The organism is Sphingobacterium sp. SGG-5 (assembly GCF_011043525.1).
Classification (GTDB): domain Bacteria; phylum Bacteroidota; class Bacteroidia; order Sphingobacteriales; family Sphingobacteriaceae; genus Sphingobacterium.
The window spans coordinates 1-57671 of sequence record NZ_JAAKGO010000012.1 but is presented as its reverse complement, the minus strand read 5'-3'; the positions used below and the strand labels follow the sequence as shown (position 1 = coordinate 57671).

44 protein-coding genes and 1 riboswitch (1 of these 45 running past the window's edge) are annotated in these 57671 nt (G+C 42.6%); of the genes, 23 read left to right on the top strand and 21 right to left on the bottom strand.

Going from position 1 to position 57671, the window contains the following annotated elements; genetic code table 11:
• The 9 genes from mnhG to acs form a co-directional block, all read right to left on the bottom strand.
• Nucleotides 1–293: the 5' portion of a monovalent cation/H(+) antiporter subunit G gene (gene mnhG, locus G5B30_RS15895; RefSeq protein ID WP_165320998.1), read on the bottom strand. It extends 130 nt beyond the left edge of the window; the window shows 293 of its 423 coding nt (coding positions 1–293); its start codon is at nt 291–293; its stop codon lies beyond the left edge, outside the window.
• Complete coding sequence (locus G5B30_RS15890) at nt 286–558, bottom strand: monovalent cation/H+ antiporter complex subunit F (protein WP_165320997.1); 273 nt, start codon at nt 556–558, stop codon at nt 286–288. Before G5B30_RS15890 ends, mnhG begins: the two co-directional genes overlap by 8 nt.
• Nucleotides 555–1031 carry a Na+/H+ antiporter subunit E gene (locus G5B30_RS15885; RefSeq protein WP_165320996.1) on the bottom strand — a complete coding sequence of 159 codons (477 nt, stop codon included), beginning with the start codon at nt 1029–1031 and terminating at the stop codon, nt 555–557. The genes G5B30_RS15890 and G5B30_RS15885 overlap by 4 nt, the downstream gene beginning before the upstream one ends.
• A gap of 4 nt (nt 1032–1035) precedes the next feature.
• Complete coding sequence (locus G5B30_RS15880) at nt 1036–2544, bottom strand: proton-conducting transporter membrane subunit (protein ID WP_165320995.1); 1509 nt, start codon at nt 2542–2544, stop codon at nt 1036–1038.
• Nucleotides 2541–2897 (bottom strand): Na+/H+ antiporter subunit C, encoded by a 357-nt coding sequence (locus G5B30_RS15875; protein WP_165320994.1) that lies wholly within the window; start codon nt 2895–2897, stop codon nt 2541–2543. Before G5B30_RS15875 ends, G5B30_RS15880 begins: the two co-directional genes overlap by 4 nt.
• The gene (locus G5B30_RS15870) at nt 2897–3322 is read right to left on the bottom strand and encodes a Na+/H+ antiporter subunit B (RefSeq protein ID WP_165320993.1); all 426 of its coding nucleotides are present in this window, start codon (nt 3320–3322) and stop codon (nt 2897–2899) included. Before G5B30_RS15870 ends, G5B30_RS15875 begins: the two co-directional genes overlap by 1 nt.
• 6 nt (nt 3323–3328) lie before the next feature.
• Nucleotides 3329–5581: a hydrogen gas-evolving membrane-bound hydrogenase subunit E gene (gene mbhE, locus G5B30_RS15865; RefSeq protein WP_240903241.1), complete on the bottom strand. Its 2253-nt coding sequence runs from the start codon at nt 5579–5581 to the stop codon at nt 3329–3331.
• A gap of 139 nt (nt 5582–5720) precedes the next feature.
• Nucleotides 5721–6446, bottom strand: coding sequence for a DUF72 domain-containing protein (locus tag G5B30_RS15860; protein ID WP_165320991.1), 726 nt, complete (start codon nt 6444–6446; stop codon nt 5721–5723).
• Nucleotides 6447–6560: 114 nt separating this feature from the next.
• The gene (acs, locus tag G5B30_RS15855) at nt 6561–8477 is read right to left on the bottom strand and encodes an acetate--CoA ligase (RefSeq protein ID WP_165320990.1); all 1917 of its coding nucleotides are present in this window, start codon (nt 8475–8477) and stop codon (nt 6561–6563) included.
• A 177-nt stretch (nt 8478–8654) separates the two neighbouring features.
• On the opposite strand from acs, the gene G5B30_RS15850 reads away from it, so the two are divergent.
• Nucleotides 8655–9527: a UbiA family prenyltransferase gene (locus G5B30_RS15850; RefSeq protein ID WP_165320989.1), complete on the top strand. Its 873-nt coding sequence runs from the start codon at nt 8655–8657 to the stop codon at nt 9525–9527.
• Nucleotides 9528–9547: 20 nt separating this feature from the next.
• Here G5B30_RS15850 and G5B30_RS15845 read toward each other — a convergent pair whose 3' ends face one another.
• Together G5B30_RS15845 and rsmA are read right to left on the bottom strand one after the other, a co-directional pair.
• Nucleotides 9548–10477, bottom strand: coding sequence for an NAD(P)-dependent oxidoreductase (locus G5B30_RS15845; RefSeq protein WP_165320988.1), 930 nt, complete (start codon nt 10475–10477; stop codon nt 9548–9550).
• 7 nt (nt 10478–10484) lie between these two features.
• Nucleotides 10485–11264 (bottom strand): 16S rRNA (adenine(1518)-N(6)/adenine(1519)-N(6))-dimethyltransferase RsmA, encoded by a 780-nt coding sequence (gene rsmA / locus G5B30_RS15840; protein ID WP_165320987.1) that lies wholly within the window; start codon nt 11262–11264, stop codon nt 10485–10487.
• A gap of 136 nt (nt 11265–11400) precedes the next feature.
• On the opposite strand from rsmA, the gene G5B30_RS15835 reads away from it, so the two are divergent.
• From G5B30_RS15835 to G5B30_RS15805, 7 genes are all read left to right on the top strand, one after another.
• Nucleotides 11401–11997 carry an RNA polymerase sigma factor gene (locus tag G5B30_RS15835; protein ID WP_165320986.1) on the top strand — a complete coding sequence of 199 codons (597 nt, stop codon included), beginning with the start codon at nt 11401–11403 and terminating at the stop codon, nt 11995–11997.
• An 8-nt stretch (nt 11998–12005) separates the two neighbouring features.
• Nucleotides 12006–13088 (top strand): FecR family protein, encoded by a 1083-nt coding sequence (locus G5B30_RS15830; RefSeq protein ID WP_165320985.1) that lies wholly within the window; start codon nt 12006–12008, stop codon nt 13086–13088.
• Between the two features lie 69 nt (nt 13089–13157).
• Nucleotides 13158–16562: a SusC/RagA family TonB-linked outer membrane protein gene (locus G5B30_RS15825; protein WP_165320984.1), complete on the top strand. Its 3405-nt coding sequence runs from the start codon at nt 13158–13160 to the stop codon at nt 16560–16562.
• Nucleotides 16563–16574: 12 nt separating this feature from the next.
• Complete coding sequence (locus G5B30_RS15820; protein WP_165320983.1) at nt 16575–17999, top strand: RagB/SusD family nutrient uptake outer membrane protein; 1425 nt, start codon at nt 16575–16577, stop codon at nt 17997–17999.
• Between the two features lie 4 nt (nt 18000–18003).
• Nucleotides 18004–18486, top strand: coding sequence for a hypothetical protein (locus tag G5B30_RS15815; RefSeq protein ID WP_165320982.1), 483 nt, complete (start codon nt 18004–18006; stop codon nt 18484–18486).
• Nucleotides 18487–18622: 136 nt separating this feature from the next.
• Nucleotides 18623–19678 (top strand): 4-hydroxythreonine-4-phosphate dehydrogenase PdxA, encoded by a 1056-nt coding sequence (gene pdxA, locus G5B30_RS15810; protein WP_165320981.1) that lies wholly within the window; start codon nt 18623–18625, stop codon nt 19676–19678.
• A gap of 9 nt (nt 19679–19687) precedes the next feature.
• Nucleotides 19688–21103 carry a CCA tRNA nucleotidyltransferase gene (locus G5B30_RS15805; protein ID WP_165320980.1) on the top strand — a complete coding sequence of 472 codons (1416 nt, stop codon included), beginning with the start codon at nt 19688–19690 and terminating at the stop codon, nt 21101–21103.
• A gap of 86 nt (nt 21104–21189) precedes the next feature.
• On the opposite strand, the gene G5B30_RS15800 is transcribed toward G5B30_RS15805, so the two are convergent.
• From G5B30_RS15800 to G5B30_RS15775, 6 genes are all read right to left on the bottom strand, one after another.
• Nucleotides 21190–22686: a calcineurin-like phosphoesterase C-terminal domain-containing protein gene (locus tag G5B30_RS15800; RefSeq protein WP_165320979.1), complete on the bottom strand. Its 1497-nt coding sequence runs from the start codon at nt 22684–22686 to the stop codon at nt 21190–21192.
• A 38-nt stretch (nt 22687–22724) separates the two neighbouring features.
• A complete protein-coding gene (locus G5B30_RS15795) occupies nt 22725–24443 on the bottom strand; it encodes a RagB/SusD family nutrient uptake outer membrane protein (RefSeq protein ID WP_165320978.1) in 1719 nt (572 codons plus the stop codon).
• Nucleotides 24444–24458: 15 nt separating this feature from the next.
• Nucleotides 24459–27422, bottom strand: coding sequence for a SusC/RagA family TonB-linked outer membrane protein (locus tag G5B30_RS15790; protein ID WP_165320977.1), 2964 nt, complete (start codon nt 27420–27422; stop codon nt 24459–24461).
• Between the two features lie 32 nt (nt 27423–27454).
• On the bottom strand, nt 27455–29029 hold the full coding sequence (locus tag G5B30_RS15785) for a BACON domain-containing protein (protein WP_165320976.1): 1575 nt from the start codon (nt 29027–29029) through the stop codon (nt 27455–27457).
• A gap of 12 nt (nt 29030–29041) precedes the next feature.
• The gene (locus G5B30_RS15780) at nt 29042–30013 is read right to left on the bottom strand and encodes a BACON domain-containing protein (protein ID WP_165320975.1); all 972 of its coding nucleotides are present in this window, start codon (nt 30011–30013) and stop codon (nt 29042–29044) included.
• Between the two features lie 293 nt (nt 30014–30306).
• Nucleotides 30307–31956: a DUF6377 domain-containing protein gene (locus G5B30_RS15775; protein WP_165320974.1), complete on the bottom strand. Its 1650-nt coding sequence runs from the start codon at nt 31954–31956 to the stop codon at nt 30307–30309.
• Between the two features lie 144 nt (nt 31957–32100).
• Between G5B30_RS15775 and G5B30_RS15770 the strand changes: the two genes are divergently transcribed.
• The 7 genes from G5B30_RS15770 (at nt 32101) to G5B30_RS15740 (ending at nt 42362) form a co-directional block, all read left to right on the top strand.
• On the top strand, nt 32101–32685 hold the full coding sequence (locus G5B30_RS15770; protein ID WP_165320973.1) for a plasmid pRiA4b ORF-3 family protein: 585 nt from the start codon (nt 32101–32103) through the stop codon (nt 32683–32685).
• Nucleotides 32594–33610, top strand: coding sequence for a tRNA (adenosine(37)-N6)-dimethylallyltransferase MiaA (miaA, locus tag G5B30_RS15765; protein WP_165320972.1), 1017 nt, complete (start codon nt 32594–32596; stop codon nt 33608–33610). Before G5B30_RS15770 ends, miaA begins: the two co-directional genes overlap by 92 nt.
• A 437-nt stretch (nt 33611–34047) precedes the next feature.
• A complete protein-coding gene (locus G5B30_RS15760; protein ID WP_165320971.1) occupies nt 34048–35268 on the top strand; it encodes a DEAD/DEAH box helicase in 1221 nt (406 codons plus the stop codon).
• Between the two features lie 113 nt (nt 35269–35381).
• Nucleotides 35382–37739 carry a TonB-dependent receptor gene (locus G5B30_RS15755; protein WP_165320970.1) on the top strand — a complete coding sequence of 786 codons (2358 nt, stop codon included), beginning with the start codon at nt 35382–35384 and terminating at the stop codon, nt 37737–37739.
• Nucleotides 37740–37750: 11 nt separating this feature from the next.
• Nucleotides 37751–38956: a DUF4374 domain-containing protein gene (locus G5B30_RS15750; protein ID WP_165320969.1), complete on the top strand. Its 1206-nt coding sequence runs from the start codon at nt 37751–37753 to the stop codon at nt 38954–38956.
• Nucleotides 38957–38975: 19 nt separating this feature from the next.
• A complete protein-coding gene (locus G5B30_RS15745; RefSeq protein ID WP_165320968.1) occupies nt 38976–40115 on the top strand; it encodes a PepSY-associated TM helix domain-containing protein in 1140 nt (379 codons plus the stop codon).
• Between the two features lie 48 nt (nt 40116–40163).
• Complete coding sequence (locus G5B30_RS15740) at nt 40164–42362, top strand: outer membrane beta-barrel family protein (protein WP_165320967.1); 2199 nt, start codon at nt 40164–40166, stop codon at nt 42360–42362.
• Between the two features lie 7 nt (nt 42363–42369).
• Here the strand turns inward: G5B30_RS15740 and G5B30_RS15735 are convergent, their stop codons facing one another.
• The 3 genes from G5B30_RS15735 to G5B30_RS15725 are packed head-to-tail and all read right to left on the bottom strand — an operon-like array spanning nt 42370 to nt 44825.
• On the bottom strand, nt 42370–43572 hold the full coding sequence (locus G5B30_RS15735; protein ID WP_165320966.1) for a hypothetical protein: 1203 nt from the start codon (nt 43570–43572) through the stop codon (nt 42370–42372).
• Nucleotides 43573–43594: 22 nt separating this feature from the next.
• Entirely contained in the window at nt 43595–44257 is a 663-nt protein-coding gene (locus tag G5B30_RS15730; RefSeq protein WP_165320965.1) for a hypothetical protein, read from the bottom strand.
• 49 nt (nt 44258–44306) lie between these two features.
• Nucleotides 44307–44825, bottom strand: a complete 519-nt coding sequence (locus G5B30_RS15725) for an RNA polymerase sigma-70 factor (protein ID WP_165320964.1) — start codon at nt 44823–44825, stop codon at nt 44307–44309.
• Nucleotides 44826–44962: 137 nt separating this feature from the next.
• Nucleotides 44963–45060: riboswitch (TPP riboswitch) on the bottom strand.
• A 567-nt stretch (nt 45061–45627) separates the two neighbouring features.
• Here G5B30_RS15725 and arfB point away from each other — a divergent pair.
• Nucleotides 45628–46032 carry an alternative ribosome rescue aminoacyl-tRNA hydrolase ArfB gene (gene arfB, locus G5B30_RS15720; RefSeq protein WP_165320963.1) on the top strand — a complete coding sequence of 135 codons (405 nt, stop codon included), beginning with the start codon at nt 45628–45630 and terminating at the stop codon, nt 46030–46032.
• A 105-nt stretch (nt 46033–46137) separates the two neighbouring features.
• On the opposite strand, the gene G5B30_RS15715 is transcribed toward arfB, so the two are convergent.
• Nucleotides 46138–46851 (bottom strand): FadR/GntR family transcriptional regulator, encoded by a 714-nt coding sequence (locus G5B30_RS15715; RefSeq protein WP_165320962.1) that lies wholly within the window; start codon nt 46849–46851, stop codon nt 46138–46140.
• A gap of 193 nt (nt 46852–47044) precedes the next feature.
• Between G5B30_RS15715 and G5B30_RS15710 the strand changes: the two genes are divergently transcribed.
• The 7 genes from G5B30_RS15710 to G5B30_RS15680 all read left to right on the top strand — a co-directional run.
• Nucleotides 47045–50245 carry a SusC/RagA family TonB-linked outer membrane protein gene (locus G5B30_RS15710; RefSeq protein WP_165320961.1) on the top strand — a complete coding sequence of 1067 codons (3201 nt, stop codon included), beginning with the start codon at nt 47045–47047 and terminating at the stop codon, nt 50243–50245.
• A 10-nt stretch (nt 50246–50255) separates the two neighbouring features.
• Nucleotides 50256–52148 (top strand): RagB/SusD family nutrient uptake outer membrane protein, encoded by a 1893-nt coding sequence (locus G5B30_RS15705; RefSeq protein ID WP_165320960.1) that lies wholly within the window; start codon nt 50256–50258, stop codon nt 52146–52148.
• Nucleotides 52149–52168: 20 nt separating this feature from the next.
• On the top strand, nt 52169–53350 hold the full coding sequence (locus G5B30_RS15700) for a DUF5000 domain-containing lipoprotein (protein WP_165320959.1): 1182 nt from the start codon (nt 52169–52171) through the stop codon (nt 53348–53350).
• Between the two features lie 7 nt (nt 53351–53357).
• Nucleotides 53358–54551 carry a DUF4998 domain-containing protein gene (locus G5B30_RS15695; protein ID WP_165320958.1) on the top strand — a complete coding sequence of 398 codons (1194 nt, stop codon included), beginning with the start codon at nt 53358–53360 and terminating at the stop codon, nt 54549–54551.
• Nucleotides 54552–54631: 80 nt separating this feature from the next.
• A complete protein-coding gene (locus G5B30_RS15690; protein ID WP_165320957.1) occupies nt 54632–56176 on the top strand; it encodes a hypothetical protein in 1545 nt (514 codons plus the stop codon).
• Between the two features lie 5 nt (nt 56177–56181).
• Nucleotides 56182–57291, top strand: a complete 1110-nt coding sequence (locus G5B30_RS15685) for a family 43 glycosylhydrolase (RefSeq protein WP_165320956.1) — start codon at nt 56182–56184, stop codon at nt 57289–57291.
• An 86-nt stretch (nt 57292–57377) separates the two neighbouring features.
• Nucleotides 57378–57671: hypothetical protein (locus G5B30_RS15680; RefSeq protein ID WP_165320955.1), on the top strand; the 294-nt coding region annotated here is incomplete at its 3' end.

The window sequence follows — 57671 nt, the reverse complement described above, 5'->3', positions numbered from 1 at the left end:
GTTCCCTTCCACAAGGGTGTGCCGGTGAAATAGGCCGCACGCGCTATCATATGGGCGGCGATAGGTGACGTGATAATCAGAAAAAATGTAATGGCAATGGCTTTCGTCGTTACAGAGATATCGGGGAAGAGGATGGCAGCACATAATAATAAGAGTCCTACGCCTAAAGTCGCCGCCTTCACGGTAACCGAAAGACGGAGATAGAAATCCGGCATCCGTAATATCCCTAAAGAAGCAAAAAAGATGGCTAATGCACCTATGGTGCTTAATATGGCAAGTATAATGTCAATCATTGTTCTGTTTTTCTATGTAATAGGAAAAAGCTATGGTCCCCAGAAAGGCAATCAGTGCCAAGATAATGGCTACGTCTAACAGTACCTTTTGATGTGACCGTATGGTAAATACCGTTATAATTCCGATACCTATCGTGATAATGAGATCAAGCGCAATAACCCGATCCACAACACGGGGGCCTTTTACTAAACGAATAAATACCAAAATGACGGAAACCGCCAAAATAGGCAGTATAAAGTAGTCGAAATATGCAGCTAAGTTCATCGTAGTATTTCTAATAATTTTCTTTCCAACCCGGTTTTCATTTCTCTGACAAAAGCTTTTGGATCTGTGAGATACATCACATGGATATACAAAATCTTCTTGTCTTCGCTAATATCTACAATTAATGTACCCGGGGTTAATGAAATCATTGTTGATAGTAGGTTTATCTCTAGCTCCGTACGAGCATTCAAGGGATACCGTACAATGCCCGGTTTCATAAAATATTTGGGTGTCATCACATCATAGGCTACCTGTAGGTTGGCCTTGACGACCTGTAAGAAAAAATAAAGGACAAAGCCCAATACTTTTGGTACCCGATAGAAATAACGTTGATCGCTGTCATGTCTATTCATGATCCACAGGATACCAAAACCGAGCATAAAACCAAATAGAAAGTTGGTGTAATACATGGATCCTGTAAGTGCTACCCAAATAAAGGATAGTAAGAGATTCATCAAAAACAGTCTAATCATAGCCTTACTTTGTTTTCCCTAATACGGCTTCAACATACGGTGATGTATCCAGCAGCTGGGTTGATATTTTATCCACTAATTGGACTATTGCTTCTGCATTTAACCCAATAAACAAGGTTACCAAACATAATATACATATAGGTAATACCAAAAGTATTTTTCTGAACATCGGTAAAGGTTCAAACTTATCTTCTACCGTGACATCGTCCGGGCTGTCCTTCCAAAATACCTCGGCCCACATTTTGGCAATAACATATAATGTCGTGAAACTTCCTATGATCAAGGCCGCTACAAACGCATAATGGTCTAACGTAAACGCAGCTTGAAATAGGTAAATCTTTGGCCAAAAGCCCGATAGGGGAGGAATACCGACTAACGAAAATAAAACCAGCGCACATACCAAAGATATTAACGGATACTGGGCGTATAACCCACCTAACTTTTTCATATCCATTGTACCTCTAAGCTGCCGGATAAGACCTGCAATCAAAAACATATTTGTCTTTACCATAATGTCGTGAAACAGGTAAAAGAGAGCTCCCATGAGTGCGATCTTACTAAACATAGCTATTCCGCCGATCATGAAGCCGATATGGCAGACGATTAAGTAGGAGAACATCCGGCGTATGTTGGTTTTGATGACTGCTCCCATCGACCCAATGACGATGGTGAGTACGGCAATAATCATCAAGAGGTTTCTGGTGAATTCGTCCGGAATAAAGATCAAGCTGAATACCCGTATCATCGCGTAAACACCCACCTTGGTGAGCAGTCCTCCAAATGTGGCGGCCACAGCCGAAGGAGGAGTGTGGTAAGAAGAGGGGAGCCAATAATACAGTGGAAATACCGCCGATTTGATGCCAAACCCCAGAATAAAGAAACAGGCCGTAATACCCACGAGGGATTGGTTTTGCACCTGTTGGATCTTTACGCTCAGATCAGCCATATTCAAGGATCCTGTAATGCCGTATAAAATACCGATACCGGTGAGGAAAAAGGTGGATGCCAGGATATTCATCGCCATATATTTGACGGCACCTTCTAATTGGGTTTTACGGCCTCCGAGCGTCATCAGTACAAAAGAAGAGATAATAATGACTTCAAACCAGACATACAGATTAAAAATATCCCCTGTCAAGAAAGCACCATTCAAGCCCATAAGCAAGAAATGGAAGATAGGGAAGTAGCCATACAGCATACGCTGTCGACTCACACCTGTAGCGGAGAAAAATGATACAGCCAAACCTGCAATTGATGTGAGTAAAACTAAGGTTGCACTCAATAGATCTGCGACGAAAACGATACCAAATGGGGCTTCCCAGTTGGACGCATTCAACGTCAATACGCCTTTACTATACACATCAGCGAGTAAGCGAATAGCCAGCAGGGTACCCAAAAACGTGCCCAGAATACTGATAATTCTTTGCGTAACCGTTTTCCTCCAGGCGATCAGTTGCAGCACCGCTGAAAAAAGATGGATAAGAACAGGAGCTAAAATGTGATTGTCTATCATATATCTTCTTCCTCCGGCGTGTTTAAATCATCAAGATCATCTGAATTCACTAAAGCGTATACCCTTTTCAATAATACGATGGCAAAAGCAGTCAACGCAAAGCTGATAACAATTGCGGTAAGGATAAGAGCTTGGGGGATCGGATCGGCGAATACATCCTGAAAGAGCTTGGCTTCTTCCGCAATAACGGGCGGTTTCCCTTTTACAATGCCACCTAACAAAAAAATTAAAATATTTGTGCCGCCACCTAACAGCATAATGCCCAAAAGAAGCTTGACCATACTTCGGCGGAGGATAAGGTAAACTCCTGCCGCGTACAACATACCAAGTAATATAATTAATATCAGCTCCATTACGTCTTATCACTTAAATTGTCCAGCGCAATCGTAAATAGAATAGTTAGTACCACTCCGATGACTACTAAATAAACCCCCAGATCGAAAAACAGCGATGATCCGATCATACCGATGACGGGAATAGGTTCATCAAACCATAAGCCTGTCATTGGGGGCAGACCGAAGAGCAGGGGTAATGAGACGCTTGTTGCCGATATTCCCAGACCTATTGGAATTAGTGACAGCGGTTTATGTTTCAGGAGCTTCATGGTTGATTCGGTCCCGTTCGCAAAACTATGTAGCACGAATGCGATGGATGCCACCAGTCCACCGACAAAACCGCCGCCCGGATAATAATGCCCCCTTAATAATAAAAAGAAGGAAAAGAGTAAAAGTATGGGCAACAGATATTTCGTTGCTGCTTGTAAGATTGGACTTCGCATAATATTTTATTCTTTTTCTGTCGGTTTCAACCGTAATCGTATCAGACTATATACCCCTAAGGCCGCAATGCTTAATACGACCGTTTCAAACATCGTATCTATCCCTCGAAAGTCGACCAAAATAACGTTGACTACATTTTTACCCTTTGCTAACAGGTATGCGTTTTCACCATAAAAATGAGAGATATCTTTGGTAATGGGTTCTGACCACACCTTCAATGCAATTAAGGATAGAATAAGGCCGAACCCGATGGATACTGCTGCATCACGGTATAATATTTTTCTGCTGGCTAAATTAATAAAGCTGGGCAGGCGATAGAGTACAAGAACAAACAAAACCGTGCTTAAGGTATCAATGGTAAATTGTGTCATCGCTAAATCCGGAGCACTGTAGAAGACGAAGATCAAACAGGTACAATAACCGATAATACTCATGGATACGACGGCCGTGAGTCGGGAAGAGGTCGAAACCATGATGCCTAATGCACCCACAAAAACCAGAGCAACTGCAATTTCATATAACCCAGGTTGTGTTAACATATTCAGATCGATCGAAATAGAACCGCTATGCCAAAGCTTATACGCCAGCAGGGCTTCTGCAAACAAAATAATTTTGAGGTGGTAAGAGCGCAGATACCCATTATGAGAAAGTGAGGTCGCCCATGCCGATATTTTCAAGAGGTCCTCGCCACATCCAATGATAATTTGTTCGGGAGAAAGGGCTTTGAAACGTGCTATAAATGCCAGTTTGCGGGACGATGCTTTATTCATGAGGTAAACTAATGTGCCTACAGCTAAGGTCGATAAGCTTAAGATCAATACTTGGTTAAAGCCGTGATATATCTTTAAAGGCGCCGTTATCTCATGATGTATGATGTTTTTAGCAACCTGTTCTGTCAGCAGGTGGCCGGTGATACCGGGGGCACATCCAAAAATAACACCCAGTACACCCAGGACCAACGGTGGTATCCACATCGATGTATAGGGGAGGTGAACACCCGCGAATTGCTGTGGAAGCTTGCCAAAAAAAGGTTTAAATCCGGCCATAAATCCAGCAGCGACCAATCCGACATTGGTCGCGATGGCCAATCCAGTCAACACCCATTTGAAATTGATTTGAGGTGTGTGTAGGGTGGCTTCGTAAATTAAATCTTTTCCGATAAATCCGAAAGTCAGTGGTACACCGGCACTCGATAGGGCCGCCAGACTACCTGCTATAGCAACCGGAAACATGACCTTACCCAACCCGCTGAGCAGGGAGATATCCCGTGTTCCTGTCTCGTGGTCAATAATGCCCGTGACCAGAAATAATGTAGCTTTGTATAAGGCGTGCGCGAGTAGAAAGACACTGGCAGCTGTTACGGCCTCTTTTGTGCCGATACCAAGTAGAAATGTGAGTACACCGAGGACGGATATAGTCGAGTAAGCCAGTATACCTTTGAGATCGATACGAAATAAAGAGTGAATAGCTGCGTATAGCATGGTAATACCTCCTACAATCATTAATGTGTTGTTCCACAATGGAGTGCCTCCTAAAATAGGTGTAAATCTTGCCAAAAGGTATATTCCGGCTTTGACCATCGTGGCCGAATGGAGGTATGCCGAAACTGGCGTGGGTGCTTTCATGGCTCCCGGTAACCAAAAATGAAACGGAAACTGTGCGGATTTTGTAAATGCACCTATACACAGAAATATGACAGCTACCGGATAAAGTTGATGATTAAGAATAAGATCCTTGGCCTGGATAAGTTCTGATATGACAAAAGTATCCGCGATATTTCCTAACAAGATTAAGCCGGCCAATAAAAAGAAACCGCCCAGACCGGTAATACAAAAGGAAGTGATGGCACTCTTTCTCGATTCTGCATTGTCGTTATTAAACCCGATCAGGAAAAAAGAACTGATACTGGTGAGTTCCCAAAAAATAAACAAAAGCAAAATATTGTTGGAGAGCACGACCCCCAGCATCGCTGCCATAAAAAGGAAAAGATAACCAAAGAAGCGATCATAATAACGATGACCTTTTAAATAAGATCTCGCATAGACAAAAATGGCGGTACCTATGCCCGTAATCAATAGCGAAAAGAGTAGTGACAATCCATCCAGCTTAAAGTCGAAATTAACGCCTAAGGAGGAAATCCAATTGATATGTTGGTATAAACTGTTGCCGGAACTGATTAACGGTATTTGCGTTAAAAAGAATGCAAACAATAAAAGCGGAACGATCGGTAAAAGGATGCTCCATTTTGTTTTGAGCATTTTTCCAAAAGGAATCGTTAGACAAGAAAAAAATAATCCTGATAATACAGTTAATAGCATCTATTCTTATTATGGATATGGAAAGCCATAAAAATAATAAAAAGTATATTCTTTTTGCTATAAAATTTGGAATAACTACCTATCTACTTGTTATCTGTTGTAGATATTGGGTGTTCTCAATGGCATGTGCCTGCATGTCATTATTGAAATATACGTAGACATTCTTTACATGATGTTGTGTCTTGATCTTTGCGGCCAACTCATCCAGCTCTTTGTGGGAATAACCTGAGGCATAAAGTTCACTTGCCCCATGCATGCGATAATACAAGTGCGGTGTATTTGCTACTACATCATCTGGAAGCGTAGGGTGGCTCATGCCACAAAAGCTGATATTTCGTTCAGCCAGCCTGTCGTATACATCCTGTCGCCACCAGCTGACGTGTCTGAATTCTACCACATTTAAAAAGGATTTATCGAGGCTATCGATAATTTTTTCAAGAAGTTCTTCGGAATACGATAGGCTCGGGGGCATCTGAAACAAAACGCAACCTAATTTATGTTGCAGTCCTTTTCCGATGACGGAGTAGAAGTTGGATAGAAGTTCAGATGTACCGGTAAACTTTTTATAATGTGTGATTATCCGGGGTGCTTTTACAGCAAAACAGAAGTCATGGGGACTTTTGGCATACCAATTTTGTAAAAAAGAAAGTTGAGGAAACCTGTAAAATGTGACATTCAGTTCTAAGGTATTAAAATGCTGACAATAATAGTTCAGCCAATCTTTTTGCGGGAGATCATTTGGATAAAAAACACCTTTCCAACTTTTATAATGAAACCCCGAACAGCCTACGTACCATATTTGCATAATGTGTCACTTTTATAAAATGAACACGCGTTTTACACATTGGTTCACAGTCTATGGTTCAAATAGCGCGGTATGCTTAAATAAAATGGCCGGAGTTTCTCCGGCCATCTTGCTTTATTTTCTCATTTTTTGTGCGTCCTCAATAATCCTTTGGACGACTGTCGGATCTTGTAATGTCGTAATATCGCCCACGGCGGAAAATTCACCTTCTGCAATCTTACGAAGAATACGTCTCATGATTTTGCCCGATCTTGTTTTTGGTAAATCGGAAACAAATTGGATCACATCAGGTTTTGCAATCGGCCCGATAAGACGGGATACGGTTTGCAAGATATCCTTCTTGGTGCTTTCTTCATCGATATGATGGTTTGCGATGACATAGGCATATATTCCTTGTCCTTTTACCGGATGTGGATACCCCACTATAGCCGATTCGACCACGTCCGAGTGCATGTTGATGGCATTTTCAACTTCAGCAGTTCCGATACGGTGTCCAGATACATTTAACACATCATCGACACGCCCAGTGATCCGGTAATATCCATCCGGATTTCGGTAACAGCCGTCGCCGGTAAAGTACATATTTTTATAGGTTGCGAAATACGTCTGTCTGCATCGTTCATGATCGCCCCAGGTTGTACGTAACATGCCCGGCCAAGGGAACTTGATACATAGGTTTCCCGAAACATCGTTTCCTTCAATTTCATTTCCATGTTCATCCATTAATGCAGGCTGTATGCCCGGCAAAGGTAACATGGCATAGCTTGGGATCTCCGGTGTTATGCCAGCAATCGGCGTGATGAGATGACCTCCATTTTCCGTTTGCCACCAGGTATCTACTATTGGGCATTTTTTCTTACCTACTTTTTCATGATACCAATGCCAGGCTTCCTCATTGATGGGTTCACCCACAGACCCCAGTACCCGTAAAGATGATAGATCTTTGTTTTCGATAAACTCGTCACCAAAAGCCATAAGAGAACGGATAGCAGTAGGTGCCGTGTAAATAATGTTGACTTTATATTTATCGACGATATCCCAATATCTGCCGGCGTCCGGATAGGTCGGGATACCTTCAAACATTAATGAAGTAGCACCTTGTGATAATGGTCCATACACAATATAACTGTGCCCTGTGATCCAACCAATATCGGCCGTACAGAAATAGACTTCTCCAGGCTTATATTGAAAGGTATTTGCAAAAGTATAACCTGTGAACACCATATAGCCGGCAGTGGTATGCACGACGCCTTTCGGCTTACCTGTTGATCCCGAAGTATAAAGCACAAATAGCTTATCTTCAGCGTCCATCTCCTCGGCGGGACAGCTTGGATTTCCCTGTGTTTCGACTTTCTTGATTTCATCTTCCCACCATACATCTCTGCCTTTAATCATCGATACCGGTGTACGCGTACGTGTCAATACAATCACTTTTTCGACGGATTCACATTGCATTAACGCATCATCGACTACGGTCTTCAATTCTAACACTTTCGATCCGCGGAAGCCTCCATCGGAAGTGATGACCAATTTACATGCAGCGTCGTTGATACGGTCTGCGATAGATTGCGCAGAGAACCCACCAAAAACAACCGAATGAATAGCTCCGATCCGAGCACATGCTAATAACGAAATAACAAGTTCAGGAACCATAGGTAAATATATACAGACCCGGTCTCCTTTACGGACATTATTGTTTTTTAATACATTCGCGAATTGCTCTACTTTCTGGAGTAATTGTTTGTACGTCAGTATGCGGTGCGCTTCTGTCGGATCGTTGGGCTCCCAAATGATAGCAGGGGTGTCTCCATTTTGATAAATGTGTCGATCCAGACAATTCTCGGTAATATTTAGCTTTCCACCTTCATACCAATTGATATCAGGCTCTGTGAAGTTCCAGTTAAGTACATTGTTCCATTTTCTTTTCCAAAAGAAATGATCACCTACTTCCCCCCAGAACTGTTCGGGATTTTCTACGCTTTTCTTATAAGCTTCTTGATACTCCTCAAAGGAATTAATCTGAAAATTCATGTTTTGCTTTAAAAATTTTATAGGTCTACATTAAAAAATATCAAAATTTATTTATTTCGGACATTTATTTATTTCAATCCGAAAGTTTAAATTTGCTAGGGCTAATTTAATTTTTTTTGCCATTATTTACTAATTTTTTATTTGCTTCGTGAAGTAAATAGCGTTGGATTTTATGGCATGAAGAGACTTCGACCGCTTTATCGTTTCTTGATTTTTACGAATATGCTGATTGCATTTGCGGCACTTGCGCAATGTTATCTGACCTATATTATTTTAGGAGAACAGGCTAATCTTTATATTTTGCTGATCGAGGGTTCCTCTACATTGCTATTGTACAACTTTAGTCTGTATCTGTCGAAACCTAAAAATCCAAATCGTTCACCGTATGAACGGACAAGATGGGTTTTTAATCATATGGGTTTGTTTTGGGTATGTAGCGCGTTGGCTTTAGGATTAATGCTTTATAGCTTATCTCAGGTTCATCCTTACACCTGGGCTTATTTATTGTTTGTGGGGACAGTAAGTATTTCCTACAGTTTTCCTTTCTTTAAAGTCAACGGTAAGCGGACAGGCTTGCGGCAGATTACAGGTGTGAAGTTATTTTATATTGCGCTTGTCTGGTCGTTGAGTAGCGTGGGGCTGCCCGTGGTGGAGCTGTGGGCGGAGGGATTGCCGATAGATTGGTGGGTAGCCAATTATCTGGGACTTATCAAAATACTCTTCCTGCTCATCTGTACACTTCCTTTTGATATTCGGGATATGGAACAGGATTCGTATTATCACCTCAAGACCATCCCGCATATTATAGGTGAAAGGAAGGCTATATTGTCGTGTTACGGGATGATTATATTGCATACCATCCTGATTGTCCTTTCTCCTTATGCGCTCGCTATTAAATGGGGATTGATTATAACGAATGCCTTACTATTTTTGGCGTTGTATTTTTTGATTTTTAAGGATCTTAGAAAATACCATCAGGTCTATCTATTGGATTTTGCACTTATTGTACAATGTGTTGTCACCTATGCCTTTACTGTTTTTATGTCCTAAAATATCTTTTGCAACGGTGCCTAACCTTTTAAATGGGCGATAATCTTTGTTGCTAGGACATCGGATAGTTTATAGTAGCTGGCGAAAGTCCAACCCGCCACATGCGGACTCAAAATCACATTTTCTCGTGCAATCAGATTTTCGTACCAATCCTGTTCTGCCAAAGCAGGGAACTTCTCCACAGGTAGGACATCAAATGCAGCGCCTAATATCTTCCCTTGATCCATGTATTTCAAAACAGACGGGATATGCGCAATTCCTCCACGTGCCCCCATCAAAAAGAATATCGGTTTGCGAAAATGAAATAAATATTCATCGTCTACCAGACCCTTCGTCTCCCGTGTCAATGGTATATGAAAGCTTACTATATCTGCTTGCCGCACCACCTCCTCCATGGAAACATCAGTCGCGTAAGCATCACTGAATCCCGTCTTATATTTGTCATAAGCGATGACACGCACCTCAAAGCCGGAAAGTTTTTTCGCCATGGCTTGCCCGTTGTTCCCATAACCGATTAAAGCTACTGTCCGTCCCTTCAGCTCATAGCCCCGATTTTCCTCGCGCAGCCATTTCCCGTTGCGCACCTGACGGTCACTTCGATTGAGGTTATTCATCAGACTCAACAGCATACCTATCATATGCTCCCCTACAGCGTCGCGGTTGCCTTCATTTGCACTGATCAACGTGATGTTCCGCTGCGCAGCGTATATGTCATCAATATTATCCATGCCGGCACCCGCACGGCCGATGAACTGTAGTTTGGGCGCAAGGTCAATGAACGCTTGATCGACCTGAAATTTGGAACGAATGACCAAGCCAGCATACTGTGGAATGAGCTCTTCGGCTTCCTGCCGGGTGATTGTCGGCCGGTAATCAAAAGTAATTCCAGTTTTCTGAAATCGCTCTAAAAGTACTTCATGTACATCGTCTACAATTAGGATATTCATCATTTACGCATCAAGATACCTCTTTTATTTCATTGGTGAGCACGATAAAATCGTCAACGCTTAAACGCTCGGCACGGAGGTCGTAGAGTTTATTGGCACTCATTTTGTCTTTTGCGATGACTCCCGAAAGCGCATTGCGTAATGTTTTGCGACGCTGATTGAATGCGGCCTTCACGACTCGCCAAAACAGTTTTTCGTCACAGTTCAGACTCGTTGTCGCATTCCGCGTCATACGCATCACACCCGAGAGCACTTTTGGTGGGGGATTGAATGCCCCTGCTTTGACTGTGAAGAGATATTCAACATCATAATACGCTTGAAGGAACACACTGAGTATACCGTATTCCTTTGAGCCTGGTTTTGCTACACAACGTTCGGCCACTTCCTTTTGGAACATGCCCACCATCTGCACGACACGTTGTCTTTCCTCCAGGATCTTGAAGAGAATTTGAGAGGATATATTGTACGGAAAATTGCCTATAATCGCTATTTTATCGCCGAAATAACGGTTGAAGTCTAAGGTCAAGAAATCACCATGGATCAATTTTTCGCCCAGCTCGGGATATTTATCAGCTAAAAAATCAATGGATTCTTCATCCACATCGATCAAAAACGTCTCATAGGCCGAATTCTGCAATAAAAAATCAGATAAGACACCCATGCCTGGTCCTACTTCAAGCACCTGCTTGAAACCTATGCTGGTATCTAAGGCGTCAACAATGCGTTGTGCTGCATTTTTATCGTTTAGAAAATGTTGTCCCAGGTGTTTTTTCGCGCGTACCGTACTCATCGTAGGTCAAAAGTAAGAAAAAATTACTTCATATATCCTGACTCACAAGGGGCACAAATTATGTTGCTATCTTTTATATTTTATTATCTTTATCGCAAATACGTTATTTCTAACCAAAAGTAATTAAAATAACTATATGCGTCCTTTTTTTTCCAAATCGAGAATCCGCAATCCGCAAAAAAATTACGATAGGCTATACGATCGACTGTCTAAGCAGGTAAAGGCCTATATATATAATTACGTCGCGTGCCCTATGCTTGCAGAAGATTTAATGCACGACGTATTTATCAAGCTTTTTGAGAAGATGGAAGACCTAGAGGACAAAGTCAAAAATTGGGAGGCCTATATTTTCAGGATGGCTCGCAACCATACATTTGACTATCTTAAGCGCAATAGCTTGAATGAACGTTTTGTTGAGCGAACGATTCGAGAGTTTCAGGATGGAGATTTTGTCATAGATCGAAAAGTGCTGGAAAAGGAGTATGCTGAGTTTTTGGACAAGTGCCTGCAAAGGCTTCCCGAACGATCGAGAAGAATATTCCAATTGTGTAGGCAGGAGGAAATGACCTATGACGAGGTGGCGGGTCAACTGGGTATTTCTAAGGATACGGTCAAGCATCATATGGTGCTGACAATGAAAAAGCTAAAGGCCGAAGTTATGGTGGTGTTTAACATTTCGTCGTCCCATATGACGTCTATCATATCTATTATAGGTGTCATAATATTTAAATAGATCACCATATGGATACAGTGTTCTACAAAAAACTCATAGACGGCTATAAACAACGTACTCTTTCCAAAGAAGAGTTAGCTGTATATCATCAATTGCTTGCCGAGGGTAAACTTAATGATGTATTAATGCAGACGATGACAGAAGATTTTCAGACCACAAAAAATCCTGGTCGTGTCAAGTGGGGTGTATGGGGTTCTGTCGCAGCTGTTTTTTTAACGATAGTGGCGATTGGATACTATTGGTGGCAACCCACGGGCAGGAATACGGCCTCCGGTATATTGGCCGACAGAGCTGTCGAAGCAACGTCTGACGCGCCTATACTGAAGTTGGCGGACGGCCGGATCGTATCTTTGGATCGTTTAAATGCCCAGTTTCAAAAGGAGTATGGCGTGCAAGGTGATGAAAATCTATTGATGTACCTACCAGCCACTTCCGAACATAAACAGTCACCGGTATCGCAATCGATAGAAACACCTTCAGGCAGGACGTATAAGATTATTTTAGAGGATGGTACCAAGGTATGGATGAATGCGAAGTCATCTATTAGTTTTCCGAGTGCATTCGAACGAGATTATCGGGAGGTAATCGTACAGGGGGAAGTATATTTTGAGGTGGCACATGAAAGCCAACGACCTTTTAGGGTCAAAACCAATAACCAGTTAATAGAGGTATTAGGGACAAAGTTCAATGTCAACAGTTATTCTGCTGAAGATGGGATTGTCACGACTTTGTTGGAAGGCTCCGTACGTTTAAAAGCAGAAGGAAACGTTCAAGAACTTGAACCCGACCAACAAGCCATATTTAGAGGTAATGGTCGCCCTTATGATGTGAAGAAGATAGATGCGTCTGCTGTGGTGGCGTGGACCAACGGGTACCTGCAGTTTAGAGATCAACCTTTAGTGGATATCCTTCAGAAGACGACAAGGTGGTATGAGATAGGTCTGGACTTAGATCCGAGCTTGGCTTCTCAACGCTATACCATGAAGTTTGATCAACGGTCTTCTATAGATGAATTGCTGCGACTGTTGGAAGATGCGGGGTTTTATAGTGTATTGAAAAACAATATTTTAATCGTTCGTCAAAAAAAGTGAAAATTTTCTTACCTGCTTCGGGGTGATGGATCGTCGGTTTTTTAGTAAGTACACATAACCCTATCACTAATGAAGCTATTACCACAATTCATCTTGTGTAGACGTGTTACCATACCTAGGGTCGGTACACGTTTCAAGTACCGCTGTGTGTTTTTCATGGCGTGCTTTAGCCTATCCCACTTGGTCGCAAGCGCCCAATTGTTGGATTTTTCCGGAAAGAATGTTCCACTTGCTACTGTCTTAAAAGCGGTGGAAGATAAGACTGTCTTAAATGTGCTTTATAATCAGGGTATGTTGGCAAAAACCCATCCTGTAACGATCCATGTCAAGGCTAAGCCAATAGAGCAACTATTGGACATGGCTTTTAAAGATCAGCCAATCGACTACAAATTGACGGAAAAGAGGTTGGTCTTGGTAGAAAAAATGCCGAATAATCAGTCGTCATCCGTTAGAAGCAGTCGAGGAACTTCCTCTGTACAAGAGGACAAAGTACAGGGATGGGTAAGCGATGCAAAAGGTAACCGTTTGGACGGAGTGACAGTCCTCAATGAACGCAATCAGGTCGCCACACGTACAAATTCAGATGGTTTTTTTGAGATATCGGGCCATGTTGGTGATATGCTGTCTATTCGCCTATTGGGGTATGGTCGACAGCGTGTGCGTGTACAGAAAATAACGGGAACGAGTATTGTCATGATTGTCGATGAGGCTGAACTGGACGAGGTCATCGTCACGGGGTATGCCACCCAAAAGAAAAGGGAGATTACAGGCTCTATCGCATCCATCAGTGCTGAGGATATCGAGTCGGCCAATGCGGTTACGTTGGACCAGGCGATGCAAGGCCGTATGTCCGGGGTCAATGTGCAATCTCGTGTAGGCGTGCCCGGTGCTGCTATCAAGGTGGAAGTTCGAGGCCCTGGTTCTATTTCCGCAGGTACAGAACCTATCTATATAGTGGATGGGATGATTGTGGACAATAATAATATGTCTACATTGGTTTCAGCTAACCCGTTGGCCAATATCAATCCAGACGATATCGAATCTATAGAAGTATTAAAAGATGCAGCAGCTGCTTCGGTATATGGAGCACAGGCTGCAAATGGTGTCGTGTTGATTACGACAAAGAAAGGGAAAGCAGGTAAAGTAAAAGTGGATTTGGGTTATCGTACTGGGATCACGACGCCTATTCGATTATTGGACCTCATGAATAGCCAGGAATACTTAAACGCCAGATTTGAGGCGTTCAAGAACTATAATCCCACATGGACAGGTCAGCAGGCTTGGGAATCTGTTTTTTCTCAATCACGTTTTCCTAGTACGACAACACTTGACGAGATTGCGGCCATGCCAACCTATGATTGGCAAAAGGCTGCGTATACGGATGGTACGAGCAATAAATACGATCTAGCGCTATCGGGTGGTAGTGATCGGTCTTCTTACCGTATTTCTGGAAGTTGGGAAGACACAGAGGGTAGCATCGTGGGGTCTGATTTTACCCGAGGGACCATGAACCTGAATTATGGAAATAAGATTACGGATAGAATAGAGATTTTGAGTACGGTAAATATCGCTTCGGTCAACCAACATGGCCCATTGGGAGCTACGGGTACAACAACTCAATTTTCAGCACCGAGTTATGCAAATCCGATGATTTTACCTTTTATTCCTATATATAATGAAGATGGTTCCTACAACTTCTCGTTGTCCGGATTCCCCGGTACGTTTACACGGCATACCTTGCACTCTACGGAGCTTAACGAGGCATTAGAGAAAAATAATAGCCTTTTTGGTAACCTTCAGCTGAATTATAAAATACTTAATAATTTAACTTATAAAGGACTTGTAGGATTAGACTATCGGGATATCACGGCACGTATGTACTACGATCCAAGAGCGATAGACGGTAATGCCCGCGACGGTATTTTGATTGAATACTACGATAAGCCTAAAACGTTTACTACTTCTCATGTTCTGCATTATACTCCCCGTTTACCGGATGGGCATACGCTCAATACCTTAGCCGGAATAGAATACAGGACATATGAAAATCAGACGGGTAATGTACGGGGAGAAGGTTTTCCCAACCATATGTTCAAGCAATTGGCTTCTGCGGCAACCATCGTTTCCGGAACCGGTTCGTGGACCGGGGTAAAGCGATTGGGGAGTTTCGTGCAGACCAACTATACGTTTAACAGTAAATACATGTTGTCGGCTATCCTCCGGTATGACGGATCCTCACGTTTTGGAGCCAATAATAAATTTGGTCTTTTCCCCGCTATCTCTGCGGGCTGGGATATTGCCCGAGAAGATTTCATCAAGAACAAGACCTTGATAAATCAGTTGAAGCTGCGTATAGGCTACGGCGAGACAGGAAATGATCAGATTGACAACTTCGCATCCAGATCCTTATATGGTGGAGGGGTGACCTATGATGGCGAGGCAGGTATTCAGGCGAACTCCATGGGTAACTCCAGGTTAAGGTGGGAACGGAATGCGACGACAAACGTCGGTATTGATTATACGTTGTTCAGTTCAAGGATTTTTGGTAGTATAGAAGCATATCATCGCATCAGTAAGGATTTGTTGCTTAGCAAGCCCATTGTTTGGGCTGCGGGATATAGTGAGATTACGGAAAACTTAGGGGAAGTTAAAAACCAAGGTTTGGAGTTTGAACTAGGTGCTCACCTGCTACGTGCACGTGATTTTAAATGGACAAGTAATTTTAATATCTCTTTCCAACGTAACAAGGTAACGCATTTATACGATAACCTTACAGTGCTGCCGGGAGATAACACCGTTCGTGTAGGATATTCGTTGCGAACATTTGTTCTTCCCCAGTATGCGGGCGTATACTCGGCCACGGGTAGACCTGTATGGTATGATGCAGAAGGTAACCTTACCTATACACCCGGTACGATGGAGATTGGCGACTATGCACCTCACGGACTACCCAATGAGTTGCCTGATTTTTATGGTGGCTGGACGAATACGTTTGACTATAAAGGTGTATCCTTATCGATGTTTTTCCAATACGACTATGGTCGGGTATTCTACGATAATTTTGCGAGGAACCTTTCTCGTAAAGGCGACTCGCAGATCAATGGCATGGCTTGGTATTATGACAATCGATGGACGACGGAAGGACAGATCACATCGGTACCGAGACCAGTCAACGGCGCAGCGGAGCGAGGTGGGCATGCGCGGGGAGATCTGGCGTCTACTCGCTACCTGCAAGATGCATCCTACATACGTTTGAAGAATATAAACCTGAGTTACAAGCTGCCAGCGAGTTGGCTGTCCACGGTTAAAATGTCGTCGGCCAAATTGTACCTTCAGGCCAACAACTTGTATACAATTACCAAGTTTGCAGGCTATGATCCAGAATTTTATGTCACAGGAAGCAATACCACTTCCAATGTAGGCGTCATCCCCGCGATGAAATCATATTTTTTGGGTGTACAAGTTGGATTTTAAAAGGAAAATATCATGAAAAGAAATATATTAATACAGTTGTCCTTGTGCGCAGTTTTGCTACTGACAGGCTGTGAAAAGTTGTTAGAGATCAATCCTAAGCAGTCCATAGATTCATCGGAGGCCTTGACCAATGAAGAGGGTATCCATGCTGCATTGATTTCCGTATATGCCCGCCTGCAAAACTATACTTTATATGGGCGAGATTATCTTGCTTTGTCCGAAGCTTTGTCCGACAATGCTATACATACAAGCAATGCATCCCATTTGACCAATGAGGCTATGAACGGTAGAAATGCACATTTTGACAATTGGCAAGTGGCGTACTACGCTATCAATCAAGCCAACTTAGTGATCGATGCAGTTCATGCCGGTTCGTATGGGGAAAAATGGAAAGCGACTATATTGGGGCAGGCTTATTTTTTAAGGGCATTATGTTATCATGATTTGGTACGTGTATATGCTTATGACCCTACCGCGCTCATAGATGAATATAATTATGGGGGCGTCCCACTTATGTTGGTAGGAGTAGATGATATCTCGAAAATAGGGTCACTCAAGCGCGCACCCATAGCGGAAGTCTACGATCAAATCTATAAGGACTTGGATTTGGCACATGAAAACTTGGGTGCGGGTAATGAAACTGTTGCACCGCATCGGGCCACCCAAGCAGCAGTAAGCGCATTATATGCACGTGTGGCATTGTATCGAGGAGACTATCCTACTGCTGTCGATATGGCTGATCGCGCATTGACAGAGACCAAGGCCGTTTTCTCTACCCAGGCTACCTACGTGAGTGATTGGTTGAAGCAAGTACACCCGGAATCTATTTTTGAATTAAAGTTTAATATTTCAGAGAATGTAGGTGCTGACCGCTCCCTACGGTCGACCTATACCAGCAGGGCGACATACGATGCCACAACATTTACCATCCAAGCAGTCATAGCTGTAGATCCATTGTTTTATGATCTGTACGAGCCAAACGATGTGCGGCGAGAATTAATTCGTAAAGGGGTGGGTAAAAGCGACACTTTTTGGGAGATGTATAAGTTTATTTCAAAGAACGGTACGCCTAACCTCGACAATGTACCTATTCTCCGCTTGTCGGAAGTGTACCTTAATCGGGCAGAAGCCCTCTACCATCAGGGGCCGTCTTATTATCCTGAGGCATTGGAGGATCTGAATAAGATCCGTACGCGGGCAGGGCTGTCGGTAGTAAGCCTGTCGGGTGATGCGCTGTTAGAAGAAATCTTATTACAACGGCGTTTTGACCTGGCGTTTGAAGGGCATCGGTGGTTTGATCTTAAACGTAATGGGCTTGACGTTATTAAGGCCACGGGTAATGTACTCTTTACAGATTATAGAATATTGGCGCGAATACCGATCCGTGAAGTGGATGCTGATGAAGACTTGGAACTTAAACAAAATTATAATTATTAATGCTATGAAAGGTCTATTGAATAAAACTTTAGTAGCTTCCGTATTTGTTCTATTGATGGGAGCGTGCCAAGAAGATTTTGATTTGCGTTATCAACTCGAAGACAGTTACATAGAATTTGAAGATGCGGTAACCAGCACATTTGCCGTAGGGAAGGACTATCCGATTATCAGTCGTGTCGTTGAGCCCAGTGGCGATGAGGTTGTACTCCAAGTCAATATGTCAGGATTACAGTCGAGTGAAGATCAGCGCTTGACGTGGAAGATTATAGCAGAGGAATCCACTGCAGCAGAAAATGTTGATTTTACTATAGCTGGTGGTGACAAGAGCTTTGTGTTGCCGGCCCATCAAAATAAGGGCTATATCAGGCTCGCGCCCACCTCAAGCGGTGTCGGTCATTCGCTATTGGTTCTGGAGTTGGTAGGTACGGACAAAGTCAAGGTATCTAATAACTATAAAAGAGTTGGCGTGAAGTGTGAGTATCCTTAACGAGGACCTATCCCAGTCCAGCATTTTTAAAATCGTTGGGCTGGGAAAATCCCTCTTTGCTCGGATAATTCCGAATACAATTGTTATAGCTTTCCCTATTTTTTGTTACTTTTGGGTAATAAAAAGCTTTTTGATAATGAGTGACAAATTAAAGGTAGGTATCAGTATTGGTGATATCAATGGAATAGGGATGGAAGTGATCATCAAGTCGTTGGCAGATAACCGTGTGTTGGATTATTTTACCCCTATAGTATACGGAAACACAAAAAATGCCTCCTTTCATCGAAAAGCGAATAACATTAATGATTTTAGTTTTAACGTCATCAACCAACCCGAGCAGGCACATTCCAAACGGCCGAATATGATCAATGTGTGGCAGGAAGATGTGAAGATCACGTTGGGTGAGGAGAACGAAATAGGGGGTAAGTACGCTTTTTTGTCTTTGGAACGCGCTGTGGAGGATCTCCATGCCGGTAAGATCGATGCATTGGTAACTGCACCTATCAACAAACACAATATTCAACGGGAGGGCTTTCAGTTTCCAGGACATACCGAATATCTTCAAAGCAAAACCGGAGCTGATGATGTACTGATGTTCATGGTCAGCGATGACCTCCGGGTCGGTGTAGTGACCGGGCACATTCCCGTTAAGGATATTGCCACGCATATCACCCAGGAAGGCATCTTGAAAAAGCTTCATTTAATGCATAAAAGCCTTAAAAACGACTTTTGGATTCAAAAGCCACGGATTGCGGTATTAGGCTTGAACCCGCATGCGGGAGACAATGGCATTATTGGGACAGAAGATCTGGAGATTATTCGTCCTGCTGTCGAGCAAGCCAATGAGCAAGGTATTTTTTGTTTTGGACCTTATCCGGCGGATGGCTTTTTTGCGTCAGACACCTATACAAAATTCGATGCGGTACTGGCCATGTACCACGATCAAGGCCTTATCCCTTTTAAACATATTGCTCAGCGCAAAGGCGTGAATTATACCGCAGGACTTCCAATAGTCCGCACCTCTCCCGATCATGGTACAGGATTCGATATCGCCGGTAAAGATATGGCCTCTCCGGATTCTTTTTTGGAAGCGATGTTTTTGGCTTTACATATTGTCAAAAATAGAAGAGAACAAGCCGAATTGAGTGCCAACCCATTGGGCTTCCGAAGATTATCTAAGGATAGAGATTAGTGCCGGAACATGATTGAACATTTACAACATCCGATATTTTCGATTATCAGTAATTTAGCGGAAACGACAGGTACCGAATGTTATGTCATCGGGGGATATGTGCGTGACCGGATTATGAACAGGCCTTTTAAAAATGATATTGATATCCTGGTCATAGGCAGCGGTACCGGATTTGCTATGCGTTTAGGAGATCTTCTCGATTGTAAGGTCGCTGTCTATAAATCTTTTGGTACGGCCATGTTGGTATATGATGGATTGGATATCGAGTTTGTAGGCGCCCGGAAAGAGTCGTATAGAAAAGATTCGCGTAAGCCGATTGTCGAGGATGGGACACTTCAGGATGATCAGAACCGGCGCGATTTCACCATAAATGCGTTGGCCTATTCGCTGAATAGAGACAATTACGGACAACTTCTTGATCCCTTCGAGGGTGTGGCGGATATCAGTAATCGTATCATCCGTACCCCATTGGATCCACGAGAGACCTTTTCAGATGATCCGCTCCGCATGATGCGCGCTATCCGCTTTGCTACGCAGTTGCATTTTAAAATTGATATAAAAGCTATTCAAGCTATTGTAGAAACAAAAGATAGGATTAAGATTATATCCAAAGAACGGATTATAGATGAACTGAATAAGATTATCCTATCGGAGAAGCCGTCGATCGGTTTTAAATACTTATTTGATACAGGGCTACTGGAGTTGATTTTTCCGGCTATGCATAATTTGCAGGGGGTTGATATTATTGACGGGAAGGGCCACAAGGATAATTTCTATCATACCCTCGAAGTATTGGATAACGTAGCGGAAGTGTCGGACGATCTCTGGTTGCGCTGGGCTGCTATTATGCACGATATTGCCAAGCCGGCCACAAAGCGTTTTGACAAACGGGTGGGATGGACATTTCATGGGCATGAAGATAAAGGTGCGCGTATGGTACCTAAATTGTTTGCGGAACTCAAATTGCCGTTAAACGATAAAATGAAGTTTGTCCAAAAATTGGTGCAGCTCCATTTGCGCCCTATTGTGCTGGTACAAGACATTGTGACCGACTCGGCTGTGCGCCGTTTATTGTTCGAGGCGGGAGATGATATTGACAGCTTGATGTTATTGTGCCATGCGGATGTAACCACTAAAAATGAGTTCAAAAAAACAAAATATCGCAAGAACTTCGATCTGGTTAAACAAAAGTTGAAAGATGTCGAGGAACGAGACCATTTGCGTAATTGGCAGCCACCGGTAACGGGGGAAGATATCATGCAGGTATTCGGATTGGGCCCGGGGCGGAAGGTCGGCGTTATTAAAAATGCGATCCGTGAGGCTATTCTTGAGGGAGATATACCGAATGAAAAGCAAGCAGCATATGATTTTATGGTGTCGGAGGGTGAGAAGATCGGTTTGAAACCACAAGAGCAAAAGCCATAAAGAACGGTAAAAAACATTTCAAAAAAAGGAAGGCGCCTGAAATGCACCTTCCTTTTTTTTATATTATCAGAATATATACGCTCGTCTTACAACTGTACGCTCTCTACGTACACATTTCCATGCGCATCGGTGGCCTCAATTTTGACGGTGACACCGGTAGATACGGAAGGCTTGTAATAAAACATATGGTCATTATATGCTTCTGGCTCAGCAGATGGTCGATGAGCGGGTTTGCTGTCTCCAAAATAGGCATCGTATGCGTCCCTATCCATCTCATATTTTAAATTGTCGGTTAACGTCGTTTTATACATGTCATCTTCATACACCTTAACTGTCCAATTGGTATGCCAAGCAAAAATATTGACAATAACACCATCCTGTCTTCCGGCAGAAACAGCTTGTCCCGGCTTGTAGATTTTGATCTGATAGTCCTTGGGTTTGTCCGTACCCTTGTAATACCAATTTTTAATCGTATTCCCTTCAATCTCGTACACCGCATACCCGCGAGGACTTCCATCGTTGCATAAGTAGTTCCAAAAGGCGCCCATCACGGATCCCAAATTGTTTTCTTCGATATCCGCATTGATCGTCGTCATGCGATTATTATGCAGGTGGCCCGTTAAGATGCGGACGGTATAGCCTTCTAGCAGGTCGTAAAGCGCTTGTTTGTTGCTTGTACCTAACGTTGGCCGATCTCTCCTTGAGGTGTAGATGTGTGTGCCAAGGATGATAAGTTTATCTTTGCTTACATGCTTTAAATCTTCTTTGAGCCAATCCAATTGGTTTTCCGGAATGTGGTTGCTATAGTCGCTGTGCCCATTGTAGTCTACGTTGTCTAGTACGACAAAGTGACAATCTCCAATATTGTAGGAATAATAAGTTGGCCCGAAGTTACGCTCAAACTGCTGAGCAGCCAGATAATCGTTGTTCGTCACTGTTCTATCGTGATCATGGTTGCCGATGACTTGGAATATGGGCACACCTAGCCGTTTTATTTCCGTTGCATATTCGCTGAGGTAAGCCATGTTGTCCCAGACGAGATCCCCAAGCGAGATTCCATAAACCGGCGAAGTGGATTTCAAGGTGTTGACGTAGTCCGCGATTAACGGTATTTCGGTTTGGCGCAGCCAGCTCAACTCTACCGATTGGCCAATTTGTACGTCAGCCAATGCCAACAGCTGGAAATTGCTGACAACAGCTTGTTTTTTCAGGCCAAAGTCTCTGCGTATAACCTGACTTTTATCTGCAGGTAATTCCCGATATATTTTGGGTAAACCATTCTCCGTCGGGATTTCATAATCTGCCGGGACTGATACGAAGACAAACTTCGCCAGTTCATTTGCCTTTAATTGATAGATTCCCTCGTCGTCTGTCGTGGTTACCGAATAGCCATCACTAACCACGGCACCCACGACAGGCTCATTGCCGTCTGTGAGTTTACCGACAAGGTTCATGCCCTCTTCTACAACAATATCACTTGGCTCTTCGGGGGCCGGGTTCCGAACCAGCCGTTCGTCGTCACTACAACCTATAAAAAGGAGTAGGGATATCGATAATAACTTAAAAAATATTTTTCGTGTCATGATTCGTTTCGTTCTATTTTAAAATAATTTTAATTGGACTACTGGTTTCCACCATATCCCGGATTTGGCGTTAATAAACCATTCGCTGAAATCGCAGAGTACGGAATGGGGAATAAGTTTCTCGTTTTATCTGTCGGTTCATGATCCCACCATTTCTCCGTTGTAAAAGCATTCCAACGGATAAGATCGGTACGCCGGCGACCTTCGCCAAGGAATTCGATCAACCATTCATCCAACATGCGGTATTTGTCCAGATTGTCTGCGGTTACCGGATCTGGATCCACCCGGTTTGCAAAATTCCGTTTGCGTACCGTATTAATCAATGTTGCTGCGGTTTCGGCATCTCCCGCCCGGAACTTACACTCGGCGAGCATATAGTATATTTCTGTCAGACGGACGACGGGGCAGTCTGGGTCAAACTGCAGCTGTTGATCAGCTAAATTCGGCTGCGGAACTTTTACTAACCGAACGCCACTGTTTTCTTCTCCGACCTGAATGTTAGAAGGCAATTTGGATACATCACCGCCATATTTTGAGTTGAGTTCTTTGAAAGGTGCGACAACGTCCACCAAATTGAGAATTTCACCTTTATATAATTTTGTTCCCATGGTGGACTCTCCAGTTATGGGATTCGTTTGAGCGCCTACCAAAAACATGCCCTCATAATTTCTATTCCCTGTGTAGACAAAAGGTTTTTTCCGAAGATCCAGATCATGGAATTTTTCGTAGGGATTTCCTACCTTAAATTCGGTATATACTTCTCCTGTAGGTTTACGGGAAGGGCTCAGCATAAATCCATTGTATGGAGCCCCATTGCCTGTTGCCCCACCAAAGTATTTGCTGCTTTCCTGATGATAAAAGTACCGCCAATACCAGTTCCATGCCGTTTCCGTAGTACCGCCACCTTTTGAAGGTGCTGCCCAAATTACTTCAGGAGAGCGGTCGTTATCGAAACCATGCGGCCCCCACCATGTATTGTCCAGCTCATAGACACCATATACACCGTCAATAATATCTTGAGAAATAGCTGCACATTCGCTAAACCGATCTTGTCCGGTATAAGCCTCCGCATTAAAGTAAAGCTGAGCCAGCATCGCTGCGGCTGCGCCTTGCCGGATGTAACCGTCTTCAAATGCACCTAACTGGGTTTTCTTTTTCAAGTTAGGAATAGCTTTTTTCAACAGTGCTTCAATATGGTCGAACGTTTCTTGTGCCGTGGACCTCGGACGAAGCTCGTCCTGTGTCGATTCATAAATCGGCATTCCGCCAAAGAAATCGAGTCCACGCATATAGAACCAAGCAATCAGTGCTTCTAACTGTTGTACTTGATCTGCCTTATCCTGTTCTGTCATTCCGACTGTCGAATAATCCAGTGCTTCCAGATCTTCTTTGGCCGACATGGTTCGGGCTATACCGCCTCCGACTCCGTTGTATGTGTTTTCGACGAAACGGTCATCTGGATTCCAGGTATGATACTGCAGACGAAAATATTCGCCTCCGTTATACCAGTCTTCTGCACGTTGCGGACAGGTCATGGCATCGGTAGTCAACTCTTGCAGATACCAGCGATCGGCACCGATAAACCAGCGCCAATGCGTGAATGGACGAGCCAAAACGGCATAGGTGCTTTCTTTAGAAGTAAAAAAGGTCTCGGGAGTAACCGAAGAATGGTGCAGCTCGTCAAGATTACAAGATCCTAACAAAAGGGAAAGTGTTAATCCGGATAACTGTAAATATTTTAGTGAATAGCGTTTCATATCTTATCTGATTTTTTAGAATGTGAGTTGTACTCCTAACGTGAACCTACGGGTTTGCGGATACATACTCGCCGTACTATTAATTTGTTCAAAACCCGGGAATAAGCCATTCAGACTTACTTCGGGGTTAATGCCTTTATATGCAGTTAACACAAACAGATCTCTTGATGTAAAATATAACCGTGCTTTCGATACGTAACGGGTGTGTTTCTTCAGGTCAAATGTATATCCTGCACTGACCGCATCAAGCTTAACGAATGAAGCATCGCTGATAAATACATCACTCAATATTTTTTCGTCATCGACCGCAGCATAGCGGTCAAAGGCTTCTTTTAAAACATTGAATTGTGATTGTGTACGTAGTCCATAATACATGTTCACTTGACTGAATACATCATAATCGATATAGCTGCGTAGAGAGACTGACAAATCAAACTGCTTATAACTTACGTTGTGATCCCATGCAACTGTCAGTTTAGGGATAGCATTGCCGACGTAATATTTGTTGTCGTTGATGAGGTTTGTACTCGTGCCCGGCACGATTTCACCATTTTTGTCGTAAATCAGCCATTTGCCGTTTTCATCTAGCCCGGCGTATTTGAAGACAAAGAATTTGCCGATAGTAGCGTCATTCTGTAGACGTCCGGCCCTACCGGGATTACCTGGTGAAGGGAAAGCATCCATGTCGATCACCCCATCTTCGCCGAGATCCAATATTTTGGAGGTATTGTGGGATAGTCGTGCCACAGTAGTATAATTCCAATCTTTATGGCGCACGACTTCACCACCCAGTTCAAATTCCCAACCTTTATTCTTTAAAGTTCCTACATTTTTCATGATAGTCGTATGTGTCATAGGTGGTACCGGAGCGTCTGTTTCAAATAACAGGTCTTTCACGCGCCTTTGATAAATGTCGAATTTACCGAATAAACGATTGTTCCAAAAGCCAAAATCTACCCCAGCGTTAAATTCTCCTTTTTCCTCCCATTTCAGATCGGGGTTGATATTCCGTTGCGGGCCATAAGCATAGATCCATTCCCCTGTAGGCGTAGGATACATTTGTGAATCCGGACTATACATACGTGTTGCATAGCCGGTACTGAAACTATTGTTACCCGTTACACCATAGCCTACGCGTAGTTTCAAATCACTGATAAAAGACAGATCCCTAATAAAGTCTTCTTCCGTAAGTCTCCATCCTCCCGAGACAGCCCAGAAATTCCCCCAACGGTTATTAGGGCCAAACTTAGAGGAACCCTCTCTGCGATAGCTGGCAGACAAAAGATATCGATCTTTGAAGGCATAGTTGACACGGGAAAACAGGGACAAAAGACGTTCACGAGGATCCTTTTGCGAATCCATAAGTGCTCTGCCGTCACTTAGCCAGGTGCCGTCTTCCATATTCCAAGGACCTACACCTTCGATCGTAAAGTTATAGTTGGTCATGTTAAAGCTTTCGCCATTAGCTTCCCAAAAACTATATCCGGCTATCGCATCGACGCTGTGGTTATCCTGGAACAATTTTTTATAGTTGAGATAAGCATCTGTAGAAAAACGGATATCTTTACTGAATCCATGATAACCTTCGCCTCTTCTGGCGTTATCCACGGAGGATTTGTGGTAGGCTGAAGTATAGCGGTACAACTGCCATTTCGATTCTTGATATCCAATTGTCCCTTTGACAAACAAATCGTTTGTAAGATTTATTTTCAAGGATGCATCACTTAATAACCAGCTGTCTTTTCCATCGTAGGTCTTCAGCATAATGTCGGCAACAGGGTTGTAATTGGTGCCCGAAATACCTATTTCTCTGACATTATAGCCCGATTCGTTCGTATCGCTGTAGATAGGAATCGTAGGATTGAGCATCAGTGCGGTGTTGAAAGAACCCGAACCATTCCGTTGATCCCGTTGTGCCTGGCGGTACTGTGCCCGTGCTTCGATCTCAACTTTGTTGTCGAATAATGAAAATTTGCTGCTAATACGTCCGGAGTAATCCTTTCTACCATCACCGATTACAATGCCTTTTTGATCTTGTGTCGAAAAGGAGGTATAAATTAAAGCATTTTGACTACCGCCGGATAAGCTGATTACCTGACGATGCGAAAACGGCCGATCATTCGTCAGTGCACTGTACCAATCTGTGTCGTAACCATAATCTTTGCCTAACCCGTACATCACGTATTCACTGGACGTCAAAAGTTCGGGGCGTTTACGTATCTGCTCGGTCGAAAACTCTCCACTGTATTGCACTTTTATCTCTCCAGCCTTCGCCTGCTTCGTTGTGATAAGTATAACGCCGCCTGCCGCACGCGTACCATAGATAGCTCCAGCTGATGCATCTTTCAATACATCGATCGTTTCGATATCTTCTTGATTGAGCGAGCGAATATCACCACCGGGGATACCATCGATCACGATTAATGGCCCTTGTCCTGCCTTTACCGAAGCAACTCCCCTTAGCTGGAAGCTATTTCCGGCGTTTGGGCTTGCCGTCCCGTCGATCATAAGGCCCGGTACTTTGCCTTGCAAAGCCGTCGCTATGGTCGCTCCACCAAGACCCGAAGTCAGTTTGTCTCCCCGGATCGACGTAATCGACGAGGTAATTTGTCGCTTTTCTAAGGAACCATATCCAATGACCACGGTCTCTTCTAAATTGATAGTGGAAGAGACCATCTTCACATCGACTTGACCCTGGTTGCCTACAGATGCTTCAACAGTTTGGTAACCTACAAGCGAAAATACAAGTATATCTCCTGTTTTGACACCGCTGATCGTATATACACCATTCACGTCCGAGACGGTGCCTCGTTGCTCACCTTTTACACTTATACTGACACCTACCATGGTCTCTCCCTCTTCGTTGGTAATTGTACCCGAAACGGTTTGGGTCTGCCCTTGGGCCATCGTGACGAGGGAAAAGAATATAAAGACCCCCATCCATATATAATTAAGCAAATGCTTTTTTGATTTTTTCATATCGTATCGTATTATTTTATCGGTGTGGGCAGTTAATTGACAACACTGTGTTTTTCAAATTTAATATCATTCAACAACCAACGGTTATATCTGCCACCTGGACTGTTCGTACTCGGTTTTATGGTCACTTTCGTTTCAGATGTGACACCATATAAGACAACACTCTTTTCTATCCAATACCAATCCGTAGCCGAGTTATCTGGTATCTGGATATCGAGGTCACTTTTGGATTTTGTACTCTTATCATCAACTCCTACCGATCCCGGTCCCTCTATCTCCACCATCAGAATAACATCATCGAATCCACTTCCGGAAGCTGTCCCCCGAGAAGGTGTCGCATGGAACGTTAATTTCAAGTTCGTCGACTTTCCCGCGCTTATATTTGGTATCGATAATAGTTTAAGTCCTGTTTGTACATCCGTTTTTCCCATTTTGAAATAGTGTGCGCCGAAATAGAAGGCATTTCCATCCCAGTTGATATCTTCATAATTGCGATTGGCAAAAGCAACGGCGGTCGATACGGTAGCAGATCCTGTAGCACCTGTTGTATGCATATTTTTCGTGCTGCCAGAAAAACCTTTTCCGTCACCAGTTTTGGTAGGCGCTTTTAACAACTCATCTTCTCCACCGTATGGAGCTACCCAGGCGAAATCGTCGAAATAGTAGAGGTAACCTACTGTTTTACCATCATCCGGAAGAATAACCTCTTGTTTCACGGTGACTACAGTGGTTAGGTTATCCGCATCTTTAATTGTAATCGTTCCGGTACGCGCTACGGTAGTTGGATCAAGGCTTACGGTGACTTCTGAAGTGCCTGCGCTTCCGCTGTTAGGCGTTATATGTATCCAACTATCAGCTGTTAGCGTCCAAGCTTCAGGCGAAATTATTTCGAAAGTTGCGGATTCACTTATGATCTCACCGTCTTGATTTCCACGAATCATAGTCGTTTCGGTCAATGGATTATAAGTAAGATCTTGCTCGATCGCTATGGTCTCTGTATGCGCTCCGGAGGAAACCGTGAATGACCCTTGGCGTGGGTTTCCGGTGTCATTCTTTGCGACGGTTAATACAATCGAAACATTTCCTGCTTTTCCCGTCGTTTTATCTACTGTAATCCATGCGGGCACGTCAGCGATGCTCCAATCCGAATTGGTAGATATATATATTGTGGGGGTTTTATCGTTGCTAAGCATTCCCCGGATATTGACAGCTATCTCTGTAGGAGAAACAGTGAGTTCTTCTACCTTTTTGGCCTGTTTTACATCGACGGAAATGGTTTTCCCTAAACTTTCGAATAGGATTTTACCTTCCCGGTCGTCTGTTGTTCCGGCTTCGCCCACCGTTAGAAAAATGGTGTAGCGACCGTGTGTGCCAGAGCTTTTGCTGAGCTCTACCCATTCAGGCTTTGAAGTTACTTGCCAATCTCCACTCGTTCCTATTTCTATCTGAGCATTGCTTCCACTTTCTAATACACCCATATAATTTAACGAAACACTAGTGATGGACACTTCAAAAATATCATCCATAAACAGGGCGTCTTTGCAGGAATGAAAAGATAACGCTGCCAAAATGGAGAGCAAAACGGCAATTGCTTTTACTTTTTTCATAATCTCTGATTGCTAGTTTGTTTTAATTTTTTCAATCTTGATGTCGTTCAGACTCCAACGGTATGTTCCTGAAGCAGAGCCAGATTGGTTTGTTCTCAACGTGATCTTTGTTTGGGCTTCGATTCCAAAAAGCTCAACGTTTTTCTCTACCCAATACCATGTGCCTTGATCTGGGATCTGTATGTTGATTTCGTCGCTTATTTTTTTTGCTCCACCCCCAACAGTACCTGGGCCTTCAATTTCTACGACAACATATACCTTATCGTAATTCCCGCTGCCCGTCCGGACCGGTGTTGCATTGAATGTGAGACGGGCATTTGTCGTTTTACCATCTTCTATATTGGGGATACTGTTGAGCCGAACGCCTGTTTGATAATTTGTTTTTCCCATCTTAAAGAAATGTTTTGCTAGATAGAAACAATTGCCTCCGGGATTGATATCCTCATATCCTCTGGAATTCAGTGCAGCCTTAGCCCCTGCGTTCGTATTTGCGTTGGTTGTCGCTCCGGTAGCCTGATTTTCGACCTCATCTACTCCACCAAATTCCTCACACCAACTGAAATCGTCTTGCAGGTACACGTAGCCGATATCCTGACCATCGTCGGTATCAGGATCCATAGTCTGTATGACTGTCACTCTTTCTATAAGCCCCATGGAGGATATCGTAAGATGTCCCGATCGGGTCTCGCCCGTAGTGTTTTCTTCGATATCGAGTATGACATCTGTCTCACCTTTTCCGGTAGGCTTATCCGGTGATATCCAGTTGACATCACTGGCTATCTCATACCCCCGGTTTGCCAATACCGTAAGTGTCGGTTTACTGCCCGAGCTTAACCTTCCCGTTTGAATAACCGATACCTGAATTTTATCTACTTTGAGACGTGCATCCGCGTTTTTCGAATTGTCTTCCTTTGAGCAAGCAAAGAATCCCAAGCAGATTGCTATCAATGTAAGCACCTGCAAAATACTTCTTTTGTGTTTCATATTTGTTATCCTAATAATTTGATTAGTTACACATCTTCATCACCCATCTTCGTAGCATTTATATTTAGTGACACCAAAGTTCTGCATTTAGATTTGGGATAAATACGTTTCACTTCTTTGTGTCAAAAAAATCAAAACAAAATTATATATCAAGTATTTGTATATTAATGTTTTGTATGTTTTATGGGAGTCCTGTAATCTAAACTTTTTTAAGGCTAAAAAAGAAAATTCGTGATTTGCTTAATGCAAAATTACACGTGATTTATCCAAATAGGACAACCTATCGAGAGGGTCTATTCACCTGAAGACGAAAAGTAGTCTTGTCTCTGATATTTTTTGATTTGTTCTTCAAAACTATCTGGGTAGTACGACTTGTTTTTCATTTTTGATCGGTATGTATATACCGTAGTAATGGAGCATCTTAAGAATTTGGCTATTTTGTAGCTATCCGTTATACCGAGTCTAATAAGGGCAAATACCCGTAATTCCGTCGTCAGCAATTCGTTCGGCTTAATTATTTGCTGTTGTTCTGGCGGGAACAAACTGTTGAATTCGAAAACGAAGTCCGGATATAAGCTTAAAAATGTTTCATCGAAATTTGTAAGGAAAGCCTTATGTTCATTTTCAATATATTTGGTAGAATGCAGTTCCTTTTCAATTTTTTCCACTTTCCCACCTTTGAGAAGCCTTTTGAGACTACCCCTATACTCGTCGAGTTTGTCGATATAATCCGAACAAAGGTCGATAAACTTACTCAGGTAAGTTTCTTTTAAAAGATTAGTTGATACCAGTTCATTGTTGAGGAGCTGAAGCTGGCTTTTTGCTTTATCCAATCTTCTGTACTGTCTTACAATATAACGCAACAGTAAAACCGAGCATACCAATAAGCAAGCAATGATAAAAAATGCGGATGAAATTGTATTTTTCTGTTGTAGAATCTTTGCTTTGTAGCTTACATAAATATTGGGGAGGATTTTTATAATATACTGTGTCCATCGATATGCACCACTATACATCGCGTCCTGCAATGATATTTCAATGAATTGATAAGCTGTCTCGATGTCACCCTCATCATAGAGTAATGAAGCAAGCTTCCAAAGTGAAACATATTCTTTAACGGCATATTTGAGGTCGGTAATAGAAGATATGATCAGGTATCGTTTTTCTTGTTCTACATCCTCTTTTAGCCTGTACAGATCAGACATATAAAAAGCGACGTGAGCCATGTCCCGGTCCTCTGTTGTCAGTTTGTTATATGCTTTAAATAAGACTTCCACGGCGTGGTCATAATCGCCATCTTCTCTTATTTTATTGGATAAATATATGAGGTGCCAAATTGAATTTTCAGGTGTAAGGGCGATGAGTGAATCTCGGCTGGCATCTATTTTGCCTTGATATCCCTGCAGTTCACGTTTAGTGACATTCTGATCGAATAACCCTTTGTACAACTGCATCTGTACCACAAAATAAAGTCGTTTGAGATCGTTCGAAAGCTCTTCTATAATCAAATACTCATGCTCTAATAATTCCTCACATTCTTTATACATACCTGTATAGGCATAAACACGGGCAATCAAAAGCAATGATTCAGTTCGATATACGGGTTGCGATTGGAGGACATTCTCGGAAAGCTCAAGCATCTGTTCTGCATATTGCAAAGCGGTATCAATTTGTAAATCATAATGCATTTGAAAAAGGGTGCGGCATGCATTAAATTGTGCTACTGCATCCGTAGAGGACTCTAACCGTTTTTGGACACTGTCAATCTGATTTAGCTTTTTTTCCAAATAATATTCACGGTCTGCAATCACCTGTTTCAATGTTTCCAGCGATTCTCCCGACGAATCTTTCCTACCACATTGGCTGGTAAACAAAAGTATTATAATGGGTATAATCACGCTTCGCGTAATACGATTTTTTTTGAAAATGTAATGTACAGCCATTTTATCAAAGATAAGTCATTTCTATCCAAAGAATAGGTTTTCGACCGAAATTATAACTTTGTCTATAGAGACATCAAAATAATTTTTAATTTTATGAGCTCTTAAGCTAAAAACAAAAACCAGCGATTAGAATCAATTTTTACTATGGCAATATATAGGTTTCGGGTAACATTTGAGGATTATGAAGATATCTATCGGGATATTGATATGCCGGCAAAAGGTACATTTCTGGACTTGCACCAGGAAATACAGAAGAGCACGGGCTATGTCGCGGATGTGTCGTCTTCATTCTACGTAAGCAACGATCAGTGGAAGAAAGGTACCGAAATAGCACTTCATCCTACGGCCCGTAAAAAAGAAGCGGGGGTGCTCTTGATGGAAGATATTCGCCTGAGCAAGTTTATTGATGACCCACATCAAAAGTTTTACTATATCTATAATTTTGACCGCCCCTATGATTTTCATGTGGAGTTGATCAAAATACTCAAGGAAGAACAAGGTAAAGAATATCCCAGCATTTTTAAATCGGTGGGGCAGGCACCGAAGAGTGCTGCTGCAGCTAATTTTCCAACGGAGACTGTGACGGCGGACGATGAAGAAGAGGTAGTTGATGAAAATGCGGAAGAATATGGTGTCGATGAAGAGGACGATTTTGACGCGATCGGGGAGGGAGAAGAGGAAGAAGAAGGCGAAGAAGATAACCTCGGATTGGGAGAAGACGATTATTAACACGAGCCCACATAAGACCCTTGTTGTCGTTGTCGGCCCTACTGCAGTAGGCAAAACAACTACAGCTATCTTTCTGGCACAACACTTCGGTACGGCAATTATTTCTGCTGACTCTAGACAGTTTTATAGAGAGATGAGTATAGGGACCGCTAAGCCGGATGAAGCTGAACTTGCTGCGGCTCCCCATTATTTCATTGATAGTTTATCGATCAAGGAAGAGTATTCTGCCGGAGATTTTGAACGCGATGCTTTAGCATTGTTGGATACGCTTTTTCAACGTCATGATATCGTCATTATGGTAGGCGGCTCTGGATTATTTGTTCGAGCTGTATGTGAAGGGTTGGATGAATTGCCCAAAGCACCACAAGAAGTACGTGAAAGGTTAAATGCTGAGTTGGCCATGTACGGTCTACAGTCTCTTCAAGAAAAATTGCAGCAAGTTGATCCCGTGTATTATGCTACTGCGGATATCGATAACCCGCAGCGCGTTATACGGGCGTTGGAAGTTTATGAAGCAACAGGGAAGCCCATGTCTGCTTACCAACAACGGAATAGTATACGCCGACCATTTGATGTCGTCACGATAGGCCTGCATATGGATCGGGAACAACTATATGAACGGATAAACGCTCGTGTCGATCAGATGATCGAGAAAGGTCTTTTTGAAGAGGTGCAGTCGCTGTTACCCTATCGTCATAAACCGGCTCTGCTGACGGTGGGTTATGCGGAAATATTTGATTATCTGGAAGGAAAGATAGCTAAGGAGGAAGCTATAGCGAAGATTAAACAAAACTCCCGCCGTTATGCAAAAAGACAGATGACCTGGTTTAGGAAATATGGGGGAACGACTTGGTTTGACCCCACAGATGAAGAAGGAATATGTCAATTTATAGAAGAAACCATTCCTAAAAATAAAAGGGTTTAGATGATCTCTAAACCCTTTCTTGCCTCTTTTACTTGGATTTCCTTTTTTTTCGTTTCGATGTTTCTTTTTTCGAATAGACCCTTTGCCTATTCTTTACGGATATCCTAAAAGAAGCTTTATTGTGAATGATAAAACCAAGCTAACAGTTTTTCATTTTTTTTTGGCCTCTTTAGTATAATAACGCTACGTTTCTTCAGATATTGTATTTGGAATAAAAATTTTTGTCCATTATAAAAAACACCTGAAGCGGGGAGCTTCAGGCGTCTTTACTAACCAATTATTAACCTAAAATTATGAATAGTCGAAAATCGTGATTTTTGGTCATATTTTAATATAGTGTGTGGCTTTTTAACGAATTTTAACGATATACTGCCGTTTCTTCGGATATAAGATTAAATTTGCTAACTTTATTACAGTTTATAAAAACAAAAAATAGATTGAAGTTTGATGAATTTGGCTTCGGCCCGGCCTTATCAGAAGGGCTTGACAGTATGGGTTTCACAGAAGCCACACCTATTCAGGAGCAGACCATACCTGTCATATTACAGAAGAGTGATTTAATTGCCTGTGCCCAGACCGGGACGGGTAAAACAGCAGCATACCTACTGCCAATTTTACATAAAATAGCAGATAACCCCCAAGAGCGTGTGAATACGCTTATTCTTGTTCCGACGCGTGAGCTGGCTCTGCAGATCGATCAGCAGATCATGGGATTAGCTTATTTTACGGGAGCGACGTCGATCGCAGTATATGGCGGCGGTGATGGGATGGGGTATGAGCAACAGAAACGTGCTATCCGGGAGGGAGTTAATATTATTGTCGCAACTCCGGGACGCTTGCTGAGTCATATGTCATCCGGCAAATTTGATTTCAGTCATCTCCAACATTTGGTGTTGGACGAGGCTGACACGATGCTGGATATGGGTTTTTATGATGATATTCTCCGGATTATCAGTTATTTGCCCGAAAAAAGACAAAGTTTGCTCTTTTCGGCCACTATGCCGCCAAAGATCCGGACATTGGCGAAAAAAATACTCCATACACCTACAGAAATCAATATCGCTATTTCTAAACCTTCCGAAGGAATCGATCAGCGGGCGTATATGGTGTATGACGATCAGAAAAATGCACTGATCAAAGAACTGTTGCAGGATCCGCGCTATTCCAGCGTCATCGTTTTTGCATCCAAAAAGGATATCGTCAAGACCTTAGCTCGTGAGTTGGGGAAAAAAGGATTAGCTGTTGAAGGCTTTCACTCCGACCTGGACCAATCGCAGCGCGAAGCGATTATGAATAAATTCCGTGCACGGAACCTGAATGTATTGATCGGTACGGATGTCATATCAAGAGGGATCGATATCGTGGGCATAAGCTTGGTTGTTAACTATGACGTGCCACCGGATCCCGAGGATTATGTTCACCGTGTAGGTCGTACGGCCAGAGCGGAATCGACAGGTACAGCGATTACATTTATTAATGAGCGTGATCAAAATCGTTTTGCACGGATCGAAAAACTTATAGAGTATGAAATTCCGAAGCTACCATTGCCGGAGGGATTTACGGCTGGTCCGGCTTATAACCCCCGGCAAAGCGACGGAAAAAGGAAAAAGCCTTTCCGGAAGAAAAAACCTTTCCGACCCAAAAGAGCGTCATCCTAAGAGCAATAGGGTCGCCTATCTTCTTTTTATTTAAAATAATTCTAAAAAAAGTAAAAATGCGTTGCGGAACGAACGGAGTTATGCAACTATGATGATGAATTTACTTTATTATCATGCACAGTTCAAACGCGAATTGCTTATTTAAATTTATTTTAACTTGTTTAATCGTCTTTTTCTTTTCATCTTATACTTCTGCCCAGGACCGTTATACCTTAAATGGGCGAGTTGTTGACCAGAACGGTGAGGCACTCGTCGGTTCGACCGTAAAAATTAAGGGGACAACCATTCGTGTTAAAGCGAATGAGCAAGGTGCTTTTGAAATCCCGGTAACTAACCGACACACTGCTTACATCTTGGTTGTTTCCAATCTGGGCTACCGCACTGTGGAAATAACATGGCAGGTAGGATTCTATGGAAAAACGATAGAACTTCACCCATCAAGTAAGAACATAGAAACTATACATGTTGAAGGCGCTACCGAAAGTCGTAAACTGAAAGAAGGCGAGTTTGCACTGAATGCAATAGACGCCAAAAAGCTGGCCAATACCTCAACAGACCTAAACCAGATTCTCAACCGCTCTACGGGTGTCAAGGTCAGGGAACAAGGTGGAGTGGGTTCAGATTTTGAATTTTCCGTCAATGGTCTCGCTGGTAACGCCGTCAAATTTTTCTTAGACGGTATTCCCTTAGATGTTATGGGGTCAGCAATGGCGCTCAACAACATTCCTATCAATCTTGCAGATCGAATCGAAGTATATAAAGGTGTCGCACCCATACAGTTGGGTACGGACGCATTAGGCGGTGCCGTTAATATCGTATCGAATAAGTTATTGAGCAATTACCTGGACATCAGTCATAGTATGGGCTCTTTTCAGACACATCGATCGTCTATAAATGCACAGTACGTTTCACCCCGTGGAATCGTACTAAAAGGTAGTGGGTTTTTCAACTATTCAAAAAACAACTATCTCATGCGCAATGTAGAAATTGTAGAGGGACAAGAATTTGTAGTGAAAGATTTAAGGAGGTTTCACGATCGCTATCGCTCGCTGATGGGACAGGTAGAGGTAGGTATCGTTAATAAGAATTGGGCAGATGCCCTATTTATCGGCTTGGGACATACAGACTATGATAAAGAAGTGCAGACAGGTGTCCGACAGTCGATTGTTTACGGTGCTGTCACTAAAGATGGATATGGCAATAATTTGAGTTTACGCTATAAAAAAGACGGGTTGCTCAACGATAAACTGGACGTAAGTTTATATGGAACTTATGCAAAAGATATGTATAGGTTAGCCGATACGGTAAAGCGAAAATATTATTGGGATGGCAGCTATATAGACGGTAATCCAGAAACCGGTAGTTATCGGGTTACCAATGTCACGAGACCTCGATACTATAACAGGACGAATATCAACTATCACGTCGTGCCTAACCATGAGCTTAGCTTGAATTATACTTTTGACCAAGTGACTAATAATACCTACAATGAGCTGACTATGGACGAAGATGATATGCCAGGGCGATTAGGTAAACATATCGGTGGCTTGGGCTATCAACAGGTGATAGCGAGGAAGTGGACAAATACCCTTATGGCTAAATATTACGGCCTTGCTATGGATAAAAAACAGTATGATAATGTTATTAAGGATTTAGTTGCGACGCATGGTTTTAAAAATTATTTTGGCTATGGACTAGCGTCGGTGTATAAATTTCGTCCACATTTAGGAATCAAAGCCTCATACGAGCATACCTACAGATTACAAGATGTCAATGAAGTATTTGGTGATGGTTTTCAGATCATGAATAACCTCGATTTAGAGCCCGAATCCAGCGATAATGCCAATATAGGTGTCTTCTTTGGGAAGAAAACGAACAAACACGACTTTTTTATGGAGGCGATGGGCTATTTCCGTCTCGCCAATGGCTTTATCTATGCCAACCAATACGACAATAATATGTTACAGTACCAGAATTTAGCCAATGTGTCGGTACGAGGTGTGGAGTCCGAAGTCCGGTATAGCTACGACTGGTTTCATGCCATACTCAACATGACCTACCAACATGCACTCGATAATACGAAATATATTGAAAACCAGGTCGAAAAAGGGTTGTCGGCGACCTATAAGAACCGTATACCTAATCAACCTTGGTTTTTTGGAAATATGGATATAGGCTTTAGCAGAGCTAATGTATTTGCCCCCGATTCCGAATTGCAGTTTACTTGGGGTACGCACTATACACACTATTATTACCGCTCGTGGCGCGGCTTTGCCACGACAGCGTCGTTAGTCACTATACCCAAACAACTTGTGCATAATGCCGTATTGTCTTATGCTATGCATGACAATCGGTACAATGTTTCGTTAGAATGCAGAAACCTGACCGATGAGTTGGTGTATGACAATTTTTATCTGCAGAAAGCAGGACGCGCATTTTACCTCAAGCTTAGATATTTTATAAATCAATAAACACATATAACATGAATAACTTTACCAAATTTTTAGGTGTAGCTCTTATTGCTGCAATAAGTTTCACCGCTTGTGACAAAGATGATCCCAATGATACGAACAACGGCAAGATAAAGTATGCGATCTGGACACAGGTAGGTAGCTGGCCGAATACGAACTATTATATCATGTCTGCCGATGATTTGACGAAGGGCAGTGCGAAACTGGAAGGTTCGGGTATCGATGTCACCACGACATTAAATAACTCCGTTATTGTAAAAGACGGATATTACTATTTTTATAACTCCGCGGAAGGCAAGTTTGGCAAATATCAGGTAGAAAATGGAGCGGTAAATACGATCAAGCAAGTTCCTATGACAAACCTCAAATCCTTGACCGGACATACATGGATCGATGACCATACCCTTGTCATAATCGGCCTTAATGCAACGAGTACCGGGGTCAATTATTCCATAATCAACACCAATGCGATGACCTTTACCAATGGTTCCGTCACAGGGTTGCCAGCTTTCGAAGATGATTTCGAAGCTTATCAGGTCGGAGGAGATATACAGTATAAAGATGGCAAATTATATTTTTCGGTCTGTCTGCACAATACGACCGAATTTGTCGTGTTTCCTCGATTGTATACGATGGCTGTCAGCTATCCCGGTTTTAATGTGACCGCGACATCGACAGATGATAGAGTGGCGGGTGTAGGCAATACTTCAGGTTATTTTGCCACATCATTTGTTGATAAAAATGGTGACATGTATTTTTTGACAAGCTGGAATATAAATTGGACCGGTGTTGGGGAGAGAAGTCCCAAGAACATTCTTCGTATCAAGAAAGGAGAGGACGAATTGGATGATAGCTATTATCTCGATGTGTTGGAAGAGACTGGACATGAGGCGGCAGCAGGTCTATTTATGGATCTGGGTAACGGCAGGGCAATTCTGAAGTATCAAGAAGAACAAGGAAATCTAAATAACGAGTTTGGCTATTCAATCATTGATCTGGCTACAGGTAAGGAATACCGAAAGCTGGATGAGATACCTGTGAACTTCGGAGGTGAACGAAATGTTCTCGTGGAGAATGGAAAAGCTTATATTGCTGTCAAAACTGCAGGAGACAAAGATTATATCTATATCTATGATTCCGCCACGGATAAAGTAACCAAAGGAATGGAACTTGCCGGCGGCTACGTTTCTTTCTCTCGAATCGATAGGTTAAATTAAAAAATACTCGACTAAAACGGTGAAACAGCAAAAAAAGTCCGAGCGGGCGAAAGAATCTATCATCAAAAGAATCAATGATTGGTTCCATTTATGGGTAGGGATTGCCACAGGTATTCCGATCTTATTGATCAGTCTTACCGGCTGCTTGCTGGTCTTTGAACAAGAAATCACCGAATGGTCACGACCATGGTGGCGTATTGAAAATCTTGGGGCGGAGCATTTGCTCCCCCCATCACAAATACGACAACGTGTGCAACACCAATTACCACATGTCGAGTTTCGGAAATTCTGGTATTATGGTGACGATGCACCGGTTAAAATAACGCCTGAAAACTCTGACTCATTAATTTTTGTCAATCCCTATAACGGTCAGGTATTGGCAATGGTCGATCATGAAAACCTGTTTCATTTTATCGAAGAGGGCCATGTCTCCCTGTGGTTACCACATGATATCGGCCATCAGGTCGTTTCGTGGTCCACAGTGATATTTACCTTCTTACTAATTACAGGCCTCGTGCTATGGTGGCCAAAAAAATGGAATAAAAGGCATACCAAACAAGCATTTGCGATTAATTGGAAAGCCAAATGGAAGCGTATTAACTATGACCTACATAATGTCTTGGGCTTCTATTCGCTATTATTGGCATTGCTTATGGCATTCACCGGATTGATTATGGGCTTTTTAGTCGTTCGGCAGAGCGTTGTATACCTGTCCGGAGGTATAGCGAAAAATTCGGTACACGATGTCATGCAACAATGGAATCATCAGCTTCCGACGGTGCTGGATGATAAAATGGATGCGATCTGGTATCATGTTACGCGTGAAATCGCTGAACGTAATCCTCTTGCGCTTAGTATACATTATCCCAAAGATGATGATCAAGAGATCTATGTATGCACTGATATGGAAGGCGGTACTTGGCGCTATCTATATTTTGATCGCAACACCTTGGACTTGACGTCGTCATCCCAAAAGCGAATGCGTGATGCAGTGCCCGCTGAGTGGATTTCCCGAGCTACCTATGGCCTTCATACCGGGTTTATCGGTGGTACTTCTACCAAGATTTTTTACTTCATTGCCAGCTTAATCTGTGCTTCACTTCCCGTTACCGGTTTTTATGTCTGGTGGGGCAAACGTAAGAAAACAAAGCAAGCTTAGCACAACAGAGTTATTATGAACTTCCCATACCACGTGGCATTATATATAATGCTTGGAACGCTACTGCCTATCTCTTTCCTGTATGCGCAGACGACAGAACGAAAAATTGTCGATACCTCGGATGATCTACTTGTACAGACTCCAGCCGATTCGTTACATGGCGAAAGACAATATATCGAAGAAGTCTATATTCTGAATCGCCCCGCTGTCATCAGTCAACACGTGGATCGAATGAGCATACAGGTGGAAGGGACAATATTAGGCGAGGGCAATACCGCTTTGGAGTTGTTGGAAAAATCTCCTGGTGTGAGCATTCAAAGTTCGGGCGAGATCAGCATTAAAGGTAGAACGGGCACCTCGATTATGATTAATGGAAAAAAACAGTATTTATCAGGGGATCAACTTGTTAATCTCCTACGTTCCACTTCGTCTTCTGACATCGCCAAGCTCGAAATTATCACCAATCCTTCAGCTAAAGAGGATGCGGCGGGGAGTGGAGGCATGATTAATATTGTGTTAAAGAAAAATATTAAAGCAGGTTACAATGCTGGTCTGTCGTTACAGACAGGGTATGGTAGAGGCTTGCGTATGGGCGGTTCGTTATCTTTCAACTACCGGACAAATCGGCTGTCGATATTTACGAATTATAACCAATACTATAACAATCTTGCCAACAAGGCGATGATAGAGAAAATATTTTATGATCCAATGGGTCAACCTACCAATTTCGTTGACCAGTATAATGAGATCAACGCTAAGCTGCGGTCGAATAATTTTAGAGGAGGTATAGATTACACCATAGATTCGAAAAATAGTATAGGTCTGCTCATCCACGGAGGATTGGGAAGATATCCAACGGATGAACCCTCTGTCAACGATCTCTTTGAGCAAGAGGGGGAGAGCCTCACTCTTCGCACAAATACGAGTACAGCAGGTAAGCAGCGATGGGAAGATATGTTATATAATGTTCATTATACCCACCTGCTCAATGATAGCGGGCATCAGCTGACGGCAGATCTGGACTATGTAATGCATTTTGACAAAATGGATCAAGTATTGTCCTCAACTTATCAAGATGGTGGCTATAATACATTGACAAGGCAATCAGGCCGGCGAGGAGATATACCCTCTCACAATGATATATATGTCGCGAAGGTGGACTACATCCTGCCATTGTCTACCTACAAGATTGAAGGTGGCTGGAAGATAAGTAAAGTCATTATGGAAAACGATCTAAAGTATGATACCTTGCAATATGGTCAATATGTTGCCGACCTGACAACCAGCAATCACTTCAAATACAGTGAGCAGATTCAAGCTGCTTACGCTAACATCAACAAAAGTTATGGCAGCTGGCAGTTCCAATTCGGTATACGAGGAGAATATACGTCTACCCTCGGTAATCAATTTACATTAGGGACCTCTTCACGCAATAGTTATTTTCGCTTGTTTCCTAGCGGATTCATACTGAAATCTTTTGATCAGGACAAAATGCAGTTTAGCTATAGTAGACGGATACAACGACCTTCTTTCTGGGATATGAATCCATTCCGTGTTTATCAGGATCCTTATTCCTATTATGAAGGCAATCCGGGTTTATCACCCTCCATGATGCATTACTTTGATATAGGTTATCATATCGGCAATAGTCTTTATACCGTGCTCTCGTATAGCAGCGCACAAGATGTAGTCAATGATATCCTCCATATCGAAACGGGTAACGTCACGTATACGCGACCTCAGAATATAGGTAGTTCTTCCAATTTAGGCTTAAGTATTACCGCTAATACCAAATTTTCGTCACGATGGAATGCTACAAATGTGTTTAATCTATATCGTAATGCCTATGATCTAACTGCCGATGATCAGCGGAGCGGGAATACGCTGTCCATTAACAGTCAGCAAACTTACGACCTGGGAAAGGGATGGAAGGCGGAGCTCAATGGTTTTTGGTATAGTGGGGGAGTATCCGGTATATTGGAGTATAAGTCACGATTTCAGCTTAACACGGGTGTGCAGAAAAATGTGTTCTCGGATAGAGGTACAGTTAAGTTGGTTTTCAATGACATTACCCAAAGTAGTGGGTATCGATATGTGAGCCGTTATAATCAAGCCTTGGTTTCCTCACGTAAAAATCCGGACAATAGATATGTTCTTTTATCATTTGCCTACAGATTAGGACAACTTTTTGAGCATAAGGAAGGTAGGAATACCGGAGCAGACGAACTTAAGGGCAGGTTGAAATAAGTATGCCCTATAGCGTATCTAATCGTAAGATATAGTCGATTTCTCCTTTGATATGCAAGCCTTTTTTCAAGGTGTTGTCAACGATATTGTAAATCCATACATCGTTGTTCCTATTGCCATCATTGATGGTGATATAAGCAATACCGTTTTCCACCAAGACACAAGTGCGTGAGCTACCCCGATCCAATGGAAGATCCAGTTTTTCAGGCGGTGTGTTATGGAGTAGATCGACGACATAGAATTCGATGTGAGGCAGACGATAGTGGTCCTTAAACGTATTGAACAGATCTTTGCGTTCGCTTCGGATCAGTGCTTTATGGTCTCCCAGGTACCACATGCCATAAGCATGATTACCGATAGCAGAGCTTATATTGTAAAAATATGTGGTATCTATATGTTGATTTTGTGCTTTGATTCGATAGATAGCAGTAGGTTGATGCGGGTTGGCTCCTCGGGCAATACCAGGGGCGGTCATGAAATAGAAATCTCCATTTTCCGCTTCGAATGTGTTTTGCTGCGCGGTGTTTACATTGCCCGGATAGGTTGATCTTGCATCTTTATCAATATGGTGAAGAGACATGTCAGCATATCGCAGGTTGGCTATGTATACCGTGTCTGCAGAACCATAACCATCGGCATTCGTATAATGATAAGTATAGCCAATAAAAAGGGTACTGTCACGTTTGTACACCAGACCTACCGACATGTTATCAAAAGGATTTTCGGGAATAGGCAGTGGTAAATCACCTATAGTTGCTTCCATCTGCTCTACGTTGACCCTGGCGTATTGTTTCTTCCCCTTTCCGACACTGTGGTTGATTATAAAGAGTGTGTGATCGTCTAAAAAAAGCGCGTTGTCGGGGTAACTGAAGTTTTCGAGGTAAATAGAATCCAGGCGAACAAACTCATCATCTTTAATTTGACTTTTTATCAGGTACTCGCTCTTAGGGTCGACATAATAGTAAAATCCTGAACGGACCAGCATGTAGTACCAGATACGAGGAGGATGGCTCAACAGTACACCTTGTTGGATGGGATAAACTTCACCTGTATCTAATATATTTGTTTGCCATATATACTGTTTGTCTTCATCGGTCATAAAGAATAAACTGTAGGTCTTTGGATCAGTAGGATTACAAGAAGATAGGAATAAGATTAGGCCGTTGCAGACAAGGTATAAAAGGACACGTAACCTAGCTATTATTTTCATTCGTTGTCTATTACAAACTTTTTTAAATTCCAAATTGTGCTCTTATTGCATTCCGTACTAGGGGAGGAAGCTCATAAATATGGTCTTCACTCATGACTAACAATTCCTCTTGGTATGCATCTTTGAGATCCAAAGCAAAATATGTTTTTCCTTCGGTCATAAATACCTCTTTTTGAAGAGGTCCTGACTTCTCACAGCGTGCGGCAAACGCAATCTTGATATTGGTCTTTGGCGTTATTTTTACTAATCCGCAGAAATCAACCCTATCGGCATCACTGTCGAAAAAAGCGGTGCTACCTTGTCCGAGGAACATATGTACAGGTCCTTGCACGATGGGAGTCGATATGTTATGGGGTGTTACAGTGTACTCTTTAATTACATTATTATGGGAGAGCATAAAGGCAGCCCCACAGCAAACTAAAATAACTGCAGCCGCCGCTGACCAATAAAATTTTGAAGATAAGTTTGCTCGGTGTGTTACCTTACTTGTTCGGGAGGCTTTTATTGTTTCGGACTCAACAGTATCCCAGATTTCGTGTTTTAAAGTATTTTTTTGTGCCTCATCCAGAGGTATAATGCCTGTGTCATCATCTTCAGTATATAGCCATGTCTCTACAAGAACCTTTTCTTGGTCGTTGCAATACCCAGAGTGGTATTTTTCCAGTAACTCCTTTGAGACTTTCATGGTTGATCAATTTGAGAAAGCGTTCACAAAGTTAGAATTATCAAGACGTTTATTGAAGATAAATCTTTTGTTTTTTTAATTTGGATTTTAGAAGCTTTAAAGCATTAGAGAGGTGATGCTCTACAGTACGTTCGGATATAATCAGATGATAGGCAATCTCCTTGTTTGTGAGTCCCTTTTCTCGGCTTAGTCGAAATACATTTTGACATTTCAAAGGCAAGGTAGCGACCAATCCGTCCAGAGTTTCGGATAATGCGTTGTGCATAATGGTATCTTCGGTAATATTGCTATCTTTTTCCTGTACCTCAGTTATATATTTAAGATGTTCCGAACGGATTTGCTTGTTACGGATATATTCGAATACTTTTAGCTTTGCGCAGCGTAACAGATAACGCTCTATACAGGTGTCGATATATAAGGTCTCCCGTCTTTCCCAGACAGATTTGAAGATATCTTGGACTAACTCTTTCGCGATTTCCATATCACCTACGTGTTTATGGCAGATACAAAAGACTTTTTCCCAACAATCGTTATAGGCCTGTGTAAATGTTTCCTCGTTTATCAACATCGATCTGGCATTAATAGCTTTGGCTATTGATAGCAAATTTGTTGGGCAAATATAGTTTTTTATAATTAATCTAAATAAGAAAATAGAATAAAAAAACTCCACTTCCGATCGGAGGTGGAGTTTCCTATAATATAGTAATATTATATAACGTGCTTTTTCCTACGCTGGTATTATCCAGTTCAGGTAATAAGAGTTTTTTCTCAGCCTAAAAAATTAAGCACCCCTTGCACTGTATATAGAAGACAAACAAGATTGAAAAAGGTTCACAAAAAAATAATATTTTTTTAATACCGGGTTTTTCTATTGAAAAACGTGTTAGCAAAAAATATGACACCACCTAAGAATAGGATGGAACCAGTCGTGATGATAATTGTTCCCCATAGCTGACTCATGATAAGCCATGCTAATCGCATAAGGATAAGTCCAATAACAATTGATCCACCAGCGAACCACAATTTTTTATTTCTTTTCTTTACGTCTTTCACGTGTTGGTAGCCTGTTTACTATAACGCTAACCCGTGGAAATGAAAATTGTTTTGTAAAAAAGAAATCCTGCAGCGGGGAGCTGCAGGATTTCTAAACTAACCAATTATAAACCTAAATATGAATACTAAGATCATTTCAAATCCCATGCCATAATGCCGTGTGTCATGTGTGTTTTAACGGAATTTAACTTTTTTAGTGAACAACACTCTTTGTTTCAGGGTAAGGTACATTCCAAACTTCGGGGCATATGCCGACAATGACTCGATGTATGTACGTGAAATGAAGGAAACTAAAAAAGATATGGTATTTTTACTGCATGATAGACCGCGATATATTGTTGAAAGAGCTCATGTTTAAGACGTCACGTTCAAGTGGAGCGGGCGGACAACATGTCAATAAGGTGGAAAGCAAGGTCACGTTGCTTTGGGATGTTCAGGAATCAGCACTCTTATCCGGAGAAGAAAAAAATCGATTGGTACAAAAGCTGGCCAATCGTATACAAGCCAACGGCTATCTACAGATGGAATCTTCCGAAACCCGAAGCCAGTTGAAAAATAAAGAGATCGTGTTGCAACGGCTGGTGGATTTGATTGAACAGGCGTTAATACCTGCTAAAAAACGTATTCCGACTAAGATCCCACGATCAAAAGTACTGGAGCGGCTGGATCGTAAAAAAAAACAGGCTGCGAAGAAAAATGACCGCAGGTGGCGAATGGAATAGGAGGTAATATTTAACGTGAGTTCGGTTTAAGCAGCAAGTACACCTAAGATATTCAACAGGAAGTTGTTTGCCGATCTGTGTCTGGTGTGTTGGGGAAGATTTATCCTAATCCGTACTTAATTGCTTAAAATAAACCATCAGGTGTGTGCGCATCTGACTTCGGAATTGCTCGGGGTCTCCATCTTTAAGGGTATTTAATAGATCCAGATGTGTTACTACCTTTGTATTGTCAGATATATTTTTAAGATAAGCATCTGTATTCTCTTTCAGTTTTGTATATACGTGGTCGAATACCGGCAGCAACATTTTTTGAAAGCGCATAATGGTCCTGTTTCCTGACAAGTTATACAGCATGGAGTGAAATTCTATATCACACTTGACCAGTTCCATTTGAGTTGTCGCTTTCTCTTCTTTTTCGATGATCTTTTCGAGTTTGCTAAAATCTGCTTTATGTTTTCTAAGAAAGATGACATCCCCCAATCCCACTTCGATTACGAGACGCATCTCAAAAATCTCGTTCAGCGTTTCGTCGTCCAACAATTGTGTGTCCAAAATACGCTCCATATTATTGAATACATCCGGCTGCGAGATAATCATCCCCCGGTTTTTTCTGGTCTCAATGATACCTAAAGTTCTGAATCTGGAAAGAGCTTCCCGTATAGCCGTGCGGCTTACGCCCATGGCTTCAGCAAGTTCGGTTTCCTTTGGTAAAGAATCGCCAGGTTGAAAATTTCCCGTACGTAGGTACTCCTGTAGGTTCATTTCGATCTTATCTACCTGACTAAGATTTTCTATAGGACGAATTTTAGCTAAAGACATAAACTTCAATATTTATTACAAAGGTACAATATCTCTTTAATAAAATAAATATGTCATACTTTTTAATTTTTATTTGCATTTTAAAAACGCGTTCGTATATTTGTTTAAATAAATAAGTAATACATATTACATTTTATAATACAGCATAAACTAAAATTATTTAAAATAGATTACCTAAATAAACCTTAATAATATGAATACATCTATTCGAGATTATCAGGACTGGAGGTGTGCTATTCGACAAGGGCTGTTGTTATTATTACTTTTTGCTTTTGTGGGATCCCATGCCAAGTCAGATTCTCATTTACATCCGGTATTTACGGGAGACAATCTTAGCTTAAGTGCTGTACAGCAACAGGAATTTGCTGTTGCAGGTAGGGTGACGGACAGTGTGGGAAGTCCTATTGTCGGGGCCTCTGTCTTGCTGAAGAATAATGAGAAAATTAGTACTTCAACCGATGAAAATGGAATGTATGTTTTACGTGTTCCTGGTCAACAGTCTGCCTTAGTGGTCTCTTATGTGGGCTTTAAGTCTCAGGAAATCTTGGTCGGGGCAAGGACAGAAATAAATGTCATTCTTCAAAAATCGGATGCTGAGATTGATGAAGTTGTTGTTGTCGCATTTGGTTCCCAACGAAAAAAAGAACTCGTCGGTTCTATGACGACTATAAATCCTTCTGAATTGCGAGTACCTTCCAGTAACCTTACAACAGCATTGGCTGGCCGTCTAGCCGGTTTAGTAGCATACCAACGTAGTGGAGAACCTGGACAGGATAATGCTGATTTTTTTATACGGGGTGTAACCACATTTGGATACTCAGCGAGTCCACTGATCTTAATAGATGGTTTGGAAATGCGCTCAGAAGATCTTGCCAGGTTACAGGTGGACGATATTGCCAGCTTTTCTATTATGAAAGACGCTGCAGCTACAGCGCTTTACGGAGCGAGAGGAGCAAATGGAGTGATCCTTGTCAGCACAAAAGAAGGTAAGGAAGGGAAAGCCCAGGTTTCCGTCCGGTATGAGCGCTCTGTATCCAGTCCGACAAAAAATGTAGAACTGGCGGATCCGATCACCTATATGAAATTGGGTAATGAAGCTATATTGACGCGTAATTCGCAAGGAATCCCGATATATTCCCATGAGCAAATAGAAAGCACAGAGAAAGGAGTGTATTCTTTATTGTATCCGGTTACCGATTGGCAGAAGCTGTTGTTTAAAGACAATGCAATAAATGACCGGATGAACTTCAGTGTCAGTGGTGGTGGGAAAGTCGCCCGTTATTATCTGGCCGGGACTTTCAATCAAGACTATGGTATATTGAATGTTGATCGCCGAAACAATTTTAATAGCAATATTGATTTAAAAAAATATTTGTTACGCTCCAACGTGAATATCAACGTGACGAATACGACGGAAGTGGTGGTTAGGTTACACGGTACTTTTGATGATTATACCGGCCCATTGGAAGGAGGTACCAGTCTCTTCAATAAAGTAATGCGTACTAATCCGGTACTATTTCCGGCTTATTATCTACCAGACGAGAAACACTCAGATATTGAACATATCATGTTTGGAAATTATGGAACAGGTAGTTATATCAATCCGTATGCGGACCTGATGCGAGGGTATAAGGACTATTCAAACTCGCTCATGATGGCACAGTTTGAGGCTAAGCAGGATTTGGGATTTCTCACACAGGGACTCAAGGTCAGAGGACTTTTTAGTACAACGCGATACTCTTATTTCGATGTTTCACGTTACTACAATCCCTTCTATTATTCTCTGAGTGGTTATGATAAGCTGACAGGATCGTATGTGTTGACAGGTCTCAATCCCGATACCGGACAAGAGCATCTCGATTACAGTGAAGGTACGAAAGAAGTAACAACCAACTCTTATCTGGAAACTGCAGTAAATTATGATAAGAAATTGGGTGATGATCACTCGATAACCAGTATGCTGGTATTTGTGATGCGAAATTCGTTGGTTGCCAACGCCGGGACATTGCAAAAATCTCTCCCCTACCGAAATTTGGGTTTATCCGGTCGGATTAGCTATGGTTATAAAGATCGCTATTTCTTGGAAGGGAATTTCGGTTATAACGGATCCGAACGTTTTGACCAACGAAACAGATTTGGTTTCTTCCCTTCTGCAGGCGCGGGCTGGGTGGTTTCTTCCGAACCTTTTTGGGGAGAAGGACTGAAATCACTGATTTCCAATTTTAAACTTCGAGCAACCTATGGATTGGTCGGCAATGACGCTATAGGAAGTGCGGACGACCGGTTTTTTTACCTATCTGAGATGAACATGGATAATTCTGCTCGAGGATATACATTTGGGTCTGATTTTCAGTATAGCAAAAACGGAGTTTCGGTAACAAGATATGCAAATGCTGATATCACGTGGGAGACATCGTATAAGACCAACTTAGGTTTTGAAATGAATCTCCTGAATGCGATCAATGTAAATGCAGATTTCTATACCGAACGCAGGACTAATATCTTAATGAACAGGGCTGCCATCCCTGCAACAATGGGATTACAGGCTACTCCAAGATCAAATGTAGGAGAAATGAAGGGACATGGAGTAGATCTGTCTGTAGATTATCAAAAGAATTTTCTTAGTGGATTTTGGCTATCTGGTCGAGCTAACTTTACATATGCAGTCAATAAAATAACTAAAATAGAAGAACCCGATTATAGTGATACACCTTGGAAGTCAACGGTTAATATTGCTTATAGTCAGCAAAGAGGATACGTAGCAGAACGGCTTTTTGTGGATGAATACGAAGTGAAAAACTCCCCTTATCAAGGGGCTAATGTTATGGCCGGAGATATCAAATACAAGGATATAGATGGCAATGGGGTTATCAACGAACTAGATCAGGTGCCTATTGGTTATCCGACTATACCCCAGATTATTTATGGCTTTGGGTTTTCGGCTGGATTCAAAAAAGTTGATTTATCTTGCTTTTTTCAGGGACTGGCACGGGAATCCTTTTGGATTGATGCAGCAGGTACAGCACCCTTTATCGGAACCAATGGCAATGCATTATTGAAAGCTTATGCCGACAGTCACTGGTCCGAAGAGAACCGCGATCTCTACGCACTTTGGCCGAGACTTTCCAATCAAGCCGTGGCTAGTAACAATGCGCTCAGCACTTGGTTCATGCGTGACGGTTCTTTCCTCAGGCTCAAATCTGTTGAACTAGGTTATACCTTGCCAGATAAGTGGACACAGAAAGTTGGGATTTCAAAATTGCGTGCATACGGTAGCGGTACCAATCTTTTAACATGGAGCGCATTTAAACTATGGGATCCGGAAATGGCTGGGAATGGTCTTAACTATCCTGTGCAAAAGGTGATTAATTTTGGTTTACAAGTTTCATTTTAATATGTTATCAATGAAAAAGTTATATATTATTTTGGCAGTGTTCTTCTCACAGCTTTCTCCAGCCTGTAGCGATTATCTGGATGTAGTTCCTGATAATGTAGCTACCATTGATTACGCTTTTAAAGATCGGGTGAGGGCGGAGCAGTATCTTTTTACCTGTTATTCTTATATGCCCAGGGTGGGGTTGCCTCAGTATCAGGGAATGTTTGATGATCTGACATGGACGCATTCTAATAATGCTACTATCATTCCGTTCGTTTTGGGTTATCGGATATTACGTTATGGAAACGATGTGAATGAACCGATTTTAAATACCTGGGAAGGATTACAAGGATCCACCAACTTATGGCAAGGAATACGGGATTGCAATATTTTTATTGAACGTATCGAAAGTGTCAGGGATCTGACCGATATGGAAAAAATGCGTTGGATATCTGAAGTGAAATTCCTGAAAGCTTTTTATCATTTTTTCCTGTTACAAATGTATGGTCCAATCCCAATCGTGAGAGATAATCTTCCTATTGCCTCTCAGCCGGATGAGGTTGCTATCTATCGGGAACCTGTGGATGAAGTTGTGAGCTATGTTGTGGAATTGTTAGATGAAGCGATAGAAGGATTACCCATGCATGTTGTGAATAACGTCACCGAGTTGGGACGTATTACTAGGCCCATCGCCATGGCCATGAAAGCAAAGATATTGGTTACAGCGGCTAGTCCGCTCTTTAACGGTAATACCGACTATGCAACGATGATCGATAAGCGGGGAAAACAACTGTTCAACCAAACGTATGATCCTACGAAATGGTCTAAAGCAGCGGAGGCCTGTAAAGCAGCTATCGACACCTGTCATACTGCAGGTATTGCTTTGTATAATTTGACAGACCCTTCATTGAATGTATCTGCTAAGACCCGTCAAGTGCTTACAATGAGCCGGGTGATTGCCGATAGGTGGAATGTGGAGAGGATATGGGGAAGCGGTCAATATGGAAATAGCAGGACATTGGAGAATTATATGCTGCCCGCGTTGCATCCTAATCACGCGATATTTTGTCGGCAGGCTATAGTTCCCACAATGAAAGCTGCCGAGTTATTTTATTCAGACAAAGGTGTACCTATATCGGAGGATCTTACCTACGATTATGCAAACCGCTATGAACTTGTTGTCACAGGGGAAAGTGATCGGCCATATTTACAGACTAATTTTAAGACCGCTTATCTTCATACCCATCGTGAACCACGCTTTTACGGAAGTATAGGTATGGATGGGGGATGGTGGTATGGGCTGGGTCGGTACAATGAAAATGATCAATGGCCAATAAACTCAAAACTGGGCCAACAATCGGGTAGGCGAGGCATAGAAAATTATTCGGTCACTTCGTTTTTTATCAAGAAATTGTCTAATTACCAGTCTGCCTATAATAATACCACCTATGTGGACCATCGTTGGGACTTCCCCGTATTCCGGTTAGCAGACCTTTATTTACTTTATGCAGAGGCACTCAATGAAAGTTTAGCAGAACCCAATAGTGAAGTGTATCATTTTGTAGACTTAATCAGGCTGCGGGCAGGCCTTTCCGGTGTAGTGGATAGTTGGGCTGAGTTCTCTCGCTTTCCTTCCAAACCAACTACACAGGCCGGTATGCGTGAGATTATCCAAATGGAACGAAGCATAGAACTTGCATTTGAAGGACATCGGTTTTGGGACGTAAGGCGATGGAACAAAGCGATAGAATATTTTAATCAACCTGTGCGAGGGTGGAATATTGAAGGAGAAGTTGATGTCGATTTTTATCGTGTGCGTACAATTGATTTGCCAAATTATACACAACGGGATATGTTTTGGCCTATCCGGCAACGCGAACTTTCCGTCAATCGCAATCTTTTGCAAAATATAGGTTGGTAGAGTAATAAATTAATTAAATTATGAAAGATATAAAAGTTTTAATGTGGATTGCTGCCTTGATTCTGATTTCAGGATGCAAAGAAGCAGAACGGGGACAAACACCGATAGATAATATACCGCCTGCAAATGTATCTGACATCGTAGTCACAAATCTGGAAGGTGGAGCAACACTTTCCTATACAATACCGGATGATGAAGACTTGCTGTATGTAAAGGCTATATATCGGTTAGACGACGGTACTATGATGGAACAGAAAGCTTCTGCCTACGCTAGCGAACTCTTGGTAGAGGGATTGGGAAGATCCCGTCAGCAGACGGTACAGATTGTGACCGGTGACCGGAGCAAAAACGAATCATCTCCTCTTGAAGTTATCATCCATCCATTGGATGCTCCAATCTATACAATTGCCAGACAATTAATAGTTAAGGAAGATTTTGGTGGTATCCGGATAGACTGGGAAAATCCTTTGGAAGCACAGATTGCCATTGTCGTGACCAAGCCCGACGAAAGAAATAATATGGTGGATGCAGAAACTTTTTATACGCACGCCAGGATTGGCAAAGCAAATGTACGTGGTTATGAATCCGTTGAGCAAACATTCGGAGTGCATGTACGAGATCGATGGGGGAACCGCACAGACACGTTGATTGCGACTTATATTCCGATATTTGAACAAAGATTGGATAAAAGCAAATTCCAAAGGTGGAATCCTAGCGGGATACCCTATATACAACTGGACAATAACTGGACGATTGATAAGTTGTGGAACAACAGTTTGAATGATCCAGGCTTCAGTTGGCCGTTAACAGCTGTCATCCCAGGTAGTTTCACGTTAGATTTAGGACAGACAGCTAAACTGGGGAGATTTAAGCTTTATCAACGTACATCACAAGCTCAACTGTATACCGGAGGCAATGTCAAAAAATTCAAGTTATATGGGTCCTCACATCCGGGAGTTTCCGCAGATATCGACAGTTGGATATTTCTAGGTGATTATTCTTCGTACAAACCTTCCGGCCTGCCGCTTGGGGAGACATCACCTGAAGATCTGGCATATGCCGGTGTAGCGGGAGAGGATTACTTTATCGAATTGGACGAAATGCCGGAGGTACGGTATCTGCGGTTCCTGATCGAATCAACATGGGGAGGGTCCAGAGCAATGCAAATAATGGAAGTCGATTTTTATGGTGAAATCAAATAAAAAAATCATGAAACAGGGCATAACAATGGCGATTTACTCAGCCATATTATTAAGTGTATTCGGTGCTTGTTCTAAAATGAACGACTTGCACCAAAAATACTTTGACACGGGCGAGAAAATTTACTTGGGGCAGCCGGATTCGGCCAAAGTATTATCGGGAAATAATCGGATCAAGATAAGGTATTGGCTTTCCGATCCCAGAGCTAAGAAAATGGTTGTTTACTGGAATATTCGGAGAGATTCGCTGTCATTGGATTTGCCTCCGGTAGTACGAGGCCAGGCCCGGGATATCCTGATCGAAGATCTTCCTGAAAAACAGTACGAGTTTGAACTGGTTACGATGAATGAACAATTAGCCAATCGATCAATTTCGTTAAAAGTGTCGGGACAATCATACGGTACCAATTTTGAGTCCGGCTTGTTGGGAAGACAGATCAAGTACGCTACATACGAACCGGGAAATACAGTTTCGTTGGAATGGTATGGACCTAGTGAAAACGGTTACGTTACAGAGGTGACATATACCGATCAACAGGACAAAAAGGTAACAATCCGGACACCAATGCACGAATCGTCCACGATACTACCTGCATACAAAGAACAGTTGACGTTTCGTACCCTATTCCTTCCCAATCCGACAGCTATCGATACTTTTTATAGCACTACAGCAAATTATACCCGAATTGACAGAGCTGTCAGTAAGGCCACTTTTGTGAGATGGAATCCACCGGGAATTCCTTACGGCGACGCAGGAGTCAACTTTTCCATTGAAAAGATGTGGGACAACACAACGACCAGCTTCTTCGTACAGACGGGATCGGCTCTTCCCCACAGTTTTACCTTTGATACGGGTAAGGTCTCCAAATTAAACCGGGTAAGACAGTGGCAGCGATTGACAGAGAATGTTGTCTATCGTATTCAGAATCTGCAACGATTCGAAATATGGGGAACAGCATCCTCAAATGTAACCGCGGATTTCAGCGGTTGGACTAGGCTTGGTGTTTTTGAATCAAGGAAGCCTTCAGGTCTGGCAGTGGGGTCTGAGACCGCAGAAGACTTGGCTTTTGCAGCAAGAGGTGAAGACTTTATAATCGATCCCTCTGCGCCACCGGTTCGTTATATACGATACGTAGTGTACAACACCTGGGATAGTAAGCCTGCAGTAGCCGTCTCCGAAGTGAATTTTTTTGAAATAGATTAATCGTTTAGGCAAGACAGGATTGTGTATGTGAACTCGGATCCAGCTATTTATCCGTGAATTTTAAATTATATTATATTGTTATGAGAATTTTAAGCTGTTTTTTAGTTGTTTTTACCCAAGTTATTATTTGCCGTGCACAGCAGTATATTGATATTGGTTCTAGGTTGGAATTATTTGTCGATGACTATCTGATTGAAGAACTGAAAGATGGCGTGCTCAAATTACACGAGCCTCAAAAACGTGAAATTGTACTCGTCCATGACGAGCCATGGGAAGGAAGTGGTAGCGGGTATCACAGCATCTTTAAGGATGGAAACCTGTACCGTATGTATTATAAAGCCTGGCAGCACGAGGCCAGTGGTGATTTGTCGACTTATCATCCGCTTTTTTGTGCCTATGCAGAAAGCAAGGACGGAATTCACTGGTATAAGCCCAGTTTGGGACTACATGAATTTAAAGGCTCTACCGACAACAATATTGTTATGATCAGTGGTGATGTCAATGGGCTGAATGTGGACGCCGGACATCCGGCTGTCTTTAGAGACGATAATCCCGCAGCCCCTGCTGACGCACGCTATAAGGCTATCTTGGTGTCCGCAAAGCCAAATTTTGGACTGGCAGCATTTAAGTCGCCGGATGGAATTCATTGGTCACTGATGGCTCCGAAGCCAATCATAACTGATGGCGCATTCGATTCGCAGAATTTGGCCTTCTGGGATCCTTCGATTGGTAAATACCGAGCCTATTGGCGTTATTTTACGAAAGGAGAAGCTCCAAAGGGACCCAATGTAGAATGGGCTAAGATCGCAAAAGGTACCCGGGGCATCCGGACAGCCGTCTCTACCGATTTTATTCATTGGGAGGAACAAACCAATTTGGATTACATTGAATCACCTGAGGAAGAGCTTTACACAAACCAGATTAAGTCATATCACCGGGCTCCACACATTTTGATCGGGTTTCCGGCCAGATATATTGACCGCGGATGGTCTAAATCCATGACCCTGCTTCCTGAAATAGAAGAACGGAAGAAAAGGGCTGAAAAGTCGAAGAGATACGGAACTGCCCTCACGGAGAGTCTGCTGATTACCAGTCGTGATGGTCATTTGTTTAAACGATGGAACGAAGCATTTCTTCGTCCCGGTATTGAAAAGCCAGGTACCTGGACCTATGGGGATCAGTATATTGGATGGCACGTGGTTGAAACGAAATCTGCAGACAAGGGAGCACCCAACGAACTGTCGCTTTATGCGACTGAGTATTATTGGAAAGGCAATGCCAGCGCATTGAGAAGGTATACCCTGCGTTTGGATGGATTCGTGTCGGTAAACGCCCCCTATGCGGGTGCAGAATTGTTGACCAAACCATTTATTTTTCAGGGCAACGAGCTTAAGTTAAACTTTGCAACCTCTGCTGCAGGAGATATCTACGTAGAAATACTTGACGAACAGATGCGGCCTATACCTGGTTTCCAGATGGATGATTGTGAACCGGTCTTTGGTGATGCAGTCGAGCGAACCGTATACTGGAAAAAGGGGGCTGACGTATCTGCTTTAGCCGGTAAACCTGTGCGGTTACGATTTAAAATGCGAGATGCTGACCTCTATTCCCTACGTTTTCAATAAGCACCATGAAGAATAAACATTTGAAATACGGCATATTGCTTGCCATAGCGGTCTCTCTTATAGGGTGTGGAAAAGGCAGCAGCCCGGATAAAACGGTGGAGAAATCTCTGGAGCCTGAGGAGAACAAAGGCGGAGAGGTTTCAGGCAGCTATACCAATCCGGTTTTTGAGCCGATACTGGCAGATCCGACGGTCATTCGGGATCCCGGTACCGGTATTTTTTATGCAGTCGGTACGGAGGACAACTGGGGCGATGGGAAAGGCAGCCGGCTGATGCCCCTATTGAGATCTACAAACCTGGTGAACTGGACGGTATTAGGCAGTGCTTTTATTTCGAAGCCGGCGTGGAAAACCAGCGGTTTTCTGTGGGCAGCAGACCTCAACAGGATCAATGGCATGTACTTCCTTTATTATTCCTATTCCCTGTGGGGCGATGCAGATCCCGGAATAGGTCTTGCCACGTCTCCCAACCCATCTGTACCATTTGTGGACCATGGCAGGCTATTTACCAGCAGTGAAGTGGGCGTGCCCAATTCCATCGATCCACTGTATTGGGAAGAAGGGGAGAAAAACTACCTGTTCTGGGGGAGCTTTAGTTCTGCATCCGATCAGGGTACCTACGGCATAGAACTGTCATCAGATGGCAGGTCGGTTCCTGACCTTACTAAAAAGTTTAAGATCGCGGCAGGAGATTTCGAAGGGGTCATGCTGCACAGACGGGACGGATATTACTATTTCTTTGGCTCAAAAGGTGGCTGTTGCAGCGGAGCATCCAGTACATACCATGTCAGGATTGCTAGATCGACAACACTGGCAGGACCTTATTTAGACAAAAACGGGAAGGATATCCGGGAACGTGGGAATGGGACATTGTTCTTGCAGGGCAATGCGGTGTATGCCGGTCCCGGTCACAATGCACGTTTGATTACCGACGATGAGGGAACGGACTGGTTCATATACCATGCAATAGATAAGGAAAGAGGGACGGTCGCCAGTGGAGCCAGCCGGAGAGCCCTGATGCTGGACAGGATAACCTGGGTGGACGGATGGCCTGTGATAGAAGGGAACTCGCCCAGTGTGACTGAAAAACCGGCACCGGTATTTACGAAGAAGTAAATTGATGGGAATTGATACACCTCCTGTCATAGTACTTTCATATACGAACTCATAAGGACATAAGAATTATAGGATAAATAGCAGATATGGTAAAGATTTTTTATTTCATAGGATTTATTTTTTTCTGTTTTAAATCGGATGCCCAGGAGTCCAGGCAGAGCCTGTCGCTGATTCCCCGGCCGTTGCATGTGGAGCAGCATAAAGGTTCGTTCAGGCTGGACAGGAGTGTGGCTATCCGGGTCGACGAAGGAAATCCGGAACTACTGAAACTGGCAGAGCTGTTCGTGCAGGGGGTGTATGACCGCACGGGTCTGCTCCTCAAAAAGGGAAAACCAGATGGAAAAGGGAAATCCATCCTTTTGGAACTGGTCCCCGATACT

Excerpts from the sequence above, each read along its gene's own strand:
- rsmA (WP_165320987.1), bottom strand. The coding sequence starts at position 11,264 with ATGAGTACGGTACGCGCGAAAAAACACCTGGGACAACATTTTCTAAAC.
- acs (WP_165320990.1), bottom strand. The coding sequence starts at position 8,477 with ATGAATTTTCAGATTAATTCCTTTGAGGAGTATCAAGAAGCTTATAAG.
- G5B30_RS15795 (WP_165320978.1), bottom strand. The coding sequence starts at position 24,443 with ATGAAACGCTATTCACTAAAATATTTACAGTTATCCGGATTAACACTT.
- G5B30_RS15850 (WP_165320989.1), top strand. The coding sequence starts at position 8,655 with ATGAAGAGACTTCGACCGCTTTATCGTTTCTTGATTTTTACGAATATG.
- G5B30_RS15780 (WP_165320975.1), bottom strand. The coding sequence starts at position 30,013 with ATGAAACACAAAAGAAGTATTTTGCAGGTGCTTACATTGATAGCAATC.
- G5B30_RS15860 (WP_165320991.1), bottom strand. The coding sequence starts at position 6,446 with ATGCAAATATGGTACGTAGGCTGTTCGGGGTTTCATTATAAAAGTTGG.
- G5B30_RS15705 (WP_165320960.1), top strand. The coding sequence starts at position 50,256 with ATGAAAAAGTTATATATTATTTTGGCAGTGTTCTTCTCACAGCTTTCT.
- miaA (WP_165320972.1), top strand. The coding sequence starts at position 32,594 with ATGAAGAGGACGATTTTGACGCGATCGGGGAGGGAGAAGAGGAAGAAG.
- G5B30_RS15835 (WP_165320986.1), top strand. The coding sequence starts at position 11,401 with ATGCGTCCTTTTTTTTCCAAATCGAGAATCCGCAATCCGCAAAAAAAT.
- G5B30_RS15690 (WP_165320957.1), top strand. The coding sequence starts at position 54,632 with ATGAGAATTTTAAGCTGTTTTTTAGTTGTTTTTACCCAAGTTATTATT.
- G5B30_RS15715 (WP_165320962.1), bottom strand. The coding sequence starts at position 46,851 with ATGTCTTTAGCTAAAATTCGTCCTATAGAAAATCTTAGTCAGGTAGAT.
- G5B30_RS15710 (WP_165320961.1), top strand. The coding sequence starts at position 47,045 with ATGAATACATCTATTCGAGATTATCAGGACTGGAGGTGTGCTATTCGA.
- G5B30_RS15800 (WP_165320979.1), bottom strand. The coding sequence starts at position 22,686 with ATGACACGAAAAATATTTTTTAAGTTATTATCGATATCCCTACTCCTT.
- G5B30_RS15870 (WP_165320993.1), bottom strand. The coding sequence starts at position 3,322 with ATGCGAAGTCCAATCTTACAAGCAGCAACGAAATATCTGTTGCCCATA.
- G5B30_RS15735 (WP_165320966.1), bottom strand. The coding sequence starts at position 43,572 with ATGAAAATAATAGCTAGGTTACGTGTCCTTTTATACCTTGTCTGCAAC.
- G5B30_RS15695 (WP_165320958.1), top strand. The coding sequence starts at position 53,358 with ATGAAACAGGGCATAACAATGGCGATTTACTCAGCCATATTATTAAGT.
- G5B30_RS15890 (WP_165320997.1), bottom strand. The coding sequence starts at position 558 with ATGAACTTAGCTGCATATTTCGACTACTTTATACTGCCTATTTTGGCG.
- G5B30_RS15775 (WP_165320974.1), bottom strand. The coding sequence starts at position 31,956 with ATGGCTGTACATTACATTTTCAAAAAAAATCGTATTACGCGAAGCGTG.
- G5B30_RS15815 (WP_165320982.1), top strand. The coding sequence starts at position 18,004 with ATGAAAGGTCTATTGAATAAAACTTTAGTAGCTTCCGTATTTGTTCTA.
- G5B30_RS15880 (WP_165320995.1), bottom strand. The coding sequence starts at position 2,544 with ATGATAGACAATCACATTTTAGCTCCTGTTCTTATCCATCTTTTTTCA.
- arfB (WP_165320963.1), top strand. The coding sequence starts at position 45,628 with ATGATAGACCGCGATATATTGTTGAAAGAGCTCATGTTTAAGACGTCA.
- G5B30_RS15825 (WP_165320984.1), top strand. The coding sequence starts at position 13,158 with ATGAAGCTATTACCACAATTCATCTTGTGTAGACGTGTTACCATACCT.
- G5B30_RS15740 (WP_165320967.1), top strand. The coding sequence starts at position 40,164 with ATGCTTGGAACGCTACTGCCTATCTCTTTCCTGTATGCGCAGACGACA.
- G5B30_RS15750 (WP_165320969.1), top strand. The coding sequence starts at position 37,751 with ATGAATAACTTTACCAAATTTTTAGGTGTAGCTCTTATTGCTGCAATA.
- G5B30_RS15830 (WP_165320985.1), top strand. The coding sequence starts at position 12,006 with ATGGATACAGTGTTCTACAAAAAACTCATAGACGGCTATAAACAACGT.
- G5B30_RS15785 (WP_165320976.1), bottom strand. The coding sequence starts at position 29,029 with ATGAAAAAAGTAAAAGCAATTGCCGTTTTGCTCTCCATTTTGGCAGCG.
- G5B30_RS15770 (WP_165320973.1), top strand. The coding sequence starts at position 32,101 with ATGGCAATATATAGGTTTCGGGTAACATTTGAGGATTATGAAGATATC.
- G5B30_RS15805 (WP_165320980.1), top strand. The coding sequence starts at position 19,688 with ATGATTGAACATTTACAACATCCGATATTTTCGATTATCAGTAATTTA.
- pdxA (WP_165320981.1), top strand. The coding sequence starts at position 18,623 with ATGAGTGACAAATTAAAGGTAGGTATCAGTATTGGTGATATCAATGGA.
- G5B30_RS15875 (WP_165320994.1), bottom strand. The coding sequence starts at position 2,897 with ATGGAGCTGATATTAATTATATTACTTGGTATGTTGTACGCGGCAGGA.
- mbhE (WP_240903241.1), bottom strand. The coding sequence starts at position 5,581 with ATGCTCAAAACAAAATGGAGCATCCTTTTACCGATCGTTCCGCTTTTA.
- G5B30_RS15730 (WP_165320965.1), bottom strand. The coding sequence starts at position 44,257 with ATGAAAGTCTCAAAGGAGTTACTGGAAAAATACCACTCTGGGTATTGC.
- G5B30_RS15685 (WP_165320956.1), top strand. The coding sequence starts at position 56,182 with ATGAAGAATAAACATTTGAAATACGGCATATTGCTTGCCATAGCGGTC.
- G5B30_RS15755 (WP_165320970.1), top strand. The coding sequence starts at position 35,382 with ATGCACAGTTCAAACGCGAATTGCTTATTTAAATTTATTTTAACTTGT.
- G5B30_RS15790 (WP_165320977.1), bottom strand. The coding sequence starts at position 27,422 with ATGAAAAAATCAAAAAAGCATTTGCTTAATTATATATGGATGGGGGTC.
- G5B30_RS15885 (WP_165320996.1), bottom strand. The coding sequence starts at position 1,031 with ATGATTAGACTGTTTTTGATGAATCTCTTACTATCCTTTATTTGGGTA.
- G5B30_RS15725 (WP_165320964.1), bottom strand. The coding sequence starts at position 44,825 with ATGTTGATAAACGAGGAAACATTTACACAGGCCTATAACGATTGTTGG.
- G5B30_RS15700 (WP_165320959.1), top strand. The coding sequence starts at position 52,169 with ATGAAAGATATAAAAGTTTTAATGTGGATTGCTGCCTTGATTCTGATT.
- G5B30_RS15820 (WP_165320983.1), top strand. The coding sequence starts at position 16,575 with ATGAAAAGAAATATATTAATACAGTTGTCCTTGTGCGCAGTTTTGCTA.
- G5B30_RS15845 (WP_165320988.1), bottom strand. The coding sequence starts at position 10,477 with ATGATGAATATCCTAATTGTAGACGATGTACATGAAGTACTTTTAGAG.